At 66.3% G+C, this 55,009-nt stretch carries 52 protein-coding genes (2 of these 52 cut by a window edge); 34 read left to right on the top strand and 18 right to left on the bottom strand.

Going from position 1 to position 55,009, the window contains the following annotated elements:
* On the top strand, nt 1–541 hold the 3' portion of the coding sequence (guaA, locus tag VUG52_RS05470) for a glutamine-hydrolyzing GMP synthase (protein ID WP_050704158.1). Its footprint begins 1,037 nt before the window's first position; the window shows 541 of its 1,578 coding nt (coding positions 1,038–1,578); its start codon lies beyond the left edge, outside the window; its stop codon occupies nt 539–541.
* A 66-nt stretch (nt 542–607) separates the two neighbouring features.
* On the opposite strand, the gene VUG52_RS05475 is transcribed toward guaA, so the two are convergent.
* Nucleotides 608–1,552: a helix-turn-helix transcriptional regulator gene (locus tag VUG52_RS05475; protein WP_050704159.1), complete on the bottom strand. Its 945-nt coding sequence runs from the start codon at nt 1,550–1,552 to the stop codon at nt 608–610.
* Between the two features lie 177 nt (nt 1,553–1,729).
* On the opposite strand from VUG52_RS05475, the gene VUG52_RS05480 reads away from it, so the two are divergent.
* From VUG52_RS05480 to tadA, 6 genes are all read left to right on the top strand, one after another.
* The gene (locus tag VUG52_RS05480) at nt 1,730–2,176 is read left to right on the top strand and encodes a hypothetical protein (protein WP_262952763.1); all 447 of its coding nucleotides are present in this window, start codon (nt 1,730–1,732) and stop codon (nt 2,174–2,176) included.
* Nucleotides 2,177–2,178: 2 nt separating this feature from the next.
* Nucleotides 2,179–2,838, top strand: coding sequence for a hypothetical protein (locus tag VUG52_RS05485; RefSeq protein ID WP_082337649.1), 660 nt, complete (start codon nt 2,179–2,181; stop codon nt 2,836–2,838).
* A complete protein-coding gene (locus VUG52_RS05490; protein WP_050704216.1) occupies nt 2,798–3,496 on the top strand; it encodes a hypothetical protein in 699 nt (232 codons plus the stop codon). The genes VUG52_RS05485 and VUG52_RS05490 overlap by 41 nt, the downstream gene beginning before the upstream one ends.
* A 31-nt stretch (nt 3,497–3,527) precedes the next feature.
* Nucleotides 3,528–5,000 carry a M48 family metallopeptidase gene (locus VUG52_RS05495; protein WP_050704161.1) on the top strand — a complete coding sequence of 491 codons (1,473 nt, stop codon included), beginning with the start codon at nt 3,528–3,530 and terminating at the stop codon, nt 4,998–5,000.
* Nucleotides 5,001–5,089: 89 nt separating this feature from the next.
* On the top strand, nt 5,090–6,472 hold the full coding sequence (locus tag VUG52_RS05500; protein WP_050704162.1) for a multicopper oxidase family protein: 1,383 nt from the start codon (nt 5,090–5,092) through the stop codon (nt 6,470–6,472).
* Nucleotides 6,472–6,951: a tRNA adenosine(34) deaminase TadA gene (gene tadA / locus VUG52_RS05505; protein ID WP_050704163.1), complete on the top strand. Its 480-nt coding sequence runs from the start codon at nt 6,472–6,474 to the stop codon at nt 6,949–6,951. The genes VUG52_RS05500 and tadA overlap by 1 nt, the downstream gene beginning before the upstream one ends.
* 144 nt (nt 6,952–7,095) lie before the next feature.
* On the opposite strand, the gene mltF is transcribed toward tadA, so the two are convergent.
* Entirely contained in the window at nt 7,096–8,553 is a 1,458-nt protein-coding gene (gene mltF, locus VUG52_RS05510) for a membrane-bound lytic murein transglycosylase MltF (protein WP_262952761.1), read from the bottom strand.
* Nucleotides 8,554–8,911: 358 nt separating this feature from the next.
* Between mltF and purL the strand changes: the two genes are divergently transcribed.
* Both purL and VUG52_RS05520 read left to right on the top strand, forming a co-directional pair.
* Nucleotides 8,912–12,811, top strand: a complete 3,900-nt coding sequence (gene purL, locus VUG52_RS05515) for a phosphoribosylformylglycinamidine synthase (RefSeq protein ID WP_262974378.1) — start codon at nt 8,912–8,914, stop codon at nt 12,809–12,811.
* Nucleotides 12,812–12,813: 2 nt separating this feature from the next.
* Nucleotides 12,814–13,125: an NGG1p interacting factor NIF3 gene (locus tag VUG52_RS05520; protein WP_050704166.1), complete on the top strand. Its 312-nt coding sequence runs from the start codon at nt 12,814–12,816 to the stop codon at nt 13,123–13,125.
* Between the two features lie 87 nt (nt 13,126–13,212).
* Here VUG52_RS05520 and nagE read toward each other — a convergent pair whose 3' ends face one another.
* Genes nagE through VUG52_RS05545 form a run of 5 tightly spaced genes read right to left on the bottom strand, consistent with a single transcriptional unit; the run spans nt 13,213 to nt 20,296 of the window.
* Nucleotides 13,213–14,871: an N-acetylglucosamine-specific PTS transporter subunit IIBC gene (nagE, locus tag VUG52_RS05525; protein ID WP_331832530.1), complete on the bottom strand. Its 1,659-nt coding sequence runs from the start codon at nt 14,869–14,871 to the stop codon at nt 13,213–13,215.
* A 12-nt stretch (nt 14,872–14,883) separates the two neighbouring features.
* The gene (gene ptsP, locus VUG52_RS05530) at nt 14,884–17,427 is read right to left on the bottom strand and encodes a phosphoenolpyruvate--protein phosphotransferase (protein WP_262974377.1); all 2,544 of its coding nucleotides are present in this window, start codon (nt 17,425–17,427) and stop codon (nt 14,884–14,886) included.
* Between the two features lie 18 nt (nt 17,428–17,445).
* A complete protein-coding gene (locus VUG52_RS05535) occupies nt 17,446–18,468 on the bottom strand; it encodes an SIS domain-containing protein (RefSeq protein WP_262974376.1) in 1,023 nt (340 codons plus the stop codon).
* Entirely contained in the window at nt 18,465–19,553 is a 1,089-nt protein-coding gene (nagA, locus tag VUG52_RS05540) for an N-acetylglucosamine-6-phosphate deacetylase (RefSeq protein WP_062575000.1), read from the bottom strand. The genes VUG52_RS05535 and nagA overlap by 4 nt, the downstream gene beginning before the upstream one ends.
* 11 nt (nt 19,554–19,564) lie before the next feature.
* Nucleotides 19,565–20,296, bottom strand: coding sequence for a GntR family transcriptional regulator (locus VUG52_RS05545; RefSeq protein WP_262974375.1), 732 nt, complete (start codon nt 20,294–20,296; stop codon nt 19,565–19,567).
* Nucleotides 20,297–20,910: 614 nt separating this feature from the next.
* Here VUG52_RS05545 and VUG52_RS05550 point away from each other — a divergent pair.
* Together VUG52_RS05550 and VUG52_RS05555 are read left to right on the top strand one after the other, a co-directional pair.
* The gene (locus VUG52_RS05550) at nt 20,911–21,072 is read left to right on the top strand and encodes a hypothetical protein (protein WP_256205962.1); all 162 of its coding nucleotides are present in this window, start codon (nt 20,911–20,913) and stop codon (nt 21,070–21,072) included.
* Nucleotides 21,069–21,308: a DUF3077 domain-containing protein gene (locus VUG52_RS05555; RefSeq protein ID WP_050704173.1), complete on the top strand. Its 240-nt coding sequence runs from the start codon at nt 21,069–21,071 to the stop codon at nt 21,306–21,308. Before VUG52_RS05550 ends, VUG52_RS05555 begins: the two co-directional genes overlap by 4 nt.
* A gap of 101 nt (nt 21,309–21,409) precedes the next feature.
* On the opposite strand, the gene tatC is transcribed toward VUG52_RS05555, so the two are convergent.
* The 3 genes from tatC to tatA are packed head-to-tail and all read right to left on the bottom strand — an operon-like array spanning nt 21,410 to nt 22,649.
* On the bottom strand, nt 21,410–22,144 hold the full coding sequence (tatC, locus tag VUG52_RS05560; protein WP_050704174.1) for a twin-arginine translocase subunit TatC: 735 nt from the start codon (nt 22,142–22,144) through the stop codon (nt 21,410–21,412).
* Nucleotides 22,144–22,431 (bottom strand): Sec-independent protein translocase protein TatB, encoded by a 288-nt coding sequence (gene tatB, locus VUG52_RS05565; protein ID WP_050704175.1) that lies wholly within the window; start codon nt 22,429–22,431, stop codon nt 22,144–22,146. The genes tatC and tatB overlap by 1 nt, the downstream gene beginning before the upstream one ends.
* Nucleotides 22,431–22,649 carry a twin-arginine translocase TatA/TatE family subunit gene (gene tatA, locus VUG52_RS05570; RefSeq protein ID WP_050704176.1) on the bottom strand — a complete coding sequence of 73 codons (219 nt, stop codon included), beginning with the start codon at nt 22,647–22,649 and terminating at the stop codon, nt 22,431–22,433. Before tatA ends, tatB begins: the two co-directional genes overlap by 1 nt.
* 136 nt (nt 22,650–22,785) lie before the next feature.
* Here tatA and gspK point away from each other — a divergent pair, with 136 nt between their 5' ends.
* Nucleotides 22,786–23,751 carry a type II secretion system minor pseudopilin GspK gene (gene gspK, locus VUG52_RS05575; protein ID WP_262974374.1) on the top strand — a complete coding sequence of 322 codons (966 nt, stop codon included), beginning with the start codon at nt 22,786–22,788 and terminating at the stop codon, nt 23,749–23,751.
* 363 nt (nt 23,752–24,114) lie between these two features.
* On the opposite strand, the gene VUG52_RS05580 is transcribed toward gspK, so the two are convergent.
* Nucleotides 24,115–26,160: a PhoX family protein gene (locus VUG52_RS05580; protein WP_262952464.1), complete on the bottom strand. Its 2,046-nt coding sequence runs from the start codon at nt 26,158–26,160 to the stop codon at nt 24,115–24,117.
* Nucleotides 26,161–26,379: 219 nt separating this feature from the next.
* Here VUG52_RS05580 and VUG52_RS05585 point away from each other — a divergent pair, with 219 nt between their 5' ends.
* Genes VUG52_RS05585 through VUG52_RS05640 form a run of 12 tightly spaced genes read left to right on the top strand, consistent with a single transcriptional unit; the run spans nt 26,380 to nt 37,084 of the window.
* Nucleotides 26,380–28,023: a lipoprotein UxpA gene (locus VUG52_RS05585; protein ID WP_262974570.1), complete on the top strand. Its 1,644-nt coding sequence runs from the start codon at nt 26,380–26,382 to the stop codon at nt 28,021–28,023.
* The gene (locus VUG52_RS05590; RefSeq protein WP_262952462.1) at nt 28,020–28,439 is read left to right on the top strand and encodes a pilus assembly protein PilZ; all 420 of its coding nucleotides are present in this window, start codon (nt 28,020–28,022) and stop codon (nt 28,437–28,439) included. The genes VUG52_RS05585 and VUG52_RS05590 overlap by 4 nt, the downstream gene beginning before the upstream one ends.
* 3 nt (nt 28,440–28,442) lie before the next feature.
* Nucleotides 28,443–30,395, top strand: coding sequence for a type II secretion system secretin GspD (gspD, locus tag VUG52_RS05595; protein WP_262952461.1), 1,953 nt, complete (start codon nt 28,443–28,445; stop codon nt 30,393–30,395).
* Nucleotides 30,395–31,843, top strand: coding sequence for a GspE/PulE family protein (locus tag VUG52_RS05600; protein WP_262974576.1), 1,449 nt, complete (start codon nt 30,395–30,397; stop codon nt 31,841–31,843). Before gspD ends, VUG52_RS05600 begins: the two co-directional genes overlap by 1 nt.
* 2 nt (nt 31,844–31,845) lie before the next feature.
* Nucleotides 31,846–33,042, top strand: a complete 1,197-nt coding sequence (gene gspF / locus VUG52_RS05605) for a type II secretion system inner membrane protein GspF (RefSeq protein ID WP_262952460.1) — start codon at nt 31,846–31,848, stop codon at nt 33,040–33,042.
* A 14-nt stretch (nt 33,043–33,056) separates the two neighbouring features.
* Nucleotides 33,057–33,491, top strand: coding sequence for a type II secretion system major pseudopilin GspG (gspG, locus tag VUG52_RS05610; protein ID WP_331832535.1), 435 nt, complete (start codon nt 33,057–33,059; stop codon nt 33,489–33,491).
* 1 nt (nt 33,492) lies between these two features.
* Entirely contained in the window at nt 33,493–34,035 is a 543-nt protein-coding gene (gene gspH, locus VUG52_RS05615) for a type II secretion system minor pseudopilin GspH (protein WP_082337646.1), read from the top strand.
* Nucleotides 34,032–34,400 carry a type II secretion system protein gene (locus tag VUG52_RS05620; RefSeq protein ID WP_050704183.1) on the top strand — a complete coding sequence of 123 codons (369 nt, stop codon included), beginning with the start codon at nt 34,032–34,034 and terminating at the stop codon, nt 34,398–34,400. Before gspH ends, VUG52_RS05620 begins: the two co-directional genes overlap by 4 nt.
* The gene (locus VUG52_RS05625) at nt 34,397–34,987 is read left to right on the top strand and encodes a prepilin-type N-terminal cleavage/methylation domain-containing protein (protein ID WP_050704184.1); all 591 of its coding nucleotides are present in this window, start codon (nt 34,397–34,399) and stop codon (nt 34,985–34,987) included. The genes VUG52_RS05620 and VUG52_RS05625 overlap by 4 nt, the downstream gene beginning before the upstream one ends.
* Nucleotides 34,984–36,045 carry a GspL/Epsl periplasmic domain-containing protein gene (locus tag VUG52_RS05630; protein ID WP_050704185.1) on the top strand — a complete coding sequence of 354 codons (1,062 nt, stop codon included), beginning with the start codon at nt 34,984–34,986 and terminating at the stop codon, nt 36,043–36,045. Before VUG52_RS05625 ends, VUG52_RS05630 begins: the two co-directional genes overlap by 4 nt.
* A complete protein-coding gene (gspM, locus tag VUG52_RS05635; RefSeq protein ID WP_050704186.1) occupies nt 36,042–36,428 on the top strand; it encodes a type II secretion system protein GspM in 387 nt (128 codons plus the stop codon). Before VUG52_RS05630 ends, gspM begins: the two co-directional genes overlap by 4 nt.
* Nucleotides 36,425–37,084 carry a hypothetical protein gene (locus VUG52_RS05640; protein WP_331832537.1) on the top strand — a complete coding sequence of 220 codons (660 nt, stop codon included), beginning with the start codon at nt 36,425–36,427 and terminating at the stop codon, nt 37,082–37,084. Before gspM ends, VUG52_RS05640 begins: the two co-directional genes overlap by 4 nt.
* A 1-nt stretch (nt 37,085) precedes the next feature.
* On the opposite strand, the gene VUG52_RS05645 is transcribed toward VUG52_RS05640, so the two are convergent.
* The 4 genes from VUG52_RS05645 to VUG52_RS05660 form a co-directional block, all read right to left on the bottom strand.
* Nucleotides 37,086–38,774 (bottom strand): ShlB/FhaC/HecB family hemolysin secretion/activation protein, encoded by a 1,689-nt coding sequence (locus VUG52_RS05645; protein WP_331832538.1) that lies wholly within the window; start codon nt 38,772–38,774, stop codon nt 37,086–37,088.
* 243 nt (nt 38,775–39,017) lie between these two features.
* The gene (locus tag VUG52_RS05650) at nt 39,018–43,067 is read right to left on the bottom strand and encodes a hemagglutinin repeat-containing protein (RefSeq protein WP_331832539.1); all 4,050 of its coding nucleotides are present in this window, start codon (nt 43,065–43,067) and stop codon (nt 39,018–39,020) included.
* 234 nt (nt 43,068–43,301) lie between these two features.
* Entirely contained in the window at nt 43,302–43,865 is a 564-nt protein-coding gene (locus VUG52_RS05655) for a L,D-transpeptidase family protein (RefSeq protein WP_050704190.1), read from the bottom strand.
* A gap of 20 nt (nt 43,866–43,885) precedes the next feature.
* Nucleotides 43,886–44,440 (bottom strand): NUDIX hydrolase, encoded by a 555-nt coding sequence (locus VUG52_RS05660; RefSeq protein WP_050704191.1) that lies wholly within the window; start codon nt 44,438–44,440, stop codon nt 43,886–43,888.
* A gap of 137 nt (nt 44,441–44,577) precedes the next feature.
* Between VUG52_RS05660 and VUG52_RS05665 the strand changes: the two genes are divergently transcribed.
* From VUG52_RS05665 to purT, 5 genes are all read left to right on the top strand, one after another.
* Nucleotides 44,578–45,177: a CoA pyrophosphatase gene (locus VUG52_RS05665; protein WP_050704192.1), complete on the top strand. Its 600-nt coding sequence runs from the start codon at nt 44,578–44,580 to the stop codon at nt 45,175–45,177.
* Between the two features lie 45 nt (nt 45,178–45,222).
* Nucleotides 45,223–45,747: a gamma carbonic anhydrase family protein gene (locus tag VUG52_RS05670; protein WP_050704193.1), complete on the top strand. Its 525-nt coding sequence runs from the start codon at nt 45,223–45,225 to the stop codon at nt 45,745–45,747.
* Nucleotides 45,737–45,934, top strand: coding sequence for a DUF1289 domain-containing protein (locus VUG52_RS05675; protein ID WP_028691596.1), 198 nt, complete (start codon nt 45,737–45,739; stop codon nt 45,932–45,934). The genes VUG52_RS05670 and VUG52_RS05675 overlap by 11 nt, the downstream gene beginning before the upstream one ends.
* A gap of 86 nt (nt 45,935–46,020) precedes the next feature.
* Nucleotides 46,021–46,488 (top strand): VUT family protein, encoded by a 468-nt coding sequence (locus VUG52_RS05680; protein ID WP_050704194.1) that lies wholly within the window; start codon nt 46,021–46,023, stop codon nt 46,486–46,488.
* Between the two features lie 118 nt (nt 46,489–46,606).
* On the top strand, nt 46,607–47,788 hold the full coding sequence (gene purT, locus VUG52_RS05685; protein WP_050704195.1) for a formate-dependent phosphoribosylglycinamide formyltransferase: 1,182 nt from the start codon (nt 46,607–46,609) through the stop codon (nt 47,786–47,788).
* Nucleotides 47,789–47,866: 78 nt separating this feature from the next.
* Here the strand turns inward: purT and VUG52_RS05690 are convergent, their stop codons facing one another.
* The 3 genes from VUG52_RS05690 to VUG52_RS05700 all read right to left on the bottom strand — a co-directional run bounded on the left by VUG52_RS05690 (nt 47,867) and on the right by VUG52_RS05700 (nt 51,420).
* Nucleotides 47,867–49,171 (bottom strand): MFS transporter, encoded by a 1,305-nt coding sequence (locus VUG52_RS05690; RefSeq protein WP_262952455.1) that lies wholly within the window; start codon nt 49,169–49,171, stop codon nt 47,867–47,869.
* A gap of 242 nt (nt 49,172–49,413) precedes the next feature.
* Entirely contained in the window at nt 49,414–50,601 is a 1,188-nt protein-coding gene (locus VUG52_RS05695) for a transporter associated domain-containing protein (RefSeq protein WP_050704197.1), read from the bottom strand.
* A gap of 9 nt (nt 50,602–50,610) precedes the next feature.
* Entirely contained in the window at nt 50,611–51,420 is an 810-nt protein-coding gene (locus VUG52_RS05700; protein ID WP_050704198.1) for a cytochrome C assembly family protein, read from the bottom strand.
* A 341-nt stretch (nt 51,421–51,761) separates the two neighbouring features.
* Here VUG52_RS05700 and ffh point away from each other — a divergent pair, with 341 nt between their 5' ends.
* The 5 genes from ffh to rplS all read left to right on the top strand — a co-directional run.
* Nucleotides 51,762–53,138: a signal recognition particle protein gene (gene ffh, locus VUG52_RS05705; RefSeq protein WP_050704199.1), complete on the top strand. Its 1,377-nt coding sequence runs from the start codon at nt 51,762–51,764 to the stop codon at nt 53,136–53,138.
* Nucleotides 53,139–53,370: 232 nt separating this feature from the next.
* Nucleotides 53,371–53,622: a 30S ribosomal protein S16 gene (rpsP, locus tag VUG52_RS05710; protein WP_011535318.1), complete on the top strand. Its 252-nt coding sequence runs from the start codon at nt 53,371–53,373 to the stop codon at nt 53,620–53,622.
* Nucleotides 53,623–53,627: 5 nt separating this feature from the next.
* Nucleotides 53,628–54,164, top strand: a complete 537-nt coding sequence (rimM, locus tag VUG52_RS05715) for a ribosome maturation factor RimM (RefSeq protein ID WP_050704200.1) — start codon at nt 53,628–53,630, stop codon at nt 54,162–54,164.
* Nucleotides 54,165–54,167: 3 nt separating this feature from the next.
* Nucleotides 54,168–54,920 carry a tRNA (guanosine(37)-N1)-methyltransferase TrmD gene (gene trmD / locus VUG52_RS05720; RefSeq protein WP_028691588.1) on the top strand — a complete coding sequence of 251 codons (753 nt, stop codon included), beginning with the start codon at nt 54,168–54,170 and terminating at the stop codon, nt 54,918–54,920.
* 42 nt (nt 54,921–54,962) lie between these two features.
* Nucleotides 54,963–55,009: the 5' portion of a 50S ribosomal protein L19 gene (rplS, locus tag VUG52_RS05725; RefSeq protein WP_011535315.1), read on the top strand. It continues 304 nt past the right edge of the window; 47 of the gene's 351 nt are visible here — the first part of the coding sequence; the start codon lies at nt 54,963–54,965; its stop codon lies off the right edge, out of view.

The raw sequence follows: 55,009 nt of genomic DNA on the forward strand, positions 1-55,009 counted from the left end.
CGCCAAGAGCGGCAAGGCTCACGTGATCAAGTCGCACCACAACGTCGGTGGCCTGCCGGAGGAGATGAACCTCAAGCTGGTCGAGCCGCTGCGCGAGCTGTTCAAGGACGAAGTGCGCAAGATCGGCCTGGAACTGGGCCTGCCGTACGACATGGTCTACCGCCACCCGTTCCCGGGCCCGGGCCTGGGCGTGCGCATCCTCGGTGAAGTGAAGAAGGAATACGCCGACATCCTGCGTCGCGCCGACCACATCTTCATCGAAGAACTGCGCAAGGCCGACTGGTACCACAAGACCAGCCAGGCGTTCGTGGTGTTCCAGCCGGTCAAGTCGGTCGGCGTCGTCGGCGACGGCCGTCGCTACGCCTGGGTCGTGGCCCTGCGTGCCGTCGAGACCGTGGACTTCATGACCGCGCGCTGGGCGCACCTGCCGTACGAGCTGCTGGAAACCGTCAGCGGCCGTATCATCAACGAAATCGACGGTATCTCCCGCGTCACCTATGACGTGTCGAGCAAGCCGCCAGCGACCATCGAGTGGGAATGATCCCGACTCGCGGTTGAATGAAACGGGCCTGCATTGCAGGCCCGTTTTTTTTGGGGGGGCTGAACCCTACTCAGCCCCGGGAGAATGCCCAAAATACGCCTTGTAGGCATGGCAGAAATTGGCCGGGTTGGCGTAGCCGACATGATAGGCAACCTGCGATACCTGCCAGCGACGCTCCAGCAGCAGGGCGCGGGCCAGCTCCATTCTCTGTTGCCGAACATACTGCAAGAGCGACCGACCGTATTCGTGGCTGAAAGCGCGGCGCAAGGTGGTCTCGCTCACCCCCAGCTGGCGAGCGAGTGCGGCAGCGGTGGGCGGTGCGTTCAGGTTTTCATCGAGCTGGCGGCGCGTTTCAATGGCCAGGTCGCGGCGCCCCCGGTCTTGACTCTTCTCGGCGGATCTGTGCCCGATCAGGTGGCTGGCCAGTTCCAGCAAGATGGCCAAGCTCAGGCTCTCGCAATGCAGGCGCCTGAGTCCGCCGGTATAGGGTGACAGATACAGCTGCCGGAACAGGCGGCTCACCGCTGGACACTGCGGTAGCTGGTCGAAGCGCATGCCGTCGGCGACAAGTGCCAACAGGGGCTTGAGCTGCGCGTCCTCCCGGGCCAGCTCTTGCAGGTAATCGCCGGCAATACGTACTCCGGCCATGCGGGCATGACTGTTGGCGGGCAGTTGGTCCTGCGCCTCCAGGCTTTCACCCAGGCTCAGCATGTGCAACTGGCCAGGGGCATAACTGTTGAGCCTTCCGTCCACCGTGTGCTGCCACGCCCCGTCGAACACCTGCACGATGCACAGGCTTTGCGGCAGCACCTTGTCGATCCTCAGCGGCTCTGGAAACTGCAGGTTGCAATCGAAGTATTGCAACCCGCTGTGTACCGTCTGCGCCCGATAGTGGCCGGTCGCGCTACCCATCACTCGCGCGCTGCTCGCATCCAGTACACCAGCATCAGCGAGTGACCCGGGGCTATCGAATGAAAAGTCGGTGTCGAGGTAGGGGCTGATCGATCGCATGTGCGCTTGGCATCCTTGGCTGAGGGCGGCATGGCCGCGAATGGTAACGCGTGCACATTTTCAGCGACAGCCGTTGTGCGCAGGGGGCTGTCTGTTGTGCAAGCCGGTCAGCGGGGTTGGCTAGTCGGGCCAGGCTTATTTCAATGGGCGTTTGTTTCGATTCAGGATGGAAAAGACATGCTCGCTTATCGCAAATGGACAGCCCTGGTGGTGGCTGCGCTCGCCCTGTGGCTGGGCCAGGTTAACGCTGAACAACGGCCGGAAGTGGCCGACCAGGTAGTTGCCTACATGGGGGCGCAAGGGACCAAGGTGTGGACGCTGCGTATCGGTGAACGTGCCGCCAACGAAGCGCTGGTACAAATCGAAGGCATCGATCACGACTGGAACATGCGCATCCAGAAAATGCAGGTGGAGAAGACCAGCAAGGACACCCGCTACTCCACCACCGTGGACGGCAAGAAGTACGTGGTGCTGATCATCCAGGGCAACTGGGGCGGCGAGTTGAACCTGCCGGGTGAGGCGCAGACACAGCAGGTCGGCTATTCGGAAGGGCTGTCGCGTGAGGGCAATGCCCAGGCGTTCCTTACCGATTATCTGGCAGCACAGAACACGGAGGCGCAATGATCATGAGCGAGTTCAACGACCCGCTGTCCGAACTCTCTGGCTCGCTGGGCCAGGACTACGAGCAAAGCCGTGCCGCCCAGCGCGACCGAGTTATCGCTGAGCTCAAGCAGGTAATCGAGCGCGTGCCCGAGCAGAGCGAGTTCACCAACTCCCGGCGTTACCGGATCTGGGGGCCAGTATTGTTGCTGGGTGCACTGATTATCACGGCCGTGACCTTCAACCCGGAACGCTTGGGGGCGGTTGCAGCAGGTGTCTTCATCACCTTGATCGCAGCAGCGGTGACCTGGCAACACCGTAATGCCGGTACCCAGGTCTTCATGCGCTTGACCCGCCGGCAGTTGTTCGTCGATACGCTGGATGCACCGGTAGACCTGGCGGAAGTGGAGGACGTTTCGGTCAAGGATGAAGGGCTGGTCATGGTACAGACGCTGGAAATGAGCAGCGAAGCCGTCCTGCCAAAGCATCATGTGGTGAAACTGCAGTTCTTCGGTAACCAGGCCATGGTGTTGAAGAAACCGCGGCCGCAGATCCGCATCATGTCCGCAGGCCTGGCCAGCAACGGACGCAAGCTGGGGAACGAGGAAGTGCTCGCGCTGCTGGCAGCCTACCGCGATGCGGCACATGCGCAACGGCAACTGGATCTGTTGCAGAACGATGGATAACGGCGAACGCGAAGCCCACCTCGCGTACCTGCAGGCTCAGGCTGATGGCCCCACCGACAACTTCGTACTGCTGGAGCATTCGCTCGGCAAGGCGCTGGCATGTGCCGTGATTGGCCTGTTGTTCGGCGCGCTGGGCATATGGCTGACCGCTCTGGCGGTGCGGTTCAGTCCCGGTGCCAGCAGCGGTGTCATCTGGCTGATGTCTGGTTTCGGCCTCGGCCTGGCCGGCGTCGGGGTGGCGGGACTGGCCTGTGCCGTCGTGCTATACCGCCGGCACGGCAAGCGGGTGCTCAGCGTGACACCAGATACCCTGTGCTTCGCCAACGCGCAGGCGCCGACCCCACTGGACGCCTTCGACGGCTTCGAGGTCGAGCAGGGTTACTTCACTACCCGGCTGATCTTTACCGTGTCGGCGTTCAGCCATGCACCAGTGCTGGCACCGGCCTGTTTCAGGGCGCTGGCCTCACCTGACGCGGTGGTCGTCGCGGGCGGCTTGCGCGTCAGGCTGTGGTTGTGCACGCCCGTCGTGGCCGGGCGCCGCCTTGGCCTGCAGGAACTGGTGGATCTGTTTTATGCCTATGTGCAAGCGGCCCAGGCCAGGCGTACGTTGGCGCAGCTGTTTCCGGGTGTGGCGCGTCTGGGTGAAGCGGCCAGATGAGCCTGAACGTGACCATTGGCGCTCTGGGGCAATGAAGCGCTTCGGTTGGGGCCTGATCCTGCTGCTGTTGCCTCTGGTGCTGTTTGGCTGGGGTAAAGTGCAGTACTGGCGGGCTGACACGGCGCAGGATCAGGCCCTGACCATACGGCAATGGCTGGCTGCCCCCAATGAGACGTTGCTACGCCAATTGCCGTGGGAAGCCCGCAAGGAGCTTGCCAGGCATGTCGATCCGCGGCAGGCCCTGCAGCGTCAACTGGACCTGCTCGATGCGGATCGTCACTGGGTAAGCGTACGCAAGGTGATGGCCAGTGTGAGCTGCTGGCTGGCAGTGGCCGCTCTGCTGGCAGGCCTCTGGGCCTGGCTCAAGCTGAAGTTGGCTGCCTGGCGGGCGCTGCGCTCTGCGGCCTACCTGTATGAACGCATGATGGCCAACTGGCAGGCCTTGGGCTGTTGCTTGAGTCTCTACATGGTCATGCTTGCTGGTTCGCTGTGCCTGTTGCTGCTCTATGAGGCCAGTTCCGGAGCAAGCCGCGCAGCGCAGGGCGGCATGACGGTGCTGGTCGTGGTGCTGCCGCTGGCCTCAGTCCTGGTTGTGTGTGTTCGCCAGGTCTGGCGAATGCGTCGGCACTGGCCGCTGATGCAGTCTCCGACCGCCAGTTTTCTCGCCCGCCCGCTAGGCAGGCAGGCGACGCCAGCGGTGTGGCAGTGGATCGAGACCTTGGCAACACAACTGCACGCGCCTGTCCCGGACCATATCGTGGTCGGCCTTGACCAGGGTTTTTTCGTCACCAGCGTTCCGATCCTGCTGCAGCCCGGTGGGCAGGTCCTCAGGGGGCGCACGTTGTATCTGCCTTTACCTTGCCTGGCCGCCTTGAGCCAGGCCGAGGCGGCCTCGGTCATCGGTCACGAACTGGGCCACTTCAGGCGCCGTGATACGGAGCGGGGCAGCGAAACCAGTGCGCGTTTCAGCCTGATGTGCGCGCATTATTCGGCCATGGTCGGCGACGAGGATGCTCCGCGCTGGGTGGTTCGGCCCACCTTGTGGCTGGCCGGGCAGTTCTTGCACCATTTTCAGCTTGCGGTTCATCACTGGGGGCGTGCACAGGAATTGCTGGCTGATCGGGCAGGTGCCGAGGTCGCTGGCCCGAAGCTGTTCGTACAGGCGCTGTTACGGGTGATTGCCCTGGGGCGGGTGATCGACGGCTTGTTGGTCGCACACGGTGGCAGCAACCTTTTGCGGGCGCTGGCGGCGCACCTGCAAGGCACGCCGTTGCAACTGGGCGAGGAAGTGCTGGGGCTGGCCACTACCCATCCATTCGATACGCACCCCGACCTCGCCACGCGCCTGAACAACCTGGACATCCTGCTCGACCCACAATTGCTGCAGGCCGCCTTGCGCGTGCCGTCCGCTGATGACCAGCAGTGGTTCAATGACCTTTGTCTGGCTCCAGGCAGCACTTGTGATAGCAAGGCTGCGGGCAGCATCCAAAGAGACTTCACTTAATATTTCCCATTTGCAGGTGTATCGTATTCGCCCTTCATCGCCAGCCATGCTGGCAGCTTGATTGCGCAGAACACGAGGTACCCGCACCAATGTCCTTCACCCGTCGACAAATGCTCAAGGGCCTGACCGGCCTTGCAGTGGTAGGCCTGGGCGCCGGAGGCGCGGCGCGTTACTGGCTCGGCAAGGTCGAAGACGACAACGCCGGGCACGATTATGAACTGATCGCCGCGCCCCTGGACGTCGAGCTGGTGCCGGGCTTCAAGACCGAGGCCTGGGCCTTCGGCCCGTCGGCGCCGGGTACCGAGCTGCGGGTGCGCCAGGGCACCTGGCTGCGGGTGCGCTTCATCAACCATCTGCCCGTCGAGACCACCATCCACTGGCACGGCATCCGCCTGCCGTTGGAGATGGACGGTGTGCCCTATGTCTCGCAGTTGCCGGTCAAGCCGGGCGAATACTTCGACTACAAGTTCAAGGTGCCGGACGCCGGCAGCTACTGGTATCACCCGCATGTCAGCAGCTCCGAGGAGCTGGGCCGCGGTCTGGTCGGGCCGTTGATCGTCGAGGAGCGCGAGCCCACGGGCTTCCGGCATGAGCGCACTCTGAGCCTGAAGAACTGGCACGTGGACGAGCAGGGCGCCTGGCTGCCGTTCAGCATTCCCCGCGAGGCGGCCCGCAACGGCACCGCTGGGCGCCTGATTACCATCAACGGCCAGGCTGACTCGGTTACCGAGCTGCCGGCCGGGCAGGTGGTGCGGGTGCGGCTGCTGAACCTGGACAACACCTGGACCTACCGCTTGAACCTCAAGGGTAACTGCGAGGCGATGATCTACGCCCTCGATGGCAACCCGATCACTCCGCGGCCGCTGGACGACGAGTACTGGCTCGGGCCGGGCATGCGCATCTGCCTGGCGATCCGCATCCCCGAGGCGGGTGAAGAGATCTCCTTGCGTGATGGCTTCGTGCGCCTGGGCACCCTGCGTTCGGTGGCCAGCAGCGAGGCGCCCGGCGACTGGCCCAAGGCCCTGCCGCCGAACCCGGTGGCCGAGCCGGACCTGGAGAACGCCGAAAAGCTCAACTTCAATTTCGAATGGGTCGGCAAGGTCTCGGTGAACACCGAGAACGGCAAGCCGCCGAGCCTGTGGCAGATCAACGGCCAGGCCTGGGACATCACCGACAAGACCTGCGCCGATCGGCCGATCGCCACGCTGCAGAAGGGCAAGAGCTACATTCTCGAGCTGAAGAACATGACCCAGTACCAGCACCCGATCCACCTGCATGGCATGAGTTTCAAGGTGATCGCCTCCAATCGGCGCAAGATCGTCGAGCCGTGGTTCACCGACACCTACCTGCTGGGCAAGAACGAACGGGCGCAGGTGGCGCTGGTGGCGGACAACCCGGGTACCTGGATGTTCCACTGCCACGTCATCGACCACATGGAAACCGGCCTGATGGCCGCGATCGCGGTGGTCTGATGCGACCGCAGATCATCGATCGCAGCCGCGACCAGGAATTCATGCGCCTGGCCCTCGATTTGGCGGCCCAGGGCGCGGCCCTGGGCGAGGTGCCGGTGGGCGCGGTACTGGTGCAGCATGGCCAGGTGATCGGCCAGGGTTTCAACCGACCGATCATCGACAGCGACCCCAGCGCTCACGCCGAAATGGTGGCGATCCGCGCCGCGGCCAAGTCCGCCAGCAACTACCGGCTGCCGGGCAGCACGCTGTACGTGACCCTGGAGCCGTGCAGCATGTGCGCGGGGCTGATCGTCCATTCGCGGGTGGCGCGGGTGGTCTATGGGGCGCTGGAGCCCAAGGCGGGGATCGTGCAGAGCCAGGGGCAGTTCTTCAGCCAGGGGTTTCTCAACCATCGGGTGATGTTCGAGGGTGGGGTGCTGGCAGAGGAGTGCGGAACGATCTTGAGTGAGTTCTTCAAGGCGCGGCGGGCGAAAGCCTAGCTGACACGATCCTTGTAGGAGCGGTCTCGTGCCGCGAAAGGGCCGCAAAGCGGCCCCAGCGATCTTTGCTCAACTCTGAAATCCTGGGGCCGCTGCGCAGCCCTTTCGCGGCACAAGGCCGCTCCTACAAAGGACGGTGGTGTGTCACATCGGCGGCGACTGTTCCGCCGGCTTGTCCTTGTTCACCGCCGGCACATGCAGGTTGCCCTCGGCCACCTGGCCTTCGAGCTGCGGCTGTGTGACCCAGGTGAGGATGTCGTAGTAGCGGCGGATGTTGGCCACGAAGTGTACCGGCTCGCCGCCGCGGGCGTAGCCGTACTTGGTCTTGCTGTACCACTGCTTTTGCGACAGGCGCGGCAGCATCTTCTTCACATCCAGCCACTTGTTCGGGTTCAGGCCTTCGCGCCTGGCCAGGGTGCGGGCGTCTTCCAGGTGGCCGCTGCCGACGTTGTAGGCGGCCAGGGCGAACCAGGTGCGGTCCGGCTCCTTGATGCTGTCGTCGAGCTGGTCCTTGACCAGCATGAAGTACTTGGCGCCGCCCTGGATGCTCTGCCTGGGGTCCAGGCGGTTGGACACGCCCATGGCCTGGGCGGTGCGCTGGGTCAGCATCATCAGGCCGCGCACGCCGGTCTTGGAAGTGACCTCGGGCTGCCACATCGATTCCTGGTAGCCGATCGCGGCGAGCAGGCGCCAGTCGACCTGCTCGACCTTGGAGCTGGTCTTGAAGTGCTTTTCATACTTGGGCAGGCGCTGCTGCAGGTGCTGGGCGAAGGTGTAGGCGCCGACGTAGCCGAGTACGTCGACATGGCCGTAGTAACGGTCTTTCAGCCGCTGCAGGGTGCCGTTCTTCTGCGACTTGTCGAGAAACTCGTTGATCTCGTTGAGCAGGCTGTTGTCTTCGCCGGCGGCCACCGCCCAGCGCTGGTCGCGGGTGTCGCCCAGGTCGAAGGCCACGCGCACGTTGGGGAAGTACACCTGGTTCATGGCCAGCTCGTTGGAGTCGACCAGGGTCAGGTCGATCTGGCCCTCGTCGACCATGCGCAGCAGGTCGACCACCTCGACGGCGTCGGACTCCTCGTACTCCAGCCCCGGGTTCTGCTTTTTCAGCTCGGCGAGCTGGTCGGCGTGGCTGCTGCCCTTGAGCACCATGATCTTCTTGCCCACCAGGCCCTTGGCGCTGGTCGGCCGCGAGCGGCCATTGCGGTAGATGACCTGTGGGGTCACCTCGAGGTAAGGGTGGGAGAACTTCGCCTGGGCGGCGCGGCGTTCGCTGCTGACCAGGCCGGCGGCGGCCAGCACCGGGCCGGACGGCTTGCCCAGCTGGTCGAACAGCTCGTCGAGGTTGTCGGCGGTCTCGATCTCCAGCTTCACGCCCAGGTCGTCGGCGAAGCGCTTGACCAGTTCGTATTCGAAACCGGTTTCGCCGTTGCGGTCCTGGAAATAGGTGGCCGGGCTGTTGCGGGTAATCACGCGCAATACGCCATCCTCCTTGACGCGTTCGAGGGTGCTGGGTTTTTCAACGCAGGCACCGAGCATCAGGAAGAGTCCGGTTGCGAGGAGCCATCTGGCGCATCGCTGGCGCAAAGCAGTGTGGGCGAACATAGGGTGCAGTATACGCAAAGGACCGGCGGCGCCATATCTCGACAATGGTTGGCAGGTCTGCTAGCAGGTTCTGTGCAGCAGCGGCTCGATTCCTTTGTAGGAGCGGCCTTGTGCCGCGATGGGCTGCGCAGCGGCCCCCAAAGGTTTTCCCAGCGCGGCTGTGAATTCGGGGCTGCTGCGCAGCCCATCGCGGCACAAGGCCGCTCCTACAGGGAGCGCGCGAAGTCGGTGGTTTTTTTGACCCCTGGGTCCGGTTCCACCGCCCGGCAGCATTGGCTTCGAGCGGGTGCCGAAAGCCTGCGAATTAGGCTAGAATGCACGGCCTCTAAGCACACCCCTTCCTGAGGCTGTCCCGACGATGTTGATCCTGCGCGGCGCTCCTGCCCTTTCTGCCTTTCGCCACGGTAAATTACTCGAGCAACTGAGCCAGAAAGTCCCCGCTGTTACTGGTTTGTATGCCGAATTCGCCCACTTCGCCGACGTCGACGGCGAGCTGACCGCCGACCAGCAGCAGGTGCTGGGCCGTCTGCTCAAGTACGGCCCGAGCGTGCCGGTGCAGGAGCCAGCCGGCCGCCTGTTCCTGGTCGTGCCGCGCCTGGGCACCATCTCGCCCTGGGCATCCAAGGCCAGCGACATCGCCCACAACTGCGGCCTGCAGTCGATCCAGCGCCTGGAGCGCGGCATCGCCTACTACGTCGCCGGTAACATTTCCGACGCCGACGCCCAGGTGCTTGCCGCCGAGCTGCACGACCGCATGACCCAGCGCGTGCTGGCCAAGCTGGAAGACGCCGCCGACCTGTTCAGCCACGCCCAGCCCAAGCCGATGACCTCGGTGGACATCCTGGCCGGTGGCCGCGCCGCCCTGGCGCAAGCCAACATCGACCTGGGCCTGGCCCTGGCCGAGGACGAGATCGACTACCTGGTCAACGCCTTCCAGAACCTTGCGCGCAACCCGAACGACATCGAACTGATGATGTTCGCCCAGGCCAACTCCGAACACTGCCGCCACAAGATCTTCAACGCCAGCTGGGACATCGACGGCCAGGCGCAGGAGAAGAGCCTGTTCGGCATGATCAAGAACACCTACCAGATGCACAGCGAAGGCGTGCTGTCTGCGTACAAGGACAACGCCTCGGTGATCGTCGGCAGCGTCGCCGGCCGCTTCTTCCCGAACCCTGAGACCCGCCAGTACGGCGCGGTGCAGGAGCCGGTGCACATCCTGATGAAGGTCGAGACGCACAACCACCCGACCGCCATCGCCCCGTTCTCCGGCGCCTCCACCGGCTCCGGCGGCGAGATCCGCGACGAAGGCGCCACCGGCCGTGGCGCCAAGCCCAAGGCCGGCCTGACCGGCTTCACTGTGTCCAACCTGCGTATCCCGGGTTTCGAGCAGCCATGGGAGAAGCCTTACGGCAAGCCTGAGCGTATCGTCGACGCCCTCGACATCATGATCGAAGGCCCACTGGGCGGCGCCGCGTTCAACAACGAATTCGGCCGTCCGGCGCTGACCGGCTACTTCCGTACCTTCGAGCAGGGCATCAACACCCCGCACGGTGAAGAAGTCCGTGGCTACCACAAGCCGATCATGCTCGCCGGCGGCATGGGCAACATCCGTGAAGACCACGTGCAGAAGGGCGAGATTACCGTCGGCGCCAAGCTGATCGTGCTCGGCGGCCCGGCCATGTTGATCGGCCTGGGCGGCGGCGCCGCCTCGTCGGTCGCCACCGGCGCCAGCTCGGCTGACCTGGACTTCGCCTCGGTACAGCGCGAGAACCCGGAAATGGAACGCCGTTGCCAGGAGGTCATCGACCGCTGCTGGCAGCTGGGCGACAAGAACCCGATCGCCTTCATCCACGACGTTGGTGCCGGCGGCATCTCCAACGCCTTCCCGGAGCTGGTCAACGACGGTGGCCGCGGTGGCCGCTTCGAACTGCGCAATGTGCCCAACGACGAGCCGGGCATGGCCCCGCACGAGATCTGGTCCAACGAATCGCAGGAGCGCTACGTGCTGGCGGTCAGCGCCGAGGACTTCGAGCGCTTCCAGGCCATCTGCGAGCGTGAGCGTTGCCCGTTCGCGGTCGTGGGCGAGGCCACCGAAGAGAAGCACCTCACCGTCACCGACAGCCACTTCGACAACACCCCGGTGGACATGCCGCTGGACGTGCTGCTGGGCAAGCCGCCGCGCATGCACCGCTCGGTCACCCGCGAAGCGGAGCTGGGCGATGAGTTCGACCCGAGCACCCTGGAACTCAAGGACTCGGTCGAGCGCGTCCTGCGTCACCCGGCCGTGGCCAGCAAGAGCTTCCTGATCACCATCGGCGACCGTACCATCACCGGCCTCGTGGCCCGTGACCAGATGGTCGGCCCGTGGCAGGTACCGGTGGCCGACTGCGCCGTCACCGCCACCAGCTTCGACGTCTACACCGGTGAAGCCATGGCCATGGGCGAGCGCACGCCGATGGCCCTGCTCGACGCCCCGGCGTCCGGGCGCATGGCGATCGGCGAGACCCTGACCAACCTGGCGGCCTCGCGCATCGAGAAGCTGTCCGACATCAAACTGTCGGCCAACTGGATGTCCGCCGCCGGTCACCCGGGTGAAGACGCCCGCCTGTACGACACCGTCAAGGCCGTCGGCATGGAGCTGTGCCCGGAGCTGGGCATCACCATTCCGGTCGGTAAAGACTCGATGTCGATGAAGACCCAGTGGAGCGAAGCGGGCGAGCAGAAGAGCGTCACCTCGCCGATGTCGCTGATCATCACCGGCTTCGCCCCGGTCACCGACATCCGCAAGACCCTGACCCCGCAACTGCGCATGGACAAGGGCGAAACCGACCTGATCCTGATCGACCTGGGCCGTGGCAAGAACCGCATGGGCGCCTCGATCCTGGCGCAGACCCACGGCAAGCTGGCCGCACAGGCGCCGGACGTCGATGACGCCGAGGACCTCAAGGCGTTCTTCGCCGTGATCCAGGGCCTGAACGAAGACGGCCATCTGCTGGCCTACCACGACCGTTCCGACGGCGGCCTGCTGACCACCGTGCTGGAAATGGCCTTCGCCGGCCACTGTGGCCTGGAGCTGGAACTGGGCAACCTGACCAGCAAGCGCGAGAAAGTCGCGGCCATCCTCTTCAACGAAGAGCTGGGCGCGGTGATCCAGGTCCGTCAGGACGCCACGCCGGATGTACTGGCGCAGTTCAGCGCCGCTGGCCTGGGTGAGGATTGCGTCGCCGTGATCGGCCAGCCGATCAACAACGGTGAAGTGCTGATCAACTTCGAAGGCGAAGAGCTGTTCAACGGCGATCGCCGCCTGCTGCAGCGCCAGTGGGCCGAGACCAGCTACCAGGTCCAGCGCCTGCGCGACAACGCCGACTGCGCCGACCAGGAATTCGACGCCCTGCTCGAAGAAGACAACCCGGGCCTGTCGGTCAAGCTGGGTTACGACGTCAACGACGACATCGCCGCGCCGTACATCAAGAAAGGCGTGCGTCCGCAAGTGGCGATCCTGCGCGAGCAGGGCGTCAACGGCCAGGTCGAGATGGCTGCCGCCTTCGACCGCGCGGGCTTCGCTGCGGTCGACGTGCACATGAGCGACATCCTGTCTGGCCGTGTCGACTTCGAAGCCTTCAAAGGCCTGGTGGCCTGCGGCGGCTTCTCCTACGGCGACGTGCTGGGTGCCGGTGAGGGCTGGGCCAAGTCGGCGCTGTTCAACGCCCGTGCCCGCGATGCCTTCCAGGCCTTCTTCGAGCGTACCGACAGCTTCGCCCTGGGCGTGTGCAACGGTTGCCAGATGATGTCCAACCTGCACGAGCTGATCCCGGGCACCGAGTACTGGCCGCACTTCGTGCGCAACCGCTCGGAGCAGTTCGAAGCCCGCGTGGCCATGGTCGAGGTGCAGAAGTCCAACTCGATCTTCCTGCAGGGCATGGCCGGTTCGCGCATGCCGATCGCCATCGCCCACGGCGAAGGCCATGCCGAATTCGCCAGCGAAGAGGCACTGCTGGAAGCCGACCTGTCCGGTTGCGTGGCCCTGCGCTACGTCGACAACCACGGCAAGGTCACCGAAGCCTACCCGGCCAACCCGAACGGCTCGCCGCGTGGCATCACCGGCCTGACCAGCCGCGACGGCCGCGTGACCATCATGATGCCGCACCCGGAGCGGATGTTCCGCGCCGTGCAGAACTCCTGGCGCCCGGATGAGTGGCAGGAAGACGCGGCCCTGATGCGCATGTTCCGCAATGCGCGAGTGTGGGTGAACTAAGGGTGTACAAGCTCGCCTTCTTCGTCCCCGACAGCCATGTCGAGGTGGTCAAGGCCGCCGTGTTCGCCGCTGGTGGCGGACGCATCGGCGACTACGACCACTGCGCCTGGCAAACCCTCGGCCAGGGCCAGTTCCGCCCGTTGGACGGCAGCCAGCCGTACCTCGGGCAGACCGGCCAGGTCGAGGTGGTCGAGGAGTGGAAGGTGGAGCTGGTGGTGGCTGATGCGCTGATCGCCCAGGTGGTCGCCGCGCTCAAGCAGAGCCACCCGTATGAAACGCCGGCTTATGAGGTTTGGCCGCTGGCTGACTTCTAGAACGGCGTCGAATGACATCGCGGGGCAAGCCCGCTCCCACAAGGCCTGTTGATACCTTGTGGGAGCGGGCTTGCCCCGCGATGCTTTTCAGCCCTGCAAAGCGCTGCCCAACGCAGGCGCCTTGCTACCCACGACCAGATGCCATACCCCTTCCGCCTGCGGACTCACTCCCTGGCAGCCCAAGGCGGCCAGGCGCTCCTGCTCTACCTTGCCCTCATCCCTGACCCGCACCCGCACCCGGCTTGAGGCCACGCACTGCGCCTCCAGCACATTCCCGCGCCCGCCCAGGGCCTGCAGCCATTCATCCGCAACGACCGTCTCGGTGGCCACTGCGGCCTTCTCGACAACCGGCGGCGCCACCCGCGCATGGGGCAGCTCCCCGCGAATCTCGTCGGCCAGTGCATCGGCCATCGGCCCCACCACCACCTGCAGGCTGCCACCGGTACCGGGGCGTACCACGGCGAGGGCGCCAAGGGCCTTCAGGTCCTGGTCGCGGGCCAGGTTGCGGTCGGCCAGTACCAGGCGCAGGCGCGTGGTGCAGGCATCCACGCCCTGCAGGTTGGCCGCGCCGCCGAGGGCATCGATATAGCGTCGGGCCCGCGGCGCATCGCTGCCCTCGGCCTGGCTGGCCGCCTGTTCCTCGCGGCCGGGTGTCTTCAGGTCGAAACGGCGGATGCAGTAGTCGAACACGAAGTAGTAGACCAACCCATAGAGCACGCCCACCGGGAACACCAGCCAGCCGTTGCTCGAACGCCCCCAGCCCAGGGCCATGTCGATGCCGCCGCCGGAGAAGGTGAAGCCCAGGCGGATCCCCAGCAGGTCGCAGATGGCCATGGACAGCCCAGTCAGCAGCGCATGGATCAGGTACAGCAGCGGCGCCAGGAACATAAAGGCGAATTCGATCGGCTCGGTCACCCCGGTCAGCGCCGAGGTCAGCGCCATCGACAGCAGCACCCCGCCGATCAGCTTGCGCCGCTGCGGCAGGGCATGGCGGTACATGGCCAGGCAGGCGGCGGGCAGGCCGAAGATCATCACCGGGAACATGCCGGTCATGAACTGTCCGGCGTTCGGGTCGCCGGCGAAGAAGCGCGCCAGATCGCCGGTGACCACCTGGCCGCTGGCCGCCTGGAAGCTGCCAAAGACGAACCACACCAGGTTGTTGAGGATATGGTGCAGGCCGGTGATGATCAGCAGTCGGTTGAGCACGCCGAAGAAGAACGCGCCGATGCTGCCGCTCTCCAGCATCAGCTGGCCGAGTGCGTTGATGCCGTGCTGGATCGGTGGCCAGATCAGGCCGAACAGCAACCCGAGGAACACCGCCGATACCCCGGTGGCGATCGGCACGAAGCGCCGGCCACCGAAGAACGCCAGGTAGTCCGGCAGCTGGATGTCCTTGAAGCGGTTGTACAGGCCGCCGCCGAGCAGGCCGCAGATGATCCCGGCGAGCATGCCCATGTCGATCTTCGGATCGATCACCTTCAGCGTCGCCACCAGCACCAGGTAGCCGATGGCGCCGGCCAGGCCCGCGGTGCCGTTGTTGTCGCGGGCGAAGCCCACGGCGATGCCGATGGCGAAGATCAGCGCCAGGTTGGCGAAGATCGCTTGCCCGGCGTCATGCACCAGGGCGATGTCGAGCAGGTCTGTGTCGCCCAGGCGCAGCAACAGGCCGGCGATGGGCAGGATGGCGATGGGCAGCATCAAGGCGCGGCCGAGCCGCTGCAGGCCCTGGATGAAGTGCTGGTACATGGTGCGCTCCGATTATTGTTGTAGGGCCACGGGGGCCGCGGGTTGGGCGTGGGATTGCGCGGCGAAGTCGCGGCAGGCCTGGCGTACGGCCCCGGCGCTGGCCAGGCCCAGCAGGCCCTGGCTGAAACGGCGGCAGGCGCTGGCGTCGAGCTGGCGGACCAGGGCCTTGATCTCGCCGATCTGCGGCGGACTGACCGACAGCTCGGCTACACCCAGGCCGACCAGTACCGGCGTGGCCAGTGGGTCAGAGGCCAGCGCGCCGCACACGCCGACCCAGCGGCCGTGCTTCGTCGCGCCCTGGCAGGTCAGCTCGATCAGGCGTAGCAGTGCCGGGTGCAGGGCATCGATCCGTGAAGCCAGTCCGGCATGGTCACGGTCCATGGCCAGGGTGTACTGGGACAGGTCGTTGGTGCCGATGGAAAAGAAGTCCGCATGCTCGGCCAGGCGTTCGGCGAGCAGCGCCGCGGCCGGCACCTCGATCATCACGCCCAGTTCGGCGCGTGCCGTCACGCCCAGCTCGGCGGCCAGCCGGTCGAGGCGCTGGCGGATGGCGATCAGCTCGTCGACCTCGGTGACCATCGGCAGCATGATCCGGCAGCGCCGCTGCGGGCTGACCTGAAGCAGGGCGCGCAGTTGCTGGTCGAGCAGCTCCGGGCGGACCTGGCCCAGGCGGATGCCGCGCAGCCCCAGCACCGGGTTGGCCTCGGCAGGCAGGGGCAGGTAATCGAGCTGCTTGTCGCCGCCGACGTCGATGGTACGGATGATCACCGGGCGCTCGGCCATGGCGTCGAGCACTGCCTGGTAGGCGTTGCGCTGCTCGGCCTCGTCCGGTGCGGTGGGGCGGTCGATGAACAGGAATTCGCTGCGCAGCAGACCGATGCCGTCGGCGCCCTGGGCCAGGGCCTGGGCGGCCTCTTCGGCGCTGGCGACGTTGGCCGCGACCTCGATCAACTGGCCATCGCGGGTACGTGCGCCTTGCTGCGCGGCGGCCTGCTGGCGCTGGCGGATTTCGCGGCGTTGCTGCAGGTGGCAGTGGACCTCGGCCAGGCGTTGTGGGGCGGCCTGGGTTTCCAGACGACCCTGGTCGGCGTCCAGCACCAGCGGTGTGCCGGCGGGCAGGTCGAGCAGCGCTTCGCCCACGGCCACCAGGCATGGCAGGCCGCGGGCACGGGCGAGGATGGCGACGTGCGAGGTGGCGCCACCGGCAGCCATGCACAACCCGGCGACATCGTGGCGGGCGAGCAGCAACAGGTCGGAGGGCGTCAGTTCGTGGGCGACGACGATGGCCGCCGGCGGCAGGCGCAGTTGCCGGGTTTCGCCGAGCAGGGCGCGCAGCACCCGCTGCTGCAGGTCGTACAGGTCGTTGGCGCGTTCGGCCAGCAACGGATTGCCCAAGCTGCGCAGGACCTGACACTGGGTCTCGATGGCGCGGCTCCAGGCATGGCTGGCGGCGACGCCGCCGGCGATGTGCTGGCGGGCGTCGCCGAGCAGGGCCGGGTCGTCGAGCAGGGCCAGGTGGGCCTCGAGGATCGCCGCCGCGTCCTCCTGGCCGCGAGGCAGGTGCCGCCAGTCGCGGTCGATGGCATGGCGGACCTCGGCCAGGGCAGTGTTCAGCGCCTGGTGCTGCTCGGCGGGGTCGTTGTCGCCGCTGTCCGCCGGCAGGCTGATGCCGTCCAGGCGCGCCAGCGGCCCGAGGGCGAGGCCGGGGGCGGCGCAGACACCGTTGAGCACGCCGGGCTCTGCAGTGGGCTTGGGCGTGGCGGTGCTGGTGGGCGCATGCGTGGCATGGCGTTCAGCGACCGAGGCGGTCTGCACGGCGGCAATCAACGCCTGCAGCGCGGCCTGGCTGTCCGGCCCGGTGCAGATCAGTTCGACGTCGGCGCCTTCGCCAACGCCCAGGCCCATGACCGCCACCAGGCTGGTGAGGTCGGCCTCGCGCTCGGCGAAACGCAGCACGGCATGGCTCTGGAAGCCTTGCGCGGTCTGGCGCAGCAGGGCGGCAGGGCGGGCATGCAGGCCGCCGTGATGAGCGACCCGGGCATGGCCGTGTGCACGCTCATGGCTGACCGGTCGTGCCTGCGCTTCGCTGCCTGTGGCCTCGACCTCCAGCAACGCCGCACCCAGGCGTGAAGCGCCTGTGTCCAGTCGCGTCAGGCCAAAGCCCGGGCCATTGCTGACCAGCATCACGGTGACCAGGCTGACGCAGTGTTGCGCCACCAGGTCCATGTCGAAGCGCACCAGCGGTTGTCCCTGGGTCACCTGGTCGCCCAGCGCCACCAGCGGCGAGAAGCCGCGCCCCTGCAACTGCACGGTGTCGACACCGATATGCAAGAGGACTTCCGCGCCGTTGGCCACGCGCAGGGTCAGCGCATGGCCGGTGCGCGCCAGTTGCACCACTTCGCCCGCGCAGGGCGCATGCAGCACGTCGTTCAACGGGTCGATGGCGACGCCGTCGCCCAAGGTGCCGCTGCTGAACACCGGGTCCGGTACCTGGTCCAGCGGTACCTGCGGTCCGGCGAGCGGGGCATGGAGGATGATCTTGTTATTGTCGGGCATGCGCTGTTCCTCGCGGCTTCACTGCGTGCAGGTCACTTTGCTCAGGTGACGCGGCTGGTCGGGGTCGAGGCCGCGGGCCTCGGCCAGGGCCGGGGCCATGATGTAGAAGCTCTGGATCGCCAGCAGCGGGTCCAGGGCCGGGTGTTCGGCGCAGCTCAGGGTCAGATCGCGCCCGGCGGTGTCAGCCGGCGCCGCCAACAGTACGCGGGCACCGCGCTGGCGCATGTCGGCGGCCAGCTGCAGCAGCCCGGCCTGCTCGACGCCACGGGGGGCGAACACCAGCAGCGGGTACTGGGCATCGATCAGCGCCATCGGGCCATGGCGCACTTCGGCGCTGCTGAAGGCCTCGGCCTGGATCACCGAGGTTTCCTTGAGCTTGAGCGCGGCTTCCTGGGCGATGGCGAAGCCCGCGCCACGGCCGATCACCATCAGGCGCTCGCTGTCGCGCAGGGTGTCGATGGCCGGGCTCCAGTCCTGTGCGGCGGCCTCGCGCAGTTGCGCGGGCAGGGCCAGGCCGGCTTCCAGCAGGGCGCGGTCCTCGCCCCAGTGGGCGACCAGGCGGGCGCCGGCAGCCAGGGTGGCGACGAAGCTCTTGGTCGCCGCCACCGACAGCTCGGGGCCTGCGCACAGCGGCAAGTGGTGCTGGCAGGCCTGCTCCAGGGGCGAGCCTTCGGCGTTGACCAGCGAGACCGTGGTCGCCCCGCACTGGCCCAGGCGTCGCAGGCTGTCGACCAGGTCCGGGCTCTGGCCCGACTGCGAGAAGCCCAGCGCCACCTGGCCACGCACCCGCAGCGGTGCCTGCTGCAGGGTCACCACCGACATCGGCAGCGAAGCCACCGGCAGGCCCAGCTGCTGCATGGCGATGTAGGCGAAGTAGCTGGCGGCGTGGTCCGAGCTGCCCCGGGCCACGGTCAGCGCCACTTGCGGATCGAGCCGGCGCAGCTGTTCGGCCAGGGTCTCCAGGCGAGGGTCCAGCGTCTGCGTCTGACGTTCGACGACCTCGGCGCAGGCGCGGGCTTCTTCGAGCATCCTTGAACTCATGCGGTTTCTCCTTCGATCATCACGGCGGTCAGGTTCAGTTGGCGGTCCAGCAGCACCGCGTCGGCCCAGGCGCCCGGTTGCAGGCGGCCACGGTCGGCGATGCCGAGATAATCGGCGGGATGGCGCGACAGGCGCTCGGAGGCTTCGGCCAGCGGCAGGCCGATCTTCACCAGGTTGCGCAGGGCCTGGTCCATGGTCAGGGTGCTGCCGGCCAGGGTGCCGTCGGGCAGGCGCACGCCGCCCAGGCACTTGGTCACGGTGTGGCTGCCCAGGCGGTATTCGCCGTCGGGCATGCCGGCGGCGGCGGTGGAGTCGGTCACGCAGTACAGGCACGGGATCGAGCGCAGGGCCACGCGCATGGCACCGGGGTGCACGTGCAGCAGGTCGGGAATCAGCTCGGCGTAGCGGGCGTGGGCCAGGGCCGCGCCGACGATGCCCGGCTCGCGGTGGTGCAGCGGGCTCATGGCGTTGTACAGGTGGGTGAAGCTGGTGGCGCCGGCCTCCAGGGCCGCCACGCCTTCTTCGTAGCTGCCCAGGGTATGGCCGAGCTGCAGGCGGATGCCGCGCTGGCTCAGGGCGCGGATCAGCGGCAGGTGGCCGGCGATTTCCGGGGCGATGGTGATGACCTTGATCGGCGCCAGGGCCAGGTATTGCTCGACCTCGTCGAGCAGCGCCTGGTGGGCGAAGTTCGGCTGCGCGCCGAGCTTGCCGGGGTTGATGTACGGGCCTTCCAGGTGCACGCCGAGGATGCGCGCGCCCTGGCGCGGTTGCTTGAGGTGTTCGCCCAGTTCGGCGAGCACGCGGGTCAGCTCCTCGCGGGGCGCGGTCATGGTGGTGGCCAGCAGCGAAGTGGTGCCGAAACGCCGGTGGGTACGGGCGATGGTGGCGAAGGCGTCGCCGCCCTGCATGATGTCGCTGCCCCCACCACCGTGCACGTGCAGGTCGATGAACCCGGGCAGCAGGTACGGCAGGTCGTTGGCCTGCGGGTCGCACGGCGTACCCTCGATGGCCCGGATGCGGCCGTTTTCGAGGTGCAGTTGTCCGCGCACCCAGCCATCGGGGGTGAGGATGTTGGCGATGTCCATGGGGGCTCCGGTCAGCGTCGCAGTTCGGCGACGAAGTCGTAGTAGTCGTTGCGGCAGTAGGTGTCGGTCAGCTCGATGGCGGTGTTGTCGTCGAGGTAGCCGATCCGGGTCATCAGCAGCATGGCGGTGCCGGGGGCGATGCCCACCTGGGCGGCCAGCTCGTCGCCGGCGTTGATCGCGCGGATATGTTGCAGGGCGCGGACCACCGGGCGGCCGAGCCGGTCGAGGTGCTGGTAGAGCGAATCGCCGATGGCCTGCGGGTCGCCGAGCAGGCGGGCGGGCAGGGTGCTGACCTCCACCGCCATGACGATGTCGTCGGCCTTGCGCAGGCGCTTGAGGTGGACCACCTGGTCGGTGGGCGACAGGCCGAGGCGGATCAGTTCGTCGTTGCTCGGCGTGCCGATGCTGCGCTCGAGCCATTGGGAGCTGGGCACGAAGCCTTTCATGCGCAGCATTTCGCTGAAGCTCGACAGGCGTGACAGGGGTTGTTCGAGGCGTGGCGTGATGAAGGTGCCGGAGCCCTGGATGCGATGGATCAGGCCTTGTTCGAGCAGGACCTCGAGGGCCTTGCGCGCGGTGACCCGGGAGATGTCCAGGGTTTCGCTGAGGGTGCGCTCCGAGGGCAGCGCCTGGTCGGCGGTCCATTGGCCGGCGTGGATGGCCTGCTCAAGGTTGCGCGCCAGCTGCAGGTAGAGCGGGGTGGCGCTGGTGTCGTTGGGGCGCAGGGCCGATAGAGGACGCATGGGTGGTGTCCGGTATTGTTGTTGGGTGGAAAATTAATACCACTTTAATACCAGGTCAATACCACTGGTCTGATCATCTGTCGCAATCCCTGGGGGCGCCTTGCGCCCCTTTCGCGGCACAAGGCCGCTCCTACAGGGATGCGCGTACTCCTATGTAGGAGCGGCCTTGTGCCGCGAAAGGGCTGTGAAACAGCCCCAGCGATCTCAAGAGCTGTCAGACATTTCCGAACCTGAAACCAAATGCTTCAGCCAGCAAAGCTTGGGAACTATCCTACGCGCTTGCCGGAAGCTGCCGCGTTGTCGGGGAAATACCCCAGGGATAACTTCATCGGGTCGCCAGATTTGGTGACCAGGGTGTGAGAATCCTGGAGTACAAGTTTTTCGGCAGTCCCTTCATGGCAGCCGTGCACGGGCAGACTTCGGTCTGACCGGGTTTCTTGTGCCCCGGATTCTCACCCCGTTCACGGCTGCCACCCTTTGTCTTGTGAGAATTGCCTTGGGATGGCGCTTCCTTGGAATGCACGAGAGTTGGACCTATGAAAAAGATCGTCCCAGATCCACCCCGTCTCGCACCTTTCATCAGCATCCGTTCCACGCTCACCCGCGATGAGGCCATGACAGCCGCTGTCGAAGTGGCCACCGCCATTTCCGATGTACTCGATATCTACTTCAAGACCGAACCCGGAGAAGCCCAGGACTGCCTGTTCACTGCCAGCGACTACCTCGGCCAACTCGCCTGCGCCCTGCTCGAACACAAGCCGCAGGTCCGGCCATGACCCGCGGCCACACCGCAGGCCGCACGGTCTGCCTGGACCTGTTCAAGGTCGAGCCAGGCGTTTCATTCGAGGATGCCTTCAGCGAGTTGTCGGTGCTGCTTGGCTGCATCCGCCACCTGACCTGCGAGGCGGAAATGGAGGGTGACCTGCTGGCCGGCAGCTCGGCGCGAATCCTCAGTGCCATGGCCAAGGCGCTGATCGATGACATGGAGGTGGGGTTGAACCGTTCTGGTTGAGCCGATGACCCTATCGCGGGGCAAGCCCGCTCCCACGCAGAGTGTGCAAATGTGCGATTGGCGTGGGAGCGGGCTTGCCCCGCGATAAGGCCGGTACAGCTTTACTCCGCCCGGTGTACCAACCCACACGCCAGCAACCCCACCTCGAACAGCACCCACATCGGCACCGCCAGCATGGTCTGGGAAAACACATCCGGCGGCGTCAGGATCATCCCCACCACGAAGCAGCCGACGATCACATAGGGCCGGCTGCGCCGCAGCGTGGCCACGTCGGTCAACCCCGCCCAGACCACGATGAAGGTCGCCACCGGGATCTCGAAGGCCAGGCCGAACGCCAGGAACAGCGCCATGATGAAGTCCAGGTACAAGCCGATGTCGGTCATCATCGCCACCCCGTCCGGGGTCACGCTGGCGAAGAAGCCGAACATCATCGGGAACACCAGGAAGAACGCGAAGGCCATGCCGCCGTAGAACAGCAGGATGCTCGACACCAGCAGCGGCAGGGCAATGCGCCGTTCGCGGCGGTACAGCCCCGGGGCGATGAAGCCCCAGGCCTGGTGCAGCAGCAGCGGCATGGCGACGAACAGCGCGCACATCGCCGTCAGCTTGAACGGGGTGAGGAACGGCGAGGTGACGCTGGTGGCGATCATGCTGGCGCCTTCGGGCAGGTAGCGGCGCAGCGGTTCGGAGATCTGCGTGTACAGCGTCTGGGCGAAGGGGAACAAACCACAGAACACCAGCGCGACCACCAGCAGGCAACGCATCAGGCGCTTGCGCAGGTCGCGCAGGTGGTCGGTCAGCGGCATGCGCGCCGCCTGGTCGAGGGTGAGGGACATCAGGCGCTTTCCTTGGTATGGGCGACCGGCGTCGGATCATTGGCCGGCGTCGCGTCGAGCTGGATGCCCTGGCGGATCTCCTGCTCCAGGCGCTGCAACGGCGCGGCATCCAGGGCGGGCATGTCGATCTCCCGCTCCACCTGCGCCTTCAACGCATTCAGCGCCCGCCGTGCCTGGCCCAGCCCCCGGCCGAGGGTGCGCGCCGCCACCGGCAGGCGCTCGGGGCCGAGCACCAGCAGGGCGACGATGCCGACCAGCAGCAGTTCGGTGAAGCCGATCTCGAACATCAGGCCTGACGATCCGTCTGCGTCTGCTGTACCGGCTGATTGTTCAGCACCTGCGGTTGTTGCTCGACGCTGTTGTCGGCAGTACCGCCCATGGACTTGCGAAAGCCCTGGATCGCCTCGCCGACATCACTGCCCAGCCCCTTGAGACGCTTGGTGCCGAACAGCAGGAAGACGATCAACAGCACGATCACCAATTGCCAGATTCCGATGCCACCCATGTAAGACCACTCCTGTCAGGTCAAAGAAAAAGGAAGGCCAATCCTGCCCTGCGCAGATGACGGGCACATGACTGCCATCTGGCTGAAACAACGGGCGTGTTGACTGGCGCTTTGCAGTGGCCACGGGAAGACAGGGATGGGGCGCAGGCGACAACAGGGCGCGGCACTGCTGATGGTGCTGGTGGTGTTGGCGATGCTCGCGACGGGGCTGGCCTGGCTGGTGGAAGATGGCCGGCGCCAGGTGGACGAGGTGCGCCTGTTGCACCAGCGGGTACAGGTGCGGGCGATGGAGCAGGCGGGGCTTGCCTATGCTTCCCAGGCCCTGCGCGATCCGGCCTGGCGGGCCAGCCCGCTGTTCTGGCAGGCCCTGCGCGGGCAACCGCTGGCCTATGACTTCGGTGCCGGCAAGGCGCAACTGCGAGTGATCGACCAGCACGGCTGCTTCAACGTCAACGCCCTGCTGGGTGAGGACGGTCCGCGGGCCGAGCGCCAGCTACGCCACCTGCTCGGCGACGACATGGCCGCCGAGCGGCTGGTCGATGCCCTGGCCGACTGGCTGGACGCCGACAGCGATGCACGCTTGCAAGGGGCCGAGAGTGCCCAGTACCTGCGCCAGCAGCCACCCCGGTTGGCGGCCAACCAGCCAATGCTCGACACCAGTGAGCTCAACCTGCTGTTGGAGCCGGACAGTGGCCGACAAAGCCGCTACCGAATGCTCTGCGCACTGCCATCGACCGGTGGCTGGCGACTCAATGCCAACGCCCTGGGGCTGGAGCACCTGCCGTTGTTGGAGGCCCTGTACGAGGGGCAGTTTTCCCGTTCGATGCTCAGCCGCATCATCAGCGGCCGGCCGGCGGCGGGTTATGTGGATGCCGCGGCATTACGCCAGGCGCTGGGGGCTGTGGACGACGAGACCTTCGCCCGACTCAGCGAAGGGTTGTTGCTCAACAGCGGCCATTTCGTGCTGCAGCTGTCGTTCGAGGAAGAGGGACGCACGCTGCGCAGCCAGTTCCAGATCGAGGCGCTGGGCGTGGTGCAATGGCATGCGCGGGTGCCGGCGCAGCAGGTGCGGGTCAGGGGGCGGGAGCCGGTGGCTTGGTAGTACGCAATCGCAGGCTATGCGCAATCTGTGTATGAGATCGCCCAGCCTTTCGGACTACGCTGTCGCGCAGGGAACAGAGTTCCAGCGTGGGAGCGGGCTTGCCCCGCGATCACCGGCGTAGCCGGTGCCAAACGCCGCATCGCGGGGCAAGCCCGCTCCCACGCTGCCCCAGTCAAATCAAAGAGTTGTGTTTTGTTCCATGAGAGCGGCCTTGTGCCGCGAAAGGGGCGCGCAGCGGTCCCAGGGTTCAGCGTTCACGCTGCAATCGTCGGGGCTGCTGCGCGCCCCTTTCGCGGCACAAGGCCGCTCCTACAAGGAGTACGCAAGTCCTTGTGGGAGCGGCGTGAGGCTAAAGCTGATCGATCAGGCCGTGCCGATCTCCCCACCATCATTACGCTGGATCACCACCGTCGAAGCCCGTGGCCGCACCGAGGTGCCGGCCGGCGTGACGTCGGTGGCCTTGTCGGTGGTCGGCCAGTTGTCCGGGTGCTGGATGTTGACGAACATGGTCTTGTTGTCCGGGGTGAAGGTGATACCCGTTACCTCGCAACCGTTCGGCCCGACGAAGAAGCGGCGCAGGGCCGCCTGGTTGGTGGCGTTGACCGGAATCTGCTTGCCGTTGGCGTCCACCAGGTCGGTGGGGATCACCGCCAGCACCTGGTCGTTGGTGTAGCTGGTCAGGGTGGCCTCGCCGTTGTCGGTCTCGAACCACAGCACGCCGCGGCTATCGAAGCTCATGCCGTCGGGGCTGGCGAACTGGTTCAGTTCGGTCAGGCCCGAGCGGTTGATGTCCGGGGTGCCGGCGGCATTGGCGCCGAACACGAAGATGTCCCAGGTGAAGGTCTTGTGGTCGTCGCTGTCGTGCCAGCGGATGATGTGGCCGTGGCGGTTCGGGCCGCGCGGGTTGGCCGCGTCGACCTTGGCGGCGGTGCGCGCGCTGTTGTTGGTCAGGGTCAGGTAGACGTCGCCGTTGAGCGGGTTGACGGCGGTCCACTCCGGGCGGTCCATGGGCGTGGCGCCCACGGCGTCGGCGGCGCCACGGGTGTTGAGGATGATGCCAGGCAGGTCGCCGAACAGTGCGCCGAGGGTGCTGCCGCCGGTGGTCGGGGTGGCGACGTCGAGCAGCAGCCAGGCGCCGGTGCCGTTGGCGTCGAAGCGGGCTACGTAGAGCTTGCCCTTGTCCAGGTACTTGGCGCCGGTGGCCAGGCGGTCGGCCGGGTTGGCGTCGGCCGGATCCCACAGGGCGTCGGAGACGAACTTGTACAGGTACTCGTTGTTGGAGTCGTCGCCGGTGTACCAGACCAGCGGCTTGCCGGCCACCGGCAGGCCCGGGCAGCAGCCTTCGTGACGGAAACGGCCCAGGGCGGTGCGCTTCACCGCCAGGGTGTTGCTGGTGTACGGGTCGATCTCGACGATGTAGCCGTAGGTGCTGGCTTCGTTGCGGAAGTCGTCAGTGGCGCTGGCGCCGGTGGGAGTGATGTCGAAGCGGGCGAACTCGCCGGCTACTTCGCTGGCGTCACCGGCCGCAGTTTCCCACTTGTACTGGCCGCTGCTGCTGGAGACGCCGATGCGCACCTGGTTGGCCGGGCGGGTGCCCTTGTTGACGAAGATGCCGGGCCAGTTCTCCTCGCAGGTCAGGTAGGTGCCCCACGGGGTGTAGCCGTTGCCGCAGTTGTTGTTGGTGCCGCGGCACTGGGTGCCGGTGGGCGAGAACTTGGTCTTGACGTGGTCGGTGCCGCGCATCGGGCCGGCAATGTCCATCAGCGAGACGGTGGTGAAGCGGCGGTTCAGCGGGTCGTTGTCGACCACCTGCCAGCGCCCGGCGACCTTGCTGATGCGCACCACGCCCGCGCCATGGGCGTTGATCTCCTTGCGCACCTCCTCGACCGGGCGCTTGCCGGCGACGGTGGTGGGGCCGGCCGGGTGCAGGGCGGCGGTGTCGATGTACTCGAAGTTGATCGCCAGCAGGCCATCGCTGGAGCTGCCATTGATAGGGAAGAAGTGCATGCCGTCGTGGTGCATGCCCATGGCGTTGGCCTGGTCGGTGGAGGTGTTGCTGCCGTCTGCCTTCCAGGGATTGGCGGTGGCGTTCAGCGGCGTGCCCCAGGGCGCCAGCACATAGGCGCTGTAGCCGGCGGCGACCACGCAGGCATCGGTGCGCGAGCCTGGGATGGAATTGAAGCCCAGCTTGAGTTTCGGTTTCTCCGGCTGGGGCGCCGGATCGTCGTTGTCGGAACCGCCGCCGCCGTCGAAGCAACCGGTCAGGCCGGTGCCGGCGATCATGGCGATGGCGGCGCCGAGGCTGCCGCGCACCACGGCGCGACGGCTCAGGTAGGTGTCCATGACACTGGCCATCGGCAGGTTGCCGCTCAGGTTCCGGTCCAGGTTATCGCCGGTATCTCGACTCATCAGGGTGTCCTTTTTTTGGCTGAGTTGAAGGAAACCGCGACTGTAGACGGCAAGTATGTCGATTGATTGGCAGAAATGTTAAAGGGCGTTTAAAACGCGCTGCTATTACTAAAGGTCTAATCAAGGCTGTTTTGGAATTAGCAGCGGATTTCTGCCATCAAACTGTCACGCCAACGCCGCAATATCCGGGTCCCAACGTGAACAGGGATGGCGGAGTCGATGGCAAGCAGTCTGGGCAGGCGCGAGGTGATCGGGTGGATGGGCGTCGGTGCGCTGGCGCCGCTGCTCGGTGCCTGTTCCGCGCTGCCGGTGCCGCGTGGCGGCAGCGACCGGGCGCTGGACCTGCTGTATGTGGCCGACACCCTCGATGCCCGTCAGCCGGGCCAGGCCGTGGTGCCGGCCACGCGCCTGGGGCCGGTCAGCCATCTGGGCCGCGCGCCGTGGATGAGCGGGCCCAATGCCAGTGCCGGTCAGCCGGAACTGGCGCCGTTGCTCGACGCGAGCTTGGCCGGCCAGGCCCGTACCGGCGGTTACGCGGTGCTCGCGGCACTGCTCGAACAATTGCGCGCCGAAGCCGGTAGTGAGCAGTGCCTGACCCTGGAGAACGGCCAGTGCTGGAACGGCAGTGGCCTGGCCTACCTCACCCAGGGCGAAAGCGGCGTGCAGGGCAGCCAGTTGCTGGGCAGCGAGGTGCGGGTCAGCAGTGATGAGCGGGTGCTGTGGCCGCAGCGCAGCGCCGGGCTCTATCGCCAGTCTTCTTCTATTACCCTCGGCGCCGGGCTTGCCAACACCCAGGCCAAGGCGCTGGGCATTGAAGGCGTCAAGGTGTTCCAGCGCGGTGGTGTGCGCATTGCGGTGGTGGGGGTCACCGACCCTTACGCCCAGGACCAGAAAGCCTCCCTGAAACAGTGGTACCAGTCGTTGCAACCGAGCTTCCAGCAGGCCCGGCGCGAGGCCGACCTGGTAGTGGCGCTGGCGGATGTCGGCACCGGCCCCGGTCTCTGGCTGGCCGAGCGGGTGCCGGAAGTGGATGTGCTGCTGTGCGCCCGTGGCCAGGACTTGTGGCCCGCGCCGGTAATGGCGAGCCAGGCCAGTGGCCGGCGGGTGCCGGTGCTGTTCGCCGGCTGCCGGGCCAGTGGCGCGTTTCGCCTGCGTTGCCGCCAGGCCGGTGGCCAGTGGCAGTTCGAGGCGCGTTTTTTTCCGGCCTTCGAGCACAGCCTCGGCGCGCCAGCCCAGGCCCGCGCCAGCCAGCTGCGCGGCGAACTGCAACGCCAGCGCAGCGGCCACGCCGCCTGGCTCGACCAGCCCCTGGCCCGCGCGCCCGAGGCGCTGTGGCGCCGCGATACCCGTGGCGGCAGTTGGGACCGCGTGCTGCACCAGGCCCTGGCCGATGATTCGAGCATGCCGGTGCTGCTGCCCGGCCTGCGTTATGACTTCCCGCTGCGGGCGGGCGAGCCGATCACCCGTGAACACCTGATCAGCCTCACCGGTGGCTACCCCGCGCCAGTGGTCGAAGCCCCGGCGCGGCAGGTCGAACAGGTGTTGGAGAACGCCGCCGAGCAACTGTTCGGCGACCCGCTGCTGCTGGACAACAGCCAGGACCTGCCGCGTTGGCAGAGCCAGAACTGGCAGGTGAGCTACAGCCCTAACGGCAAGCGCATCATCGGCCTGCAGCCGGTCGAGGGCCTGTGCCGCACCTTCGGCCTGCACTTCGACGCCCAGGCCGGTGTACCGCTGTGGCAGACCCTGGAAGCCTGGTTGACCCGGCAGACGCCGGGCTGGGCGCTAGCAGCGCTGCAGTTGCCGGCGGTGCGTTACGTCCAGGGCCATCCGGGTTGGCACCCGCACCAGGTGGCGGCTTGACCTCGCGCCTGGTCACTTTCGCCTGGCTGACCCTGGCCGCCTGGCTGGCGGCGCAATGTGTGCTGCTGCTCAGCCGCCAGCCGCTGCCGGTCACTGCGCCCGTTCAGGCGGACGTCGCACTACCGGGGCTGCTGGTGGAGCACTGGCAGGCTCCCGTCGATGACGGAAGCATCCCCATCACCCGTCTGCCCCTGGCCTACCTGGGCGGGCTCAAGGCCCAGCCGCTGTCAGCCAGCGTGGTGGTGCTGCGCCATGGCCAGCAGGTGCGCACCCTCGGCCGTGGCCAGCGCCTGGCGCCGGGCATCGTGCTGCAGGACATCGATGCCGATGGCCTGATCTTCGACAACAACGGGCGGCGCGAGCGTCTGCCCTGGCCGCCACGCCCCGCCGTGACCGGCTTCAAGCGCCAAGGATAAATGATGATCGCAAGGTACTGTCTGGCCGGGCTGCTGATGCTCGGCATGTCCCTGGCCCGGGCCGAAGAGCCGGAGGTGTTCGCCGACGACGGCACGCCGCTGTACGAGGTCAATTTCGTCGACACCGAGCTGGGTGAGTTCATCAATAGCGTGTCGCGCATTACCGGCACCACCTTCATCGTCGACCCACGGGTGCAGGGCAAGGTCACCGTGCGCACGGTCGACCGACATGACGCCGACGCCATCTACGACATCTTCCTGGCCCAGCTGCGGGCCCAGGGTTTCGCCGCCGTGGACCTGCCCAACGGCAGCGTGAAGATCGTCCCCGACCAGGCCGCGCGCCTGGAGCCGGTGCCGGTGGAAAGCGCCGGCAAGAAGTCCGAGGGCAGCGATGGCGTGGCCACCCGCGTATTCAATGTGCGCAATGCCGCCAGCGAGCAGATGCTCGGCATCCTCAAGCCGCTGATCGACCCGCGGGTCGGCGTGATCACCCCGTACCCGGCCGCCAACCTGCTGGTGGTCACCGACTGGCGCAGCAACCTGGAGCGCATCGACAGCCTGCTGCGCCAGCTCGACCAGGTCAGCGACGAGCCGCTGCAGGTCATCCCGCTCAAGCATGCCAGCGCCGCCGATACCGCGGGCCTGGTGACCCGCCTGCTGGCCCGCGAGCAGGGCAGCGATGCCGCCCAGGTGGTCGCCGACCCGCGCAGCAATGCCTTGCTGGTACGCGGCAGCGCCGACAGCCGCGAGCGGGTGCGGGCCTTGCTGGTCCAGCTCGACCGGCCCGGCGACAACCTGCGCAGCAGCAACACCCAGGTCATGTACCTGCGCCATGCCAACGCCGCCGAAGTGGTCAAGGTACTGCGCGGCCTGAGCCAGGCCGGCGCGGTGCCGGCCGCCGAAGGCGAGGGCAAGGACGCGGCGCCGGTGCCGGCGGCCAGCGATTCGGGGATCCGCCTGGAGTACGAGGAGGGCACCAACGCCGTGGTGATGGTCGGCCCGGACAGCGAGCTGGCCGCCTTCCGCAGCATCGTCGAGCAACTGGACATCCGCCGGGCGCAGGTGGTGGTCGAGGCGATCATCGCCGAGGTGTCAGACAGCAGCGCCCAGGAGTTGGGCGTGCAGTGGCTGTTCGCCGACGAGAAGTTCGGCGCCGGGATCGTCAACTTCGGCGGCAACGGGGTGAACATCGCCAGCATCGCCGGGGCCGCCAGCAGCGGCGACAACGAAAAACTCGGCAAGCTGCTGTCGGCCACCACCGGCGCCACCGCCGGCATCGGCCATATCGGCGGCGGTTTCAACTTCGCCATGTTGGTCAACGCGCTCAAGGGCAAGAGCGGCTTCAACCTGCTGTCCACGCCGACCCTGCTGACCCTGGACAACGCCGAGGCGTCGATCCTGGTCGGTCAGGAGGTGCCGTTCGTCACCGGCTCCGTCACCCAGAACAACGCCAACCCCTACCAGACCATCGAGCGCAAGGAAGTGGGGGTGAAGCTGCGCATCAAGCCGCAGGTCAACGTCGACAACAGCGTGCGCCTGGACATCGTCCAGGAGGTCTCGTCGATCGCCGATTCCAGTGCCGCCAGCGACGTGATCACCAACAAGCGCGAGATCAAGACCAAGGTGATGGTCGAGGACAACGGCCTGGTGATCCTCGGCGGGCTGATCAGCGACGAACTTTCCACCAGCAACCAGCGGGTGCCGCTGCTCGGCGACATTCCCTATCTGGGCCGGCTGTTCCGCTCCGACGCGAGCAAGAACACCAAGCAGAACCTGATGGTGTTCATCCGCCCGCGCATCCTGCGTGACGGCGAGAGCCTGGCCGGCCTGAGCCAGCAGAAGTACCAGAGCCTGCAACAGAACACGCCACTCAAGCTGCCGTCGCTGGCCGAGGGCCTGCCGTTGCTGCAGGTGTTCCCCTCCAGCCGGGCGCGCCTCGAAGGCGGTGACTGGTGATGCTGCCCTATCGCCTGGCGCGCCAGAGCGGGGTGGCCATGGCGCCGGCCGAGGGCGGCTGGCAGCTGTGGCTGCGCGGCGACGCCGACAGCGACCAGTTGCAGGAGCTGTTGCGCGTGCATGGCTTGCCGGCCAGCCTGGAACGCCTCGACGGCGCGCAGTTCGACGAGCGCCTCGGCCAGCTCTACCAGGCCGGCGAGGCGGCGACCGAGGCCTTGATCGAAGGCATCGGTGAGCAGGTCGACCTGGACAGCCTGATGAGCGAGATGCCGCGCATCGAGGACCTGCTGGAAAGCGATGACGAAGCCCCGGTGATCCGACTGATCAACGGCCTGTTTGGCCAGGCCTTGCGGCTGCGCGCCTCGGATATCCATGTCGAGACCTTCGAGCAGAGCCTGGTGGTGCGCCTGCGCGTCGACGGCCACCTGCGCGAGGTGCTGCGCCCGCCGCGGGCGCTGTCGGCGATGCTGGTGTCGCGGATCAAGGTCATGGCCCGGCTCGACATCGCCGAGAAGCGCCAGCCCCAGGACGGCCGCATCACCCTGCGCGCTGCCGGGCGCGAGGTGGATGTGCGGGTCTCGACCCTGCCCGGCATCCATGGTGAGCGGGTGGTGATGCGCGTGCTCGACAAGCAGGCCAGCCTGCTGGTGCTGGACAACCTGGGCATGCCCGCCGCCGTGCTGCGCGGCCTGCGCGGCTGCCTGGCGCGGCCCAACGGCATCGTGCTGTCCACCGGCCCCACCGGTTCGGGCAAGACCACCACGCTGTACGCCAGCCTCAACAGTCTGAACGACGGCAGCCGCAACATCCTCACCGTCGAGGATCCGGTCGAGTACGCCATCGCCGGCATCGGCCAGACCGCCATCAACCCCCGCGCCGGACTGACCTTCGCCAGTGGCCTGCGCGCAATCCTGCGCCAGGACCCGGACGTGATCATGCTCGGCGAGATCCGCGACCAGGAAACCGCGCAGATCGCCGTGCAGGCCAGCCTCACCGGGCACCTGGTGCTGTCGACCCTGCACACCAACAGTGCCGTCGGCGCGGTGACCCGCCTGCGCGACATGGGCATCGAGCCTTTTCTGATCGCCTCGTGCCTGCGCGGCGTGCTGGCCCAGCGCCTGGTGCGGCGGCTGTGTGCCTGCGCGGTGGCCCAGCCACTGCAAAGCGCCGAGCGCGAGCTGTGGCCGGAACTGGGCAGCCTGCGCGAGAGCTTTCACCCGGTCGGCTGCGAGCATTGCCAGGGCAGTGGCTATGTAGGTCGGCTGGGGCTGTACGAATTCATCGAGCTGGATGCCGGGCTGGTCGCCTTGCTCTACGACGGCGAGAGCGAGCTGGCCATGCAGGCCTACCTGGATGGCCGCCGGCAGAGTCTGGTGGCTATGGCCAGCAACTGCCTGGCCCGTGGCCAGACCAGCCTGGCCGAAGTGCTGCGCGTGGTGCAGGGCTGAGCATGCCGACCTATCGCTATCAGGCCGTGGACATGAACGGCAAGGCGCACAAGGCCAGCGTGCAGGCCGACAGCGAGCGGCATGCGCGCCAGTTGCTGCGCGAGCAGGGTTTGTTCGCCCGGCAGTTGCAGCGCAACGATAGCGCGCAGCCCCGTCGCCAGCGCCTGACCCGCGCCCAGCTGTGCGAGCTGACCCGCCAACTGGCGACCCTGATCGGTGCCGGCATCCCACTGGTCGATGCCCTCGCGACACTGGAGCGGCAATTGCGCCAACCAGCCCTACATGCGGTGCTGGTGACCCTGCGTGGCTCCCTCGCTGAAGGTCTGGGGCTGGCCCGTAGCCTGGCACGCCAAGGCGCGCCGTTCACCGGGCTGTACTGCGCGCTGGTCGAGGCCGGCGAGCGCTCCGGGCGCTTGGGCCAGGTGCTGGCGCGCCTCGCCGATCACCTGGAGCAGGTCCAGCGTCAGCGCCACAAGGCACGCACAGCGCTGATCTACCCGGCGGTGCTGATGGGCGTGTCGCTGGCGGTGGTGGTCGGCCTGATGACCTTCGTGGTGCCCAAGCTCACCGAGCAGTTCGCCCATTCCGGGCAGAGCCTGCCACTGATTACCTCACTGCTGATCGGCATCAGCCAGGGGCTGGTCCAGGCCGGGCCGTACCTGCTGGCGCTGGCGATCGGGCTGGCCGTGGCCGGTGGCTGGCTGCTGCGCAAGCCGCACTGGTGCCTGCGCCGCGACGACCTGCTGCTGCGCCTGCCGCGTGTCGGCGCACTGCTGCAGGTGCTGGAGAGCGCGCGCCTGGCGCGCAGCCTGGCGATTCTCTGCGGCAGTGGCGTGGCCCTGCTCGAAGCCCTGCAGGTGGCCACCGAGACGGTCGGCAACCTGCGTATCCGCGCCGCCATGGCGCAGGTACGCCAGCAGGTGCAGGGCGGCACCAGCCTGCATCGGGCGCTGGACGGCGCAGGCCAGTTTCCGCCGCTGTTGGTGAACATGGTCGGCAGCGGCGAGGCCAGCGGCACCCTGGCCGACATGCTCGAGCGCGTGGCCGATGACCAGGAGCGTGGTTTCGCCCGCCAGGTAGACACCGCCATGGCGCTGTTCGAACCGCTGATGATTCTGGTGATGGGCGCGGTGGTGCTGTTCATCGTGCTGGCGGTGCTGCTGCCGATCATGCAGCTCAACCAGGGATTGCAACTGTGACAAGGAGACCTTTCATGCAACAACGACGCAAACGCCAGGGTGGCTTCACGCTGATGGAAATCATGGTGGTGATCTTCATCATCGGCCTGCTGATCGCCGTGGTCGCGCCCAGCGTGCTGGGCAACCAGGACAAGGCCATGAAGCAGAAGGTCATGGCCGACCTTGCGACCCTGGAGCAGGCACTTGACATGTACCGCCTGGACAACCTGCGCTTTCCCAGCAACGAGCAGGGCCTGGCGGCGCTGGCGAAGAAACCGACCCAGGAACCGCTGCCGCGCAGCTGGCGCAGCGATGGCTATATCCGTCGTCTGCCGGAAGATCCGTGGGGCAAGCCGTATCAGTACCGCATGCCCGGCGAGCATGGCCGGGTCGATGTCTATTCGCTGGGCGCCGACGGTGTGCCGGGCGGCGAAGGGCTCGATGCCGACCTGGGCAACTGGTCGCTCTGAAATGTCTGCCCGAAGTGAGTGCAACTGCGTGAGAGCGGGCTTGCCCCGCGATGGCAATGTTGGCCATGCCACCGCTATCGCGGGGCAAGCCCGCTCCCACGCTGTCGCGATCCAACAGCGTGGCTTCAGCCTGCTCGAACTGTTGGTGGTGCTGGCCATCGCCGCGCTGATGACCAGCCTGGCGGTGGCCTGGCTCGACAGCGGCAGGAGCAGCGTCGACCAGACCCTCGACCGCCTGGCCGCCGCCACCGTGGCCCAGGCCGACCTGGCGCGCCATGCCGGGCAACTGCGGGGGATACGTTGGAACGGACAGCGGCCTGAGTTCGTGCGCCGTCAAGGGGATCAGTGGCAGGTGGAAGCCGTGGCCTTGGGCGATTGGCCCAAGGGCCTGCGCCCGGACTGGCCCGCCAGCCAGACGCCCGCACTGCTGTTCACCCCCGATGGCTGGGCCCGCCCGGGCACCGTGCGCTGGCGCTGGGCCGAGGGCGGCCGGCGTTGGGACTGGGACCGCAGTGGCCAGTTGCGCGTGAGCGTGATGCCATGAAACGCGGGCAACGGGGGTTCACCTTGCTCGAAGTGAGCGTGGCCCTGGGCATCGCCGCGGTCCTGGCGGTGATCACCAGCCAGGTCCTGCGCCAGCGTCTGGCCGTGCAGGACACCGTGCAGCAGCATCGCCTGGGCCTGCTGTGCGCCCGTGAGCTGCAGGCGCGTTTCGCCGTCGAGCAGTACTGGCCGGCGGCCAACCAGGACAGCGGTGTGCTGGTCGAGGGCGGACGGGCCTGCCATTGGCAGCTGCAACTGCGCCGTACCGGCGTGCGCGACCTGCGTCGCGGCGAACTGCTGCTGCATGCCGACCGCGACCAGCGCCTGCCGCTGGGGCAGTACACCGTGTTCCTGGAGCGGCCATGAAGCGGCGCCAGGCGGGCATGACCCTGATCGAACTGTTGGTGGCCCTGGCCCTCACCGCCTTGCTCGGGGTGTTGCTGTCGGCGCTGGTCAACGGTTGGCTGAAGGTGCGCGAGCGGCTCGACGAACAGGTGCGCGAAACCGGCGTGGTGGATTTCTGCCTGGCACTGGAGCGGCGCTTCGACAGCCCGCTGCTGCGGCGTGTATATGAACAGCGCCTGCCATTGGCACCGCGTTGGCTCGACTGGCAACCCGACCGCCAGCAACTGCTGTGGGTGGCCGCCGCGGCCTGGCCCCAGGCCGAGGGCGGCTCGCGCCTGCAGCGCCAGCGCCTGCGTTTCGAGCCCCGCGAACAACGCCTGCTGCTGGAAACCTCGGCCGACCTCTACGCCGCCGCAGCCCCGCAATGGGTGATGCGCGAACGGCTGGAGCGGGTCAGCGCGATGAACATCCTCTACCACCAGTCCGGCCGCTGGCTGGCCTGGCCTTCCGAACAACCGACGCACCCCGGGCGGGGTGTGCGCGTGGAGTTAGTGCGTGATGGAGCACCGTTTACCTGCACCTTCGTTCTGCCCTGGGGGCGCTCATGAAGCTTGAATGGCGCCGCCGGGCGCCGGCACAACCCTGGCTGCTGCTGCGCCCCGGAGAGGTCTGGGAGTGGCTGCTGGTGATCCAGGGCCGTCCGGTGCGCGAGGGACTGGGGGAGCCACCGCCAGGGCTCGAGGCGCGCGTCGCCCTGATCGTCCCCGGCGAGCATTGCAGTCACTTCCAAGTGGCCGCGCCGCCGGGGCTCAAGCGCGAGGAGTGGCCGTTGCTGGTCGAGGACCGCTTGCTGCAAGGCGTCGATGAGGTGCTGTGTGCCTGTATCGGGCGTCACGCGGGGCAGGTGCAATTGCTGGTGGTGGCGCGGGCGAGGCTGGATGAATGGCGTGCGCAGTGCGCCGCCTGGGCGCTGCCGGTGGAGCGTTGCTGGGCTGAGTTCCAGCTGCTGCCCGACAGCGTGGGCGCGACGGGTTGGCATTGGCGACGAGGGACGACGAGCCTGTACAAAAGCCAGGCGCGTTGGTTGGCCTGGCCACAGGTGCTCGGCCTGCCGCCGGCGTTGGACGGGCTGGCCGATGACGCCGAATGCATCGAGGGCCCATGGCCAGAGGTGCTGGCGCCGCTCGATGGCCTGCCGGGGGTGTTCGAGACGCGACGTGCCCGCTCACGCCCGCGTTTGCAGGGCGGGCAATCGCGCCTGGCCGTCGCCTGCCTGGCGCTTGCCCTGGCATGGGGCGGGCTGTGGTGCACGCAACAGTGGCGACAGGCCCAGGTCTATCGCGCCCAGGTGCTGGCGCTGACCGGTCCCCAGGCGACGCCACGCCAGGCGGCGCTGGCGCTCAAGCGTCTGCGGGACGACGCCGGTGAAAGCCAGGTGCGCCTGCGTCTGCTCGACGCGGTGCAGGCGCAGGTCCATGCCTGGTTGAGCGATCACCCTGGTTGGCAGGTGCGGGCGGTGCGGTACGACGGCCAGCGCTGGCACCTGGAGCTGGAAGGCGAGGGCGACGTCGCGCCCTGGCACGACATGGCCACGGCGATCGGCGTGCAGGTCCAGGTGGAAGACGAGGCGCGTCGCGTGGTGTTCGACCTGGGGAGCGCAGCATGAACCGCGAATGGTTGCAGCAGCATCGGCTATCGCTGGCCTGGGGCGTCGTCGCGCTGTTGGTTGCGCTGCTGGCACTGCGCGAGGGCATCGCCTATTGGCGCGAGCAGGCGCAGTGGCGGGCGCTGGCCGAATCGCTGACAGCGCAGGCGCAGCAGCCCGCATTGACCCTGGAAGGGCTGCACCAGTCGGCCCAGGCGCGACATATCGAGCTGGCCGAGGTGCAGCCCGAGGACGAAGGCTGGCTGGCGCGTGGCAAGGTGGCCGATGCCCAGGCGCTGCAAGGCTGGTTGCAGGCCCTGCGCGATGATGGCGCGCAACCTTTGCAGTGGGGATTGGAGCGAGACACCGAGGGGCTGCGCTTTACCGTGCGGCTACGGCCATGAAGCGGTGGGCTGGCCTGTGGATGGCTCTGGTGTTCTGCCTGACACTGTTGGCCGAGCTGCCGGCGCGCTGGCTGGTCGCGGGGGTTGGGTTACCGGCCGAGGGCGTGAGCGGCAGCCTGTGGCAAGGGCAGGCCGAGCGGATGGGTGCGGCAGGACCGGTGCAATGGACGTGGCGACCGTGGCAGCGCGACCTGCAGGTGCGCTTGGGCTTTCAAGGGCAGGGTTGGCAAGGGCGCCTGAGCGGCTGGCCGTGGCGCTGGCAGGCCGGATTGCAGGCAGTGGGCGCGCAGCCCAGCGCGGTCCTGGGATACCGCCTGACCGGGCAGTGGCAAGGAGGCATCAGCCTGCAAGGCTCGGGGCAGCGTTGCCTGGCCGCCGAAGGGCGGATCACGGTGGCCGACCTGGCGTTGAGTGCACCGTGGTCCCTGGGATTGGGGCAGGGGACGTTGGAAATGGATTGCCACCAGGGTTGGCGGCTGGTCGCGGGGCTGGTTCGCCAAGGTCAGCACCAGCTCGGCCTGGAGGCCGACCTGGTGGCACGACGGGCGCAGCTCGACTTCGCAATGTCGGCCGATGCCGGCCTGACTCCGGTGCTGCGCGGCTTGCAATGGCTGGGGCCGGAGGACAGCGTCGGGCAGCGCCGGCTGAGCTGGTAGCTCAGATGTTCAGTGACCACTGCGCGACCCAGAAGCCTTGTTCCAGTGTCTTGCGTGGTCGATCGCTGGCATACAGCCCGCGCTGGTAGTCCAGGCGCAGCTGGCTGCGCGGCAGGCTCAGCTCGACGCCTGCCGAGGCGCCGACCAGGCGCTGCGACGGGCTGCTGCGTGCATAGCGGGCCCAGCCCAGGTCCAGGCCTACGGTAGGGCGCACCTGTACCGGCAGCGGCAGTGGCTGGCTCAGGGTATTGCGCCAGGCGCCGGCACTGGCGCCGGAGACGTTGTGCTGGCGGAAACCACGCACGGCCGAATGATCGCTGAGTGACATCTGTTCGACGGCGGGCAGGACATGGGCGCTGTATTGCAAGGCCAGTTCGCTCTGCCAGCGCCATGGCCACTGGGCGGGGCCCTGGCGCAGGTGCAGCAGGTTGGCGCGGTACCTGGTGAAATCCGGCCTTGGCGCCTGCTTGTGGGCGAACGGGCGGTCGGCGCCGAGCCAGTGCATGCCCTGGCTCAGTCCCAGGTAGGCGTTCCACAACCCGCCTTCGAGCCACAGCAGGTTGAGCCCGGCCTCGACGGTGGCCAGGGTCGGGCTCTGCAGGGCCAGCACGGCGGGGCCGAAGCGGTTGACCAGTTGCTTGCGGTCCAGCCGGACGCTGGCGCTGAGCATGCCCTGGTGATTGCGCCACAGCACGCGCTCGGCGCCGAGGCCGAAGAACTCGCTGCGGCCGCTGCTGGCATGGCGTGTGTTCGGGATCGGCGCGCGGTAGCGCATGCGGCTGGCGTTGAGGGTGAAGGTCCAGCGGCCATGAGGCAGGCTGTAGTACAGGCTGCTCCCTTCGCTTTGCCCGGGCGCGCCGAACACCACCGAACTCAGCGACAGGCGCAGGTCGTCGTTCAACCCCAGCGGGCTGTCCAGGCCAAGGCCGAGGTTGAGGCGGTGGCGGCCGGTGAGCTCACCGCCGCGGTTGTCGAGGAGGGCATTCAGATGCACGGGCGAGGCGACCCGTCGTGGTTCGATCACGACACGGGTGCCACCGCGCAACTCACCCGGCAGCAGGGCCATCTCAAGGTCATAGGCGCGCAACCGGTTGAGCTGGTCCAGACCCTGTTCGAGGTCCGGCAGATGCAGCGGCTGGCCCAACTGGCCAGGAAACGCGCCGCGCAGTGACAGTGGCAGGTTGGCGCCGGCCAGCTCGATCGACTCGATGAAGCCTTCGACGATGACGATGTCCAGTGGCGCGCCGTGCTCGGGCGGGCGGGCTACATAGGGGCGGCTGGTGGGGTAGCCGGCCTCGACGTAGTGCTGGGTCAGGTGCTTGAGCAATCGGTCTATTTCAGCGATGCCCATGCATGAGGAAGACACTGCGCGCACCGTCGATTCCAGCTGACGGGTATCGAGTGTGCGGTTGCCAGCCAGGCGCACGCCGCTGATTGCCCAGCAGTGCTGGTCGGACGCTGTGAAGGTTGAGTCGGTGGCCTCCAGGGCGGTGGAGGGCTGGGGACGTTGCCAGCGATCGAGGCGCTGTTGCTGTTCCAGCTGCCGCAGCTTCTGCTGCTCGTTGCGCAGTTGCTGGCTGGCCGGATCGGCCTGGGCCAGGGGGATTGCCGTTGCGAGGATGGCGAGCAGAAGTTGGGAAATGCATCGCGCAATGGTGAGTGAGTGGAGTCGTTGTGTGGTCATTGGCATCTGGTCTGGTCACGGAGCCGTTGTGCAGGGAGCAGAGTTCGCAGATAGTCCGCGTGCCCTGCAGGAGATCACGCAGCCCTTCCGGGATGCGCTGTCGCGCAAGGAACAGGGTTCCAGCGTGGGAGCGGGCTTGCCCCGCGATGCGGTGTATGGCACCGGCATAGCCGGTGATCGCGGGGCAAGCCCGCTCCCACGCTTTCCCAGTTAAATCAAAGTATTAAGTTAAGTTTCATGAGAGCCGGCCTAGTGCCTGCGACCCTCCTCGACCTTCGAAACGTACTCGACGCTGCGGTCGTGCCCGCTGGTGCGGACCAGGCCGAGGTCAAGTGGTTTGTCACCGTTGTCGGTTCCGTCATTGCCCGTGACCTTGTCCTTGATGAACGAGAACAGGGTGTCTGCCAGGTCGATTGGCGAGAGCGATGCGTCGAGCTTTACCTCGCGCTGGTAGTCACGGCCGTTCAGGTTTTCTTTGGCGATGCTGCCCGTACCGAGCTCGACCTGGCCGCCGGTTGCCTGCAACCTGGCGCCTTTCAGGCGGGTATCGCCACCGACTTCCAGGGCTATGCCTTGTGTTCCGGAAAGGGTGGTCTGCTGGTTGACGGTGTTGTCAGTGCGCTGGGTGTAATCCACTTTGAGGGACGGCGTGAACTTCGCGGTGATCCTGCTCCAGAGTGCACCGGCCATTTCCCCGATGTTGCCGCCTTCGAGCGCAGCCAGCGGGTTGGTTACGTCCTCGTCAGCGGCGTACTTCTGGGTCAGGCTGGCGTCGACCTTGATGGCCGTGCTGTCGACTTTATTCTGGAGACTGCTAACCAACAGGTTGCCACTGATGTTGCCTTCGACTCGTTTTGCATCGATCTGGGCGCCTTTGATTTCAGTGTCGCCCTGGCTATGCAACTCGACGAGGTCAGCGCGCAGGTCACTGTTCAGCCAAGTGGTGTTGTCACGCTTGTCCAGCGTAAGATCGACCTGCCCTTTGATACCACCGAAATCCATGGCCGCCAGCTTGAGACCGCCGCCGCCACCGATGGTGATGGCAAGATTGTCGTGATGCTCTTTGTTCTCGGCCGCTTCTATCTTCAGGCCACCATTGCGGGCATCCAGGCCGATCCGGTCGGCACTGGCCTTTAGTCCCTGCACCTGCAAGGCGAAATCTTCGCGGGCAAGGCTGGTGAGCTGCACCGCGCCCTTGCCGGAGAACTGCGCGCCAACAGCTGTGCTGGCCTTCTCGTTGATCCAGCCAAAGGTGCCGTGGCCACCCAGGGCACCCCCGGTGGTGCTTCCTGTGACATCCAGGTCGCCGCCCCAGGTCTTGCCGTCGCTTTTGCGGGTGTCTTGAGCGGCGGTGACCTTCAGTACACCCTCGCTGTGCAAGCGGATATCACCTTCACGGCTGCTGATACGCGTGCCGACCAGATGCATGTCGCCAACGCTGGACAGGTCGATCGGGCCTTTGCCGTCGATCTGCGCCACCCTGGCCTTTTCGTTTTCATGCGTGAGCGTGCTGTGCTCGAGACTGCCGTCCAGTCCGCCTTTGGGGCCGAGCAATCCGGTGCCACCCTTGACAGCCAGGTTGACGCCGAGTCTGTTGGTAGTTTTGGTGATGCTGTCCTTGGCTGCGCTCAGGGCCAGGCTGCCAGCGCTGCTCAGGTTGACCGCGCCTTCACCGCCATCGATGTGGGCTCCCTCATAGCGGCCCTGGCGTTCGAGCTGTATCTCCACGCCGTTCTTGCCGCGCAGGCTACCGACACGGGCGACCAATGCTTTTTCTGTTTCCGTAAGTTTGGAGCCTTTGCCTTCGAGCCTGGCGTTGATGTCCGTGGCCAGGGTGGTGTCCACCCGCAGGCTGCCGCCTCCGGTGGTCTGCTCGATTCTACGGGTCTTTTCATCAGTGGCGGCCAGCGCCTGGTGTTCACCGGCTTCTATTCGCAGGCTGCCGGTCCTGGCGTTGTAGTCGGTGCCCTTGTCTTCGATGTGGTCGGCCTTGACCCTGACATCGGCGCCGCTGAAGGTGCTGACCTGCGCGGTACTGTCGATGTCTTTCTGCAGGCGGGTCTGGTGCCCGATGGCCAGTTCGGCGCCGGTCTTGGGCAGGGCCAGTTTGTCGATCACGGTAGAGGGTCGGGCACTTTCGGCTTGCCTGCCGGTGAACAGACGTTCGATAGGGCGGGTGATGCGTTGGTAGTCGGTACTGACGCCAAGGCTGCCGTCCCATTGGCTGAGGCTGGTCTCGGTTTCCCGGGTATTGGCGGCCGCACGGTTGTCGATACGCTCGGCGTTCACATACAACGTACGGCCCGCTTGCACATTCGCCGCTTCGGTGGTCAGTTGCCGGGTGTCGAGTTGCAGGTCGCCGCTGGCCTGAAGGGTGCTGCGGCGCACGTTGCTTTCACGTTCGATCAGGCTGGCCGGGCCACGGTAGGCATCGATGCCCAGGCCCAGGCGATCCATGCCGCCGGTGACGGTCAGCGCGGCGCCGGTGCGGGTGTCGACGGTCTGTCGGGCCACGCTGTCGTGGGCGGCGGCGAGTTCGATTTCGCTGGCAGATACCTCCAGGTTGCCGGCGTTCGCCTTGACCTCGGAGCTGCTCACTTTCAGTTTCTGTCCACTGCGCACGGTTACGGCGGCGCCACTGATGCTGCTGGCGACCTGGCGTGTGGCCGAGGTCTGCTCGTCGCTGTGCAGGGCTTCGTAGCCCACGCTCGCGGTGTACTGGCCCGAGCCTGGCTGGTCATCCTGCCCAGGCTGGGTCTGCCCGGCGCTCGCGGTGAAATGGCGCTTGCCGGTGGACCGCTCGGTGCGGGCGTTTTCCTCGGCGCTTTCGATGATCAAGTCGCCGTTGGCGTCGAGCGCGATTGTCTTTTTGGCTTCGAGCTTGGCTGCGCGCAATTGCAGATCGCCCCCGGCACTGACAACCACGGTGTCGGCCTTGAGCGTGCTGGACTTTACTTTCTCGGCGTAGGACTTGCTGTCGATGCCCGTATTGTTCAGGTAGACGCGATGGTTGAGCTGCTCATCGACTTGCTCGCTATCCAGGCCGGCATCAATGGTCATCGTGCCGCCACTGCGCAGCTTTAGCGCATTATCTGCATCCAGCTGCACGGCGGTCAGGTGCAGGTCGCTGCCAGCTTGCAGGTTGATGCTGTCCTCGGCGCGCAGCCGACTGCCCAGTTGCTCGCGGCGGGTCGTTTTGGTATTGCCGTCGAACGCTTCGGTAGTGATGAACGCCCACTCCTTCTTCCAGCTGGTGGGATCCTCCAGCATCTTCTCCCGGGTGACGGTGTCCAGGGTCAGTTTGTTGCCGGCATTGACCTCGATCTGCCTGGCCTTGCCCTGGGTTGCAGTGAGCCGCAGGTCGCCGGCGGCGTTCAGGTCGAGCTTGCCGGTGCTGCTGGTGAGGCTGGCCTGGCGCCTGTCGCTGCCCTGCACGTGCAGGTCACCGGCGGAGTGGATGATCAGGTCACGGTCCGCCAGCAGGCTGGCGTCACCGACCTGCACGCCGGCACCTTCGCCAGTGCTGACGATACGGATGCGTCCGCCCTGCATGGCGCCGAGCAGCTTGGCATCGATGGAGGCGCTGGCGGCAGGCAGGTGCTCGAGTACTTCGCGGTTGCCGGCGTCGATCCGGTTGCGGCCAACGGTCAGGTTCAACTGGCCCTGGGCCAGGAGCGGCCCCTTGCTGTCGATGCGTGGGGCGATCAGGTCGAGGGCGCCCCTGGCGTTGCTCTGGCCACCGCCCAGCACCTGCAGGGTGGCGCTGGCATCGCGGCTGTCGAGGTGCTTGAGCTGGCCGTCCTGGATGTCGACATTGCCGACCAGGAACCCGGCGCGTGTGGTATTGATGAAACTGCCACCGTTGAGGGTGATGCCATTGGGGTTGGCGAGCAGGTAGTCGGCCTTCTGGCCGAAGATTTCCTGTGGGCCTTCGATTCGCGAGGCGTTCTGGCTGACCACCTCGTTGAGGATGGTCGAGGCGGCCTGGCCCTGGAACTGCGGGTTGGCGCCCAATTGGCCGGCCAGTTTCGATTGCCCGGCCTGCAGGGCGTTGTTCAGTACCAGGCCTTGCTTGCCGACGTTGTAGTCGAGGAACTGGTTATGCGACAGGCCGCCGGCATTGGGCGCGACGATGTCGATGACCGGCACGCCGTGGCCATTGTCGATGATCGGGGTGCCACCCGGGCCCAGCGTTGGTGTCAGGGCGCCTTGCGCCTCGACCTGGGTGGTGCCCAGCAGGGCGAGAAAGACGGCCCAGCGTAGGGTGTCAGGCCTGGTCTTTGGTGTAGGGATTTGCATGAGAACCTCGCAAGTGATGTATGAAACAGAGAAATCATTTGCGGGAATTTTAAGAATGCTGGTGATGGCATTTGTATGGCTCAAAGCCATCACTTTGTGGGAAGGAAGGCTATTGCGTGTGTAGGAAAAGTGAGCGGTTGTGCGTCGAAAGGGAATATCGGCGGTGAACGACAAAGGCCTGCCCCGCGTGAGCGGGACAGGCCTTTGTTGTAATCGAATGCTGTCGAGGGTGGTTCAGGGCCGGATTTCGATCAGCGTGCCGTCCTTGACCATGCTCCACACCTCGCGCATGTCGTCGTTGCGCATGGCAATGCAGCCTTCCGTCCAGTCAAGGGTGTGGAAGTACCACTCGGGGTACTCCTCGTTGATCGGCGTGCCGTGGATCATGATCATGCTGCCGGCGGCCACGCCTTCGCTGCGGGCCTTGGCGGCATCGGTGATGTTCGGGTAGGAGATGTGCATGGCCAGGTTGTAGCGGTCGCTGACCTTGCGCCAGTCCAGCCAGTACAGGCCTTCGGGGGTCTTCTTGTCGCCCTCGCGCTCTTTGGCGCCCTTGGGCTGCTTGCCCAGGGAGATGCGGTAGGTCTTGAGCGGCTCGCCGCGGCTGATCAGCTGCAGGCGGCGTTCGGACTTGATCACCAGCACCTTGTCGATCAGCCGTTCCTGCTGGACGCCGCCAGCGGCGGGCTGGACCGGCGACGGCACGGCCGACGGCGTCTTGCGGATGATGGTCTCGGTGAAGGCGGCTTGCGACACCGAGGCGACACTGAGGCAGAAGAGGGCAAGCAGCCAGCGCATGAAACCGTATCCCTGAAGACTTAAGTGGTGGGCGACGAAACGTTCATCGGCGGCAGGTATTCATGGCCTATCGGGTAGTGCTGCCTGATGCGGTCGCGATAATAGCATTCTAGTGTGCGTGTGACGGTGCGGAAAGCCAGCTCGCCCCAGGGAATCTCGTGTTCCTCGAACAGGCGAACCTCCAGGCTCTCGACCCCCACGGCGAAGTCCAGGTCGGCCAGTTCGGCGCGAAAGAACACGTGCACCTGGTTGATATGCGGCAGGTCGAACAGCTGGTACAGGCTCATTTCGGCGACCCGGGCGCAGGCTTCCTCGACGGTTTCGCGACGGGCGGCGGCATCCAGGGTCTCGCCGTTCTCCATGAACCCGGCGGGCAGGGTCCAGAAGCCCCGACGCGGCTCGATGGCGCGGCGGCACAGCAGCACCTGGGAGCCCCAGGTGGGCAGTACTCCGGCGACGATGTTGGGGTTCTGGTAGTGGATGGTCTGGCAATGGTCGCAGACATAGCGCAGGCGGCTGTCGCCTTCGGGGATCCGCTGGGTGACCGGTTGGCCGCACGCGCTGCAGAATTTCATGCTTACATTCATTCCAATGGGGTCGGACTATCTTGGCGCGCCCGGCCCGCCCACCGCAAGCGGCCTGCGGGCGGGGCTTGGGTGCCTCGCGGCTTTGGTGCATCATGCACGGCAGGCCTTGGACACGAGAGTGCGTAATGCTGGACGAGCTTCTTCGCCGAATGAGCAACCATACCCCCGCGTCACTGGAGACGGACCGCCGTTTCCCCGAAGCGGCGGTGTTGCTGCCCATTACCCGTAGCGAAGAGCCGGAGCTGGTGCTGACCCTGCGCGCCCAGGGCCTGTCGACCCACGGCGGCGAAGTCGCCTTTCCTGGCGGGCGACGCGATCCGGAAGACCCCGACCTGGTGTTCACCGCCCTGCGCGAGGCCGAGGAAGAAATCGGCCTGCCGCCCGGGCTGGTCGAGGTGATCGGGCCGCTCAGCCCGGTGATCTCGCTGCACGGCCTGAAGGTGACACCGTTCGTCGGTTTGATCCCCGACTATGTCGAGTACCGCGCCAACGACGCGGAAATTGCCGCAGTGTTCACCGTGCCGTTGGAATTCTTCCGGCAGGACCCTCGTGAACATACCCATCGTATCGACTACCAGGGACGCAGTTGGTACGTGCCCAGCTACCGCTACGGCGACTACAAGATCTGGGGGTTGTCGGCGATCATGATCGTCGAACTGGTCAACCTGCTGTTCGATGCCGGCATCAGCCTGCACCAGCCACCCGAGCGTTTCATCAAGAACTGAGCGGGGCACACCCCGCCACTGGCGTTCAACCGTGAGGAGCGATACATGAAATACCGCCTGGGCGACCTGCGGGTCGAGACCCATCCCGAGAGCTGGACCGCGCCCAACGCCACCCTGATCGGCAAGGTGCGCCTGCAGGCCCGCGCCAGCGTCTGGTTCGGCGCGGTGCTGCGTGGCGACAACGAGCTGATCGACATCGGCGAGGACAGCAATGTTCAGGACGGCACGGTGATGCACACCGACATGGGTTCGCCGCTTAACATCGGGCGAGGCGTGACCATCGGCCACAACGCCATGCTGCATGGCTGCACGGTCGGCGACTACAGCCTGATCGGCATCAACGCGGTGATTCTCAACGGGGCGCGGATCGGCAAGCATTGCATCATCGGCGCCAACGCGCTGATCCCCGAAGGCAAGGAAATTCCCGACGGCTCGCTGGTGATGGGCTCGCCGGGCAAGGTGGTGCGCGAGCTCACCGAGCAGCAGAAGCGCATGCTCGAGGCCAGCGCTGCGCACTATGTGCACAACGCCCAGCGCTATGCGCGTGAGCTGGTGATCGATGAAGACTGACGAACGGCCCGTGGCCTCGCCCTGCGTCAGCATCTGCGCGCTGGACGAGCAGGATATCTGCACCGGGTGCCAGCGCACGGTGGACGAGATCACCCGCTGGGGGCGGATGGACAACGAACAGCGCCGGGAGGTGCTGAAGAAGTGCCATGAGCGGGCGCTGGCGGCCGGTCTGGTGATTGGCCTGTAGTACTGACGCCCGTGGCGTGGGAGCGGGCTTGTCCCGCGATGGGGCCGGCGCTAATCTGTGCGGCTGGCCCACCGAACGCAAAGACCATGTTCTATCTCATCGCCTACATCAGCAGCGTGGTGCTGATCAACTACGCCTTTTCCAGCGCGCCGCACCTGGACGTGATCTGGTCCGCCTGGGGCGGATTGGTGTTCATCCTGCGCGACATGGTGCAAACCCGCTACGGCCACGGCGCGCTGCTGGCCATGCTGGTGGCGCTGGTGCTGTCCTATGCGACGTCGGAGCCGGCCATCGCCCTGGCCAGCGCCACCGCGTTCTTCGTCTCCGAGCTGATCGACTGGCTGGTGTTCAGCGTCACCCGCCGGCCCCTGCGCGACCGCCTGTGGCTGAGTTCGGCGCTGAGCATTCCGGTGGACACCTTCATCTTCTTCGGCATGATCGGCGCGCTGACCCCGGCGGTGATCGGCACCGCGCTGGCCTCGAAGTTCGCCGGGGTCACGGCGGTGTGGTTGATCATGGCCTGGCGGGCACGGCGCGCGGCGCTGGCCGGCTGATCATCTTCGCGGCTATCGCGGGGCAAGCCCGCTTCCACGGAATCTGTAGAATACCGGTCCATTTTTCAGCGGGCGGCAGCCAGCGTGGCGCGGCCCCGGACGCCTTCGAGGACCTGAAATGACCCGTATCGGAACCCCATTGTCGCCCACCGCGACCCGTGTACTGCTGTGCGGCTGCGGCGAGCTGGGCAAGGAAGTGGTGATCGAACTGCAGCGCCTGGGTGTCGAGGTGATTGCCGTGGACCGTTACGCCAATGCGCCGGCCATGCAGGTCGCGCACCGCAGCCACGTGATCAACATGCTCGACGGCGTCGCCCTGCGCGCGGTGATCGAGGCCGAGAAGCCGCACTACATCGTGCCCGAGATCGAGGCCATCGCCACCGCCACCCTGGTCGAGCTGGAAAACGAAGGCTTCAACGTGGTGCCTACCGCCCGTGCCACCCAGCTGACCATGAACCGCGAAGGCATCCGCCGCCTGGCGGCCGAAGAGCTCGACCTGCCGACTTCGCCGTATCACTTCGCCGACACCTACGAGGACTACGCCAAGGCCGTGGCCGACCTGGGCTACCCGTGCGTGGTCAAGCCGGTGATGAGCTCCTCGGGCAAGGGCCAGAGCCTGCTGCGCGGCGACGATGACCTGCGCAAGGCCTGGGATTACGCCCAGGAAGGCGGCCGCGCCGGCAAGGGCCGGGTGATCATCGAGGGCTTCATCGACTTCGAGTACGAGATCACCCTGTTGACCGTGCGCCATGTGGGCGGCACCACCTTCCTCGCGCCGGTCGGACACCGTCAGGAGAAGGGCGACTACCAGGAGTCCTGGCAGCCCCAGGCCATGAGCCCGAAGGCACTGGCCGAGTCGCAGCGCGTGGCCCAGGCGGTCACCGATGCGTTGGGCGGGCGTGGCCTGTTCGGCGTGGAGCTGTTCGTCAAGGGCGACCAGGTGTGGTTCAGCGAGGTCTCGCCGCGTCCGCACGACACCGGCCTTGTGACCCTGATTTCCCAGGACCTGTCGCAGTTCGCCCTGCATGCCCGGGCCATTCTCGGCCTGCCGATCCCGGTGGTGCGCCAGTTCGGTCCATCCGCCTCGGCGGTGATCCTGCCGGAAGGTCAGTCGCAGCAGACCAGCTTCGCCAACCTCGGCGCCGCCCTGAGCGAGCCGGATACCGCCATTCGCCTGTTCGGCAAGCCGGAGATCAACGGCACCCGCCGCATGGGCGTGTGCCTGGCCCGCGACGAGTCGGTCGAGGCGGCGCGAGCCAAAGCGACCCGTGCTTCGCAGGCGGTCAAGGTCGAGTTCTGATCTGAAACGATCGCGGGGCAAGCCCGCTCCCACGCCAGTATCAACCTGGCGTGGGAGCGGGCTTGCCCCGCGATTGATTCAAAGCTCGGTATTGCGCGTCTCTTTCAGGCACAACACGGCAATCAGGCTGATCACCGCCGCCACCGACACATACCCTCCCACCCAGCTCAATCCCCCCATGCTCACCAGCTTCTGGGCAAAGAACGGTGCCGCCGAGGCGCCGACGATGCCGCCCAGGTTGTAGGCCGCCGAGGCGCCGGTGTAGCGCACATGGGTTGGGAACAGCTCGGGCAGCAACGCGCCCATCGGCGCGAAGGTCACGCCCATCAGGAACAGCTCGATGGCCAGGAACAGCGCCACGCCGGTGGTCGAACCCGAGGTCAGTAGTGGCTCCATGGTAAAGCCCGAGGCGATCGCCAGCAGACCGCCGACCACCAGCACCGGCTTGCGCCCGTAACGGTCGCTGAGCCAGGCCGACAGCGGCGTGGCCAGGGCCATGAACACCACGGCGAAGCACAGCAGGCCGAGGAAGGTCTCACGACTGTAGCCGAGGGTGGTCACGCCATAGCTGAGCGAGAACACCGTGGAGATGTAGAACAGCGCGTAGCACACCACCATCGCCGCGGCGCCCAGCAGGGTCGGCAGCCAGTAGCGGGCGAACAGGTCGACCACCGGCATCTTTACCCGTTCGTGACGGGCGACCGCCTTGGCGAACACCGGGCTTTCCTCCAGCTTCAGGCGCACATACAGGCCGACCAGCACCAGCGCCGCGCTGAGCAGGAACGGAATGCGCCAGCCCCATTCGCGGAACTGCTCGTCGCTGAGCAGCAGGGCCAGGGTGAGGAACAGGCCGTTGGCGGCGAGAAAGCCGATCGACGGGCCCAGCTGCGGGAACATGCCGAACCAGGCGCGCTTGCCCTGTGGCGCGTTCTCGGTGGCCAGCAGCGCCGCGCCGCCCCATTCACCGCCCAACCCCAGGCCCTGGCCGAAGCGCAGCAGGCAAAGAATGATCGGGGCCCAGACGCCGATGCTGTCATAGCCGGGCAGCACGCCGATCAGCGTGGTGGACACGCCCATCAGCAGCAGCGAGGCGACCAGCGTCGACTTGCGCCCGATGCGGTCGCCGAAGTGGCCGAACAGCGCCGAGCCCAGCGGGCGGGCAAGGAAGGCGATACCGAAGGTGAGGAAGGCCGCGAGCATCTGCGCGGTGCCGGAGCCAGACGGGAAGAACACCGGCCCGATCACCAGCGCGGCGGCAGTGGCGTAGACGTAGAAATCGTAGAACTCGATGGCGGTGCCGATGAAGCTGGCGGTGGCCACCCGGGCCGGCGAATTGACCTGTGTTGCCGAGGCAGGTTCGGCGTAGGTGCTGCTGGTAGTCATGCGAAGGTCCCTGACAGTCATGCTCCATGGGGCACGGCCCATGTGACGGGCACACGGGAGCCGGAGCGTATTGTTGTTGGTCGCGCGACTGACGATAGCCCAGGGGATAGGCGATGAGCGGTTGCTGTTCGGGGTGCTGAAGCAGGACCGCGGGGCGTGTCAGTGGTGCGGACTGGCCGTCGGGCGCCGGGTGCGGGTAGCGGGCGGGACGGCAGGGCTGGGTAAGCGTGACCTGAGTATAGCTAGCGAGTCAGTGTCCAGACCAGTACCTTGCTTGCGCAATTATCCTCGGTTTCGAGGATTTCCAGCCGATATCTGCCAATTTTCAGGCAAACCGCGCTTGCCGGGATGCTTTCCAAGGCCTCGGTAACCAGGCCGTTGAGGGTTTTCGGCCCGCCGTCGCAGGGCAGGTGCCAGCCCAGGGTGCGGTTGATCTCGCGCAGCGAGGCGGTGCCTTCGATGACGAATCGGCCGTCGGGTTGCGGATGAACGTGAGGGTTCTCCAGGCTCTGCTCGTCCTCGAACTCGCCGACGATCTCCTCGAGGATGTCCTCCAGGGTGACGATGCCCAGCACCTCGCCGTACTCGTCCACCACCACGCCCATGCGCCGCTGCTGCTTGTGGAAGTTCAGCAACTGCATCTGCAACGGCGTGCTTTCGGGGACGAAGTAGGGTTCGTAGCAGGCCGCCTGGAGTTTTTCCGGGGTCAGCTCGGCCCGTGGCAGCAAATGGCTGATCAGCTTGGTGTTGAGTACCGCTTCGACCTGGTTGATGTCGTTGTGGTAGACCGGCAGGCGGGTGTGACGGCTGACGATCAACTGCTCGATGATGCGTTCGATGGGGTCGTCGAGGTTGATGCCGTCGACTTCGTTGCGTGGCACCAGGATGTCGTTGACGGTGATCTTGTCCAGCGCCTGCAGACCTTCCAGCAGGCCGTTGCGGGTGTTGTCGACCGGGCCGTCCTCGTCGAAGTCGTCGTCTGCCTGCGGGTGCAGGGCCACCGCGGTGGGCTGCACGCGGAACGGGCGCAGGATCAGCCTGGCGCAGCCATCGAGCAGGCAGCCCAGCGGCTGCAGCAGCGCCAGTGGCCACTTCAGCAGGTTGCCGCCCAGGCTCAGGAAGGCTTGCGGGTCACGGCGGGCCAGGCGGCGCGGCAGGTAGTCGGCGAGCACCAGCAGGGTGAAGGTGGCCCCAAGGCCCGCCAGCCAGAAGCCGTGCTCACCGTCGTAACGCTGGCCGATCAGGCAGGCCAGGCCCAGCACCAGCAGTTTGCCGAGGCTGGCGCCGAGCACCAGGCCCTGGGCGGGGAGGGTGGCATCGCCCTGGCCAGCGGCTTGCTGGCGGGCGCTGTCGACCGCGGTGAACAGCGCCGACCACAGCAGCGCCAGTGCGATGATGCCGAGCAGCGGGGCGTACGGCAGGGTGTCCATGGGCGGCCGTCAGATATGCAGGATGAATTCGCGGACCAGCTTGCTGCCGAAATAGGCCAGCATCAGCAGGCAGAAGCCGGCCAGGGTCCAGCGGATCGCCTTGTGTCCGCGCCAGCCAAGGCGTGTGCGGCCCCACAGCAGCACGCTGAACACGACCCAGGCCACGCAGGCCAGCAGGGTCTTGTGCACCAGGTGCTGGGCAAACAGGTTGTCGAGGAACAGCCAGCCGGAGATCAACGAAAGCGACAGCAACACCCAGCCGGCCCAGAGGAAGCCGAACAGCAGGCTTTCCATGGTCTGCAGCGGCGGGAAGTTGCGGATCAGCCCGGACGGGTGCTTGTGCTTGAGCTGGTGGTCCTGCAACAAAAGCAGCAGGGCCTGGAACACGGCGATGGTGAACAGGCCATAGGCCAGGATCGACAGCAGGATGTGCGCGAGGATGCCGGGCTCTTCGTTGATCAGCGGCACCGTGCCGGGCGGGGCGAACTGGGCCAGCAGCGCGGTCACCGCGCCGAGCGGGAACAGCAGTACCAGCAGGTTCTCCACCGGGATGCTCAGGCAGGCGAGCAGGGTCAGGCCGATCACCGCCACGGCGATCAGGCTGGCGGCGCTGAAGAAGTCCAGGCTCAGGCCCAGGGGCGTGATCAGCTGGAAGAACAGGGCGCCGCCCTGGGCGACCACCGCCAGCGTGCCGAGCAGGCCCAGCAGCCGTTTGTCGGCGCGGGCGCCACGGGCCAGTCCGGTGGCCTGGTAGACGGTCGCGGCCAGATAAAGGAAGGCGGCGAGCAGATTGGGGATGAGGCTGGGTGAAGAGAACATAAGTCCTGGCAGGCAAGCCCTAAAGGGACGGAGTTTGGCATAGATCGCGGTGGGCAAGGAAGACCAGGAAGCCTTGCTCCGGTGCCTGGCGAGCGACTTGTACCCCATATGCCGGCCTCTTCGCGGGTAAACCCGCTCCCACAGGGGCGTGCGCGATCTCTGTGGGAGCGGGTTTACCCGCGAAGAGGCCGGCATGGTCACCGAATATCCAGAGGGGCTGCTCCAAGGTGTGCGCCGCCGCCGCTCTCCGCTATAATCGCCGCCTTGCTCTGCCCGGCGCGTGTACATGTTCACCTGGGCATCTGAAAAACCTCGGCTCCACTGGGCCTGAAAGGATCACCATGTTCGAAAACCTGACCGACCGCCTGTCACAGACGCTGCGCCATGTCACCGGCAAGGCCAAGCTGACCGAAGACAACATCAAGGACACGCTGCGCGAAGTGCGCATGGCCCTACTCGAGGCCGACGTCGCCCTGCCGGTGGTCAAGGATTTCGTCAACAGCATCAAGGAACGCGCGGTCGGCACCGAAGTGTCGCGCAGCCTGACCCCGGGCCAGGCCTTCGTGAAGATCGTCCAGGCCGAGCTGGAAAGCCTGATGGGCGCGGCCAACGAAGAGCTGACCCTCAACGCCGCGCCACCCGCCGTGGTACTGATGGCCGGCCTGCAGGGCGCCGGTAAGACCACCACCGCCGGCAAGCTGGCGCGTCACCTGAAAGAGCGCAAGAAGAAGAGCGTGATGGTGGTGTCGGCCGACGTCTACCGTCCGGCGGCGATCAAGCAGCTCGAAACCCTGGCCAACGACATCGGCGTGACCTTCTTCCCGTCCGATATCAGCCAGAAGCCAGTGGCCATCGCCGAGGCGGCGATCCGCGAAGCCAAGCTCAAGTTCATCGACGTGGTGATCGTCGACACCGCCGGTCGCCTGCATGTCGATGCCGACATGATGGACGAGATCAAGGCGCTGCACGCCGCGGTCAAGCCGATCGAGACCCTGTTCGTGGTCGACGCCATGACCGGCCAGGACGCCGCCAACACCGCCAAGGCCTTCGGCGATGCCCTGCCGCTGACCGGCGTGGTGCTGACCAAGGTCGACGGCGACGCCCGTGGCGGTGCCGCGCTGTCGGTGCGCGCCATCACCGGCAAACCGATCAAGTTCATCGGCATGGGCGAGAAGACCGAGGCCCTGGAGCCGTTCCACCCGGATCGTATCGCCTCGCGCATTCTCGGCATGGGCGATGTGCTCAGCCTGATCGAGCAGGCCGAGCAGAACATCGACAAGGCCAAGGCCGACAAGCTGGCCAAGAAGCTGAAGAAGGGCAAGGGCTTCGACCTCGAGGACTTCCGCGACCAGCTGCAGCAGATGAAGAACATGGGCGGCCTGGGCGGCCTGATGGACAAGCTGCCGAGCATCGGTGGCGTGAACCTGTCGCAGATGGGCAATGCCCAGGGCGCGGCCGAGAAGCAGTTCAAGCAGATGGAGGCGATCATCAACTCCATGACCCCGGCCGAGCGTCGCGACCCCGACCTGATCAGCGGTTCGCGCAAGCGCCGCATCGCCCTCGGCTCCGGCACCCAGGTGCAGGACATCGGCCGCTTGATCAAGCAGCACAAGCAGATGCAGAAGATGATGAAGAAATTCTCCGCCAAGGGCGGCATGGCCAAGATGATGCGTGGCCTTGGCGGGATGCTGCCGGGTGGCGGCATGCCGAAACTGTAAAAGAATCCGGTGGGCTTCCTTATATGAGGAAGCCCGCCAGACCCCCGCTACGGCGGGATCATGGCCGCCGCGAGGAGGCCCAAACCGGCAGAACTGAGCGGCAGGCCCCGGCATTGCCGAAAAAGGCATTTGCAAATGTCCGTGTATTCCCCGAGAATATGCGGCCTTTTGGGCACCCGTGTGCCCATTGGGCATTCAGTTTTGCAGCACCGACTATAGGAACGATGTTCACATGGTAACCATTCGTCTGGCCCGTGGCGGCTCGAAAAAGCGCCCATTCTACCACCTGACCGTGACCAACTCGCGTAACGCCCGTGACGGCCGTTTCGTTGAGCGCGTTGGCTTCTTCAACCCGATCGCATCGGGCGCCGAAGTCAAGCTGTCGGTCAACCAAGAGCGCGTCACCTACTGGCTGAGCCAGGGCGCACAGCCGTCTGAGCGCGTTGCTCAGCTGCTGAAGGAAGCTGCCAAGGCTGCAGCCTGAGCAGTATGAACGCGACGCCAGAAAAGGCTGATGACCTCATCGTCGTTGGCAAGATTTTTTCGGTTCACGGCGTTCGCGGCGAGGTGAAGGTGTATTCCTTTACCGATCCGATTGAAAACCTGTTGGATTACCCGCGCTGGACGCTCAAGCACGAAGGCAAGGTAAAACAGGTCGAGCTGGTCAGCGGTCGTGGCTCCCAGAAGGGCCTGGTCGTGAAACTCAAAGGCCTCGATGATCGTGATGAAGCCCGTCTTCTGAGCGGTTACGAAATCTGCATCCCGCGGAGCCTTTTGCCCAACCTGGCAGCCGACGAGTACTACTGGTACCAGTTGGTGGGCCTGAAGGTCATCAATCAGGACGAACAACTGTTCGGCAAGATCGATCACCTGTTGGAGACCGGCGCGAACGATGTAATGGTGGTCAAGCCCTGCGCAGGCAGCCTGGATGATCGCGAGCGTCTGTTGCCCTATACCGGGCAATGCGTGCTGGCAATCGACCTGGACGCAGGCGTGATGCGGGTTGAGTGGGACGCGGACTTCTAGACGATGGGTAACCTTCGCGTAGACGTCATCACGTTGTTCCCCGAGATGTTCTCGGCCATCACGGAGTACGGCATTACCAGCCGCGCGGTGAAACAGGGGTTGCTGCAAGTGACCTGCTGGAACCCGCGGGACTACACCACAGATCGCCACCACACCGTGGATGATCGGCCGTTTGGCGGTGGTCCGGGCATGGTGATGAAGATCAAGCCTCTGGAAGACGCCCTGGTTAGCGCCAGGCAGGCAACCGGAGCATCGGCAAAGGTGATCTACCTTTCGCCACAAGGCCGCAAGCTGACCCAGCAGGCGGTCAAAGGCCTGGCCGAACAGGAATCGTTGATCCTGATCGCCGGTCGTTATGAAGGCATCGACGAGCGCTTTATCGAGGCTCATGTCGATGAGGAGTGGTCGATTGGCGACTATGTGCTTTCCGGTGGCGAGCTGCCGGCCATGGTACTGATCGATGCGGTTACACGGCTGCTGCCCGGAGCTTTAGGGCATGTGGACTCGGCGGAGGAAGACTCTTTCACCGACGGTCTGCTGGATTGCCCGCACTACACCCGACCTGAGGTGTATGCGGATCAGCGTGTTCCCGACGTGTTGCTAAGTGGCAACCATGCACATATCCGGCGTTGGCGGATGAAGCAGTCCCTTGGTAGGACCTTCGAACGACGCGCCGATCTTCTGGAAAGTCGCTCGCTTTCTGGAGAAGAGAAGAAGCTGCTCGAGGAATACATCCGCGAGCGGGACGATAGTTAAACGTATCGATGGTGGATCAAGTATCCATCTTAGGAGCACAGCATGACCAACAAGATCATCCAGCAGCTCGAAGCCGAGCAGATGAGCAA

The sequence above is a fragment of the Pseudomonas sp. LH21 genome, from assembly GCF_036549575.1.
Classification (GTDB): Bacteria; Pseudomonadota; Gammaproteobacteria; order Pseudomonadales; family Pseudomonadaceae; genus Aquipseudomonas; species Aquipseudomonas peradeniyensis.

What these genes read in the sequence shown, in the direction of transcription:
- VUG52_RS05535 (WP_262974376.1), bottom strand. Translation starts at nt 18,468, where the DNA reads ATGAGTTCAAGGATGCTCGAAGAAGCCCGCGCCTGCGCCGAGGTCGTC.
- gspF (WP_262952460.1), top strand. Translation starts at nt 31,846, where the DNA reads ATGCCGACCTATCGCTATCAGGCCGTGGACATGAACGGCAAGGCGCAC.
- VUG52_RS05545 (WP_262974375.1), bottom strand. Translation starts at nt 20,296, where the DNA reads ATGCGTCCTCTATCGGCCCTGCGCCCCAACGACACCAGCGCCACCCCG.
- rimM (WP_050704200.1), top strand. Translation starts at nt 53,628, where the DNA reads ATGAACGCGACGCCAGAAAAGGCTGATGACCTCATCGTCGTTGGCAAG.
- VUG52_RS05620 (WP_050704183.1), top strand. Translation starts at nt 34,032, where the DNA reads ATGAAACGCGGGCAACGGGGGTTCACCTTGCTCGAAGTGAGCGTGGCC.
- VUG52_RS05495 (WP_050704161.1), top strand. Translation starts at nt 3,528, where the DNA reads ATGAAGCGCTTCGGTTGGGGCCTGATCCTGCTGCTGTTGCCTCTGGTG.
- purL (WP_262974378.1), top strand. Translation starts at nt 8,912, where the DNA reads ATGTTGATCCTGCGCGGCGCTCCTGCCCTTTCTGCCTTTCGCCACGGT.
- gspM (WP_050704186.1), top strand. Translation starts at nt 36,042, where the DNA reads ATGAACCGCGAATGGTTGCAGCAGCATCGGCTATCGCTGGCCTGGGGC.
- tatC (WP_050704174.1), bottom strand. Translation starts at nt 22,144, where the DNA reads ATGTCCCTCACCCTCGACCAGGCGGCGCGCATGCCGCTGACCGACCAC.
- ptsP (WP_262974377.1), bottom strand. Translation starts at nt 17,427, where the DNA reads ATGCCCGACAATAACAAGATCATCCTCCATGCCCCGCTCGCCGGACCG.
- VUG52_RS05585 (WP_262974570.1), top strand. Translation starts at nt 26,380, where the DNA reads ATGGCAAGCAGTCTGGGCAGGCGCGAGGTGATCGGGTGGATGGGCGTC.
- VUG52_RS05645 (WP_331832538.1), bottom strand. Translation starts at nt 38,774, where the DNA reads ATGCCAATGACCACACAACGACTCCACTCACTCACCATTGCGCGATGC.
- VUG52_RS05640 (WP_331832537.1), top strand. Translation starts at nt 36,425, where the DNA reads ATGAAGCGGTGGGCTGGCCTGTGGATGGCTCTGGTGTTCTGCCTGACA.
- VUG52_RS05695 (WP_050704197.1), bottom strand. Translation starts at nt 50,601, where the DNA reads ATGGACACCCTGCCGTACGCCCCGCTGCTCGGCATCATCGCACTGGCG.
- VUG52_RS05485 (WP_082337649.1), top strand. Translation starts at nt 2,179, where the DNA reads ATGAGCGAGTTCAACGACCCGCTGTCCGAACTCTCTGGCTCGCTGGGC.
- VUG52_RS05555 (WP_050704173.1), top strand. Translation starts at nt 21,069, where the DNA reads ATGACCCGCGGCCACACCGCAGGCCGCACGGTCTGCCTGGACCTGTTC.
- VUG52_RS05700 (WP_050704198.1), bottom strand. Translation starts at nt 51,420, where the DNA reads ATGTTCTCTTCACCCAGCCTCATCCCCAATCTGCTCGCCGCCTTCCTT.
- VUG52_RS05665 (WP_050704192.1), top strand. Translation starts at nt 44,578, where the DNA reads ATGCTGGACGAGCTTCTTCGCCGAATGAGCAACCATACCCCCGCGTCA.
- rpsP (WP_011535318.1), top strand. Translation starts at nt 53,371, where the DNA reads ATGGTAACCATTCGTCTGGCCCGTGGCGGCTCGAAAAAGCGCCCATTC.
- VUG52_RS05480 (WP_262952763.1), top strand. Translation starts at nt 1,730, where the DNA reads ATGCTCGCTTATCGCAAATGGACAGCCCTGGTGGTGGCTGCGCTCGCC.
- VUG52_RS05650 (WP_331832539.1), bottom strand. Translation starts at nt 43,067, where the DNA reads ATGCAAATCCCTACACCAAAGACCAGGCCTGACACCCTACGCTGGGCC.
- VUG52_RS05630 (WP_050704185.1), top strand. Translation starts at nt 34,984, where the DNA reads ATGAAGCTTGAATGGCGCCGCCGGGCGCCGGCACAACCCTGGCTGCTG.
- purT (WP_050704195.1), top strand. Translation starts at nt 46,607, where the DNA reads ATGACCCGTATCGGAACCCCATTGTCGCCCACCGCGACCCGTGTACTG.
- VUG52_RS05475 (WP_050704159.1), bottom strand. Translation starts at nt 1,552, where the DNA reads ATGCGATCGATCAGCCCCTACCTCGACACCGACTTTTCATTCGATAGC.
- VUG52_RS05655 (WP_050704190.1), bottom strand. Translation starts at nt 43,865, where the DNA reads ATGCGCTGGCTGCTTGCCCTCTTCTGCCTCAGTGTCGCCTCGGTGTCG.
- tadA (WP_050704163.1), top strand. Translation starts at nt 6,472, where the DNA reads ATGCGACCGCAGATCATCGATCGCAGCCGCGACCAGGAATTCATGCGC.
- mltF (WP_262952761.1), bottom strand. Translation starts at nt 8,553, where the DNA reads ATGTTCGCCCACACTGCTTTGCGCCAGCGATGCGCCAGATGGCTCCTC.
- ffh (WP_050704199.1), top strand. Translation starts at nt 51,762, where the DNA reads ATGTTCGAAAACCTGACCGACCGCCTGTCACAGACGCTGCGCCATGTC.
- VUG52_RS05490 (WP_050704216.1), top strand. Translation starts at nt 2,798, where the DNA reads ATGCGCAACGGCAACTGGATCTGTTGCAGAACGATGGATAACGGCGAA.
- VUG52_RS05675 (WP_028691596.1), top strand. Translation starts at nt 45,737, where the DNA reads ATGAAGACTGACGAACGGCCCGTGGCCTCGCCCTGCGTCAGCATCTGC.
- tatB (WP_050704175.1), bottom strand. Translation starts at nt 22,431, where the DNA reads ATGTTCGAGATCGGCTTCACCGAACTGCTGCTGGTCGGCATCGTCGCC.
- VUG52_RS05550 (WP_256205962.1), top strand. Translation starts at nt 20,911, where the DNA reads ATGACAGCCGCTGTCGAAGTGGCCACCGCCATTTCCGATGTACTCGAT.
- VUG52_RS05500 (WP_050704162.1), top strand. Translation starts at nt 5,090, where the DNA reads ATGTCCTTCACCCGTCGACAAATGCTCAAGGGCCTGACCGGCCTTGCA.
- gspH (WP_082337646.1), top strand. Translation starts at nt 33,493, where the DNA reads ATGTCTGCCCGAAGTGAGTGCAACTGCGTGAGAGCGGGCTTGCCCCGC.
- VUG52_RS05660 (WP_050704191.1), bottom strand. Translation starts at nt 44,440, where the DNA reads ATGAAATTCTGCAGCGCGTGCGGCCAACCGGTCACCCAGCGGATCCCC.
- tatA (WP_050704176.1), bottom strand. Translation starts at nt 22,649, where the DNA reads ATGGGTGGCATCGGAATCTGGCAATTGGTGATCGTGCTGTTGATCGTC.
- VUG52_RS05670 (WP_050704193.1), top strand. Translation starts at nt 45,223, where the DNA reads ATGAAATACCGCCTGGGCGACCTGCGGGTCGAGACCCATCCCGAGAGC.
- VUG52_RS05580 (WP_262952464.1), bottom strand. Translation starts at nt 26,160, where the DNA reads ATGAGTCGAGATACCGGCGATAACCTGGACCGGAACCTGAGCGGCAAC.
- VUG52_RS05625 (WP_050704184.1), top strand. Translation starts at nt 34,397, where the DNA reads ATGAAGCGGCGCCAGGCGGGCATGACCCTGATCGAACTGTTGGTGGCC.
- VUG52_RS05600 (WP_262974576.1), top strand. Translation starts at nt 30,395, where the DNA reads ATGCTGCCCTATCGCCTGGCGCGCCAGAGCGGGGTGGCCATGGCGCCG.
- gspD (WP_262952461.1), top strand. Translation starts at nt 28,443, where the DNA reads ATGATCGCAAGGTACTGTCTGGCCGGGCTGCTGATGCTCGGCATGTCC.
- gspK (WP_262974374.1), top strand. Translation starts at nt 22,786, where the DNA reads ATGGGGCGCAGGCGACAACAGGGCGCGGCACTGCTGATGGTGCTGGTG.
- trmD (WP_028691588.1), top strand. Translation starts at nt 54,168, where the DNA reads ATGGGTAACCTTCGCGTAGACGTCATCACGTTGTTCCCCGAGATGTTC.
- gspG (WP_331832535.1), top strand. Translation starts at nt 33,057, where the DNA reads ATGCAACAACGACGCAAACGCCAGGGTGGCTTCACGCTGATGGAAATC.
- nagA (WP_062575000.1), bottom strand. Translation starts at nt 19,553, where the DNA reads ATGGACATCGCCAACATCCTCACCCCCGATGGCTGGGTGCGCGGACAA.
- VUG52_RS05690 (WP_262952455.1), bottom strand. Translation starts at nt 49,171, where the DNA reads ATGACTACCAGCAGCACCTACGCCGAACCTGCCTCGGCAACACAGGTC.
- VUG52_RS05680 (WP_050704194.1), top strand. Translation starts at nt 46,021, where the DNA reads ATGTTCTATCTCATCGCCTACATCAGCAGCGTGGTGCTGATCAACTAC.
- nagE (WP_331832530.1), bottom strand. Translation starts at nt 14,871, where the DNA reads ATGTACCAGCACTTCATCCAGGGCCTGCAGCGGCTCGGCCGCGCCTTG.